This is a genomic window from Flavobacterium profundi (genome assembly GCF_006491645.1).
In the GTDB taxonomy this organism is placed as follows: domain Bacteria; phylum Bacteroidota; class Bacteroidia; order Flavobacteriales; family Flavobacteriaceae; genus Flavobacterium; species Flavobacterium profundi.
In genome coordinates, this window is the sequence record NZ_VDCZ01000010.1 from 57,672 (window position 1) to 115,342 (window position 57,671).

50 protein-coding genes and 1 tRNA gene (2 of these 51 cut by a window edge) are annotated in these 57,671 nt (G+C 31.7%); 26 read left to right on the top strand and 25 right to left on the bottom strand.

The genetic code is table 11. The features are described from left to right. A protein-coding gene (gene leuS, locus FHG05_RS12980) for a leucine--tRNA ligase (RefSeq protein ID WP_140998477.1) crosses the window boundary here: on the bottom strand, positions 1 to 1,672 show its 5' portion. The gene continues 1,199 nt to the left of window position 1, outside the view; 1,672 of the gene's 2,871 nt are visible here — the first part of the coding sequence; its start codon is at positions 1,670 to 1,672; its stop codon lies off the left edge, out of view. Positions 1,673 to 1,827: 155 nt separating this feature from the next. Here leuS and FHG05_RS12985 point away from each other — a divergent pair, with 155 nt between their 5' ends. Beyond that, the gene (locus tag FHG05_RS12985; RefSeq protein ID WP_140998479.1) at positions 1,828 to 2,703 is read left to right on the top strand and encodes a cell division protein FtsX; all 876 of its coding nucleotides are present in this window, start codon (positions 1,828 to 1,830) and stop codon (positions 2,701 to 2,703) included. 54 nt (positions 2,704 to 2,757) lie between these two features. Beyond that, positions 2,758 to 3,006, top strand: a complete 249-nt coding sequence (locus tag FHG05_RS12990; protein WP_140998481.1) for a DUF3098 domain-containing protein — start codon at positions 2,758 to 2,760, stop codon at positions 3,004 to 3,006. A gap of 561 nt (positions 3,007 to 3,567) precedes the next feature. Here FHG05_RS12990 and FHG05_RS12995 read toward each other — a convergent pair. Both FHG05_RS12995 and FHG05_RS13000 read right to left on the bottom strand, forming a co-directional pair. Then, entirely contained in the window at positions 3,568 to 4,185 is a 618-nt protein-coding gene (locus FHG05_RS12995; RefSeq protein ID WP_140998482.1) for a response regulator, read from the bottom strand. Then, complete coding sequence (locus tag FHG05_RS13000; RefSeq protein ID WP_140998484.1) at positions 4,186 to 6,054, bottom strand: tetratricopeptide repeat-containing sensor histidine kinase; 1,869 nt, start codon at positions 6,052 to 6,054, stop codon at positions 4,186 to 4,188. Positions 6,055 to 6,149: 95 nt separating this feature from the next. Between FHG05_RS13000 and FHG05_RS13005 the strand changes: the two genes are divergently transcribed. The 5 genes from FHG05_RS13005 (at position 6,150) to FHG05_RS13025 (ending at position 11,753) form a co-directional block, all read left to right on the top strand. After that, positions 6,150 to 6,935 carry an undecaprenyl-diphosphate phosphatase gene (locus FHG05_RS13005; protein WP_140998486.1) on the top strand — a complete coding sequence of 262 codons (786 nt, stop codon included), beginning with the start codon at positions 6,150 to 6,152 and terminating at the stop codon, positions 6,933 to 6,935. Continuing rightward, positions 6,935 to 7,633, top strand: coding sequence for a tRNA pseudouridine(55) synthase TruB (gene truB / locus FHG05_RS13010; RefSeq protein ID WP_140998487.1), 699 nt, complete (start codon positions 6,935 to 6,937; stop codon positions 7,631 to 7,633). The genes FHG05_RS13005 and truB overlap by 1 nt, the downstream gene beginning before the upstream one ends. Next, on the top strand, positions 7,623 to 8,183 hold the full coding sequence (locus FHG05_RS13015; RefSeq protein ID WP_140998489.1) for a hypothetical protein: 561 nt from the start codon (positions 7,623 to 7,625) through the stop codon (positions 8,181 to 8,183). The genes truB and FHG05_RS13015 overlap by 11 nt, the downstream gene beginning before the upstream one ends. 124 nt (positions 8,184 to 8,307) lie before the next feature. Then, on the top strand, positions 8,308 to 10,143 hold the full coding sequence (locus FHG05_RS13020; RefSeq protein WP_140998490.1) for a DUF1800 domain-containing protein: 1,836 nt from the start codon (positions 8,308 to 8,310) through the stop codon (positions 10,141 to 10,143). Between the two features lie 11 nt (positions 10,144 to 10,154). After that, positions 10,155 to 11,753: a DUF1501 domain-containing protein gene (locus FHG05_RS13025; protein WP_140998492.1), complete on the top strand. Its 1,599-nt coding sequence runs from the start codon at positions 10,155 to 10,157 to the stop codon at positions 11,751 to 11,753. On the opposite strand, the gene FHG05_RS13030 is transcribed toward FHG05_RS13025, so the two are convergent. Next, positions 11,745 to 12,383 (bottom strand): thioredoxin family protein, encoded by a 639-nt coding sequence (locus FHG05_RS13030; protein WP_140998494.1) that lies wholly within the window; start codon positions 12,381 to 12,383, stop codon positions 11,745 to 11,747. The two genes, FHG05_RS13025 and FHG05_RS13030, sit on opposite strands and share 9 nt — an antisense overlap. Positions 12,384 to 12,496: 113 nt before the next feature. On the opposite strand from FHG05_RS13030, the gene FHG05_RS13035 reads away from it, so the two are divergent. The 8 genes from FHG05_RS13035 to FHG05_RS13070 all read left to right on the top strand — a co-directional run bounded on the left by FHG05_RS13035 (position 12,497) and on the right by FHG05_RS13070 (position 23,439). Beyond that, positions 12,497 to 13,276 carry a patatin-like phospholipase family protein gene (locus tag FHG05_RS13035; RefSeq protein WP_140998635.1) on the top strand — a complete coding sequence of 260 codons (780 nt, stop codon included), beginning with the start codon at positions 12,497 to 12,499 and terminating at the stop codon, positions 13,274 to 13,276. Between the two features lie 68 nt (positions 13,277 to 13,344). Continuing rightward, a complete protein-coding gene (gene pyrH, locus FHG05_RS13040) occupies positions 13,345 to 14,052 on the top strand; it encodes a UMP kinase (RefSeq protein WP_140998496.1) in 708 nt (235 codons plus the stop codon). A gap of 73 nt (positions 14,053 to 14,125) precedes the next feature. Beyond that, the gene (frr, locus tag FHG05_RS13045; protein WP_140998498.1) at positions 14,126 to 14,689 is read left to right on the top strand and encodes a ribosome recycling factor; all 564 of its coding nucleotides are present in this window, start codon (positions 14,126 to 14,128) and stop codon (positions 14,687 to 14,689) included. Positions 14,690 to 14,834: 145 nt separating this feature from the next. Continuing rightward, positions 14,835 to 17,321 carry a DUF5686 family protein gene (locus FHG05_RS13050; RefSeq protein ID WP_140998500.1) on the top strand — a complete coding sequence of 829 codons (2,487 nt, stop codon included), beginning with the start codon at positions 14,835 to 14,837 and terminating at the stop codon, positions 17,319 to 17,321. A 77-nt stretch (positions 17,322 to 17,398) separates the two neighbouring features. Beyond that, positions 17,399 to 19,810 (top strand): efflux RND transporter permease subunit, encoded by a 2,412-nt coding sequence (locus FHG05_RS13055; RefSeq protein ID WP_140998502.1) that lies wholly within the window; start codon positions 17,399 to 17,401, stop codon positions 19,808 to 19,810. A gap of 30 nt (positions 19,811 to 19,840) precedes the next feature. Next, entirely contained in the window at positions 19,841 to 21,277 is a 1,437-nt protein-coding gene (asnS, locus tag FHG05_RS13060; RefSeq protein ID WP_140998504.1) for an asparagine--tRNA ligase, read from the top strand. Positions 21,278 to 21,357: 80 nt separating this feature from the next. Then, entirely contained in the window at positions 21,358 to 22,824 is a 1,467-nt protein-coding gene (gene rpoN, locus FHG05_RS13065) for an RNA polymerase factor sigma-54 (RefSeq protein ID WP_140998506.1), read from the top strand. Positions 22,825 to 22,827: 3 nt separating this feature from the next. Beyond that, positions 22,828 to 23,439 (top strand): hypothetical protein, encoded by a 612-nt coding sequence (locus FHG05_RS13070; protein WP_140998508.1) that lies wholly within the window; start codon positions 22,828 to 22,830, stop codon positions 23,437 to 23,439. On the opposite strand, the gene FHG05_RS13075 is transcribed toward FHG05_RS13070, so the two are convergent. The 11 genes from FHG05_RS13075 to FHG05_RS13125 form a co-directional block, all read right to left on the bottom strand. After that, positions 23,434 to 24,120: a porin family protein gene (locus tag FHG05_RS13075; protein ID WP_140998510.1), complete on the bottom strand. Its 687-nt coding sequence runs from the start codon at positions 24,118 to 24,120 to the stop codon at positions 23,434 to 23,436. The two genes, FHG05_RS13070 and FHG05_RS13075, sit on opposite strands and share 6 nt — an antisense overlap. An 86-nt stretch (positions 24,121 to 24,206) precedes the next feature. Then, complete coding sequence (locus FHG05_RS13080) at positions 24,207 to 24,680, bottom strand: ExbD/TolR family protein (protein WP_140998512.1); 474 nt, start codon at positions 24,678 to 24,680, stop codon at positions 24,207 to 24,209. A 23-nt stretch (positions 24,681 to 24,703) separates the two neighbouring features. Next, positions 24,704 to 25,312, bottom strand: coding sequence for an ExbD/TolR family protein (locus FHG05_RS13085; protein WP_140998514.1), 609 nt, complete (start codon positions 25,310 to 25,312; stop codon positions 24,704 to 24,706). A 2-nt stretch (positions 25,313 to 25,314) separates the two neighbouring features. Further along, entirely contained in the window at positions 25,315 to 25,737 is a 423-nt protein-coding gene (locus FHG05_RS13090) for a hypothetical protein (protein ID WP_140998516.1), read from the bottom strand. 21 nt (positions 25,738 to 25,758) lie between these two features. Continuing rightward, entirely contained in the window at positions 25,759 to 26,592 is an 834-nt protein-coding gene (locus FHG05_RS13095; RefSeq protein WP_140998518.1) for a MotA/TolQ/ExbB proton channel family protein, read from the bottom strand. 79 nt (positions 26,593 to 26,671) lie between these two features. Beyond that, positions 26,672 to 26,759 (bottom strand) — tRNA-Ser (locus FHG05_RS13100). Positions 26,760 to 26,834: 75 nt separating this feature from the next. Further along, positions 26,835 to 27,860, bottom strand: coding sequence for an asparaginase (locus FHG05_RS13105; RefSeq protein WP_140998520.1), 1,026 nt, complete (start codon positions 27,858 to 27,860; stop codon positions 26,835 to 26,837). Next, positions 27,850 to 28,986 (bottom strand): 1-acyl-sn-glycerol-3-phosphate acyltransferase, encoded by a 1,137-nt coding sequence (locus FHG05_RS13110; RefSeq protein ID WP_140998522.1) that lies wholly within the window; start codon positions 28,984 to 28,986, stop codon positions 27,850 to 27,852. The genes FHG05_RS13105 and FHG05_RS13110 overlap by 11 nt, the downstream gene beginning before the upstream one ends. Positions 28,987 to 29,046: 60 nt before the next feature. Next, entirely contained in the window at positions 29,047 to 29,826 is a 780-nt protein-coding gene (locus tag FHG05_RS13115) for a TatD family hydrolase (RefSeq protein WP_140998523.1), read from the bottom strand. Positions 29,827 to 29,926: 100 nt separating this feature from the next. Continuing rightward, the gene (locus FHG05_RS13120; RefSeq protein ID WP_140998525.1) at positions 29,927 to 30,646 is read right to left on the bottom strand and encodes a tetratricopeptide repeat protein; all 720 of its coding nucleotides are present in this window, start codon (positions 30,644 to 30,646) and stop codon (positions 29,927 to 29,929) included. A gap of 1 nt (position 30,647) precedes the next feature. Then, complete coding sequence (locus FHG05_RS13125; protein WP_140998527.1) at positions 30,648 to 31,232, bottom strand: RNA polymerase sigma factor; 585 nt, start codon at positions 31,230 to 31,232, stop codon at positions 30,648 to 30,650. A 186-nt stretch (positions 31,233 to 31,418) separates the two neighbouring features. On the opposite strand from FHG05_RS13125, the gene FHG05_RS13130 reads away from it, so the two are divergent. From FHG05_RS13130 to FHG05_RS13145, 4 genes are all read left to right on the top strand, one after another. Then, positions 31,419 to 32,438 carry a hypothetical protein gene (locus FHG05_RS13130; protein WP_232338092.1) on the top strand — a complete coding sequence of 340 codons (1,020 nt, stop codon included), beginning with the start codon at positions 31,419 to 31,421 and terminating at the stop codon, positions 32,436 to 32,438. Between the two features lie 75 nt (positions 32,439 to 32,513). Beyond that, the gene (locus FHG05_RS13135; protein ID WP_140998529.1) at positions 32,514 to 34,529 is read left to right on the top strand and encodes a DUF7849 domain-containing protein; all 2,016 of its coding nucleotides are present in this window, start codon (positions 32,514 to 32,516) and stop codon (positions 34,527 to 34,529) included. Further along, positions 34,492 to 37,092 (top strand): CHAT domain-containing protein, encoded by a 2,601-nt coding sequence (locus FHG05_RS13140; RefSeq protein ID WP_140998531.1) that lies wholly within the window; start codon positions 34,492 to 34,494, stop codon positions 37,090 to 37,092. Before FHG05_RS13135 ends, FHG05_RS13140 begins: the two co-directional genes overlap by 38 nt. After that, positions 37,052 to 37,489, top strand: a complete 438-nt coding sequence (locus FHG05_RS13145) for a retropepsin-like aspartic protease (RefSeq protein ID WP_140998532.1) — start codon at positions 37,052 to 37,054, stop codon at positions 37,487 to 37,489. The genes FHG05_RS13140 and FHG05_RS13145 overlap by 41 nt, the downstream gene beginning before the upstream one ends. A 72-nt stretch (positions 37,490 to 37,561) precedes the next feature. Here the strand turns inward: FHG05_RS13145 and FHG05_RS13150 are convergent, their stop codons facing one another. The 3 genes from FHG05_RS13150 to FHG05_RS13160 form a co-directional block, all read right to left on the bottom strand. Continuing rightward, positions 37,562 to 38,929 carry a WD40/YVTN/BNR-like repeat-containing protein gene (locus FHG05_RS13150; protein WP_140998534.1) on the bottom strand — a complete coding sequence of 456 codons (1,368 nt, stop codon included), beginning with the start codon at positions 38,927 to 38,929 and terminating at the stop codon, positions 37,562 to 37,564. Between the two features lies 1 nt (position 38,930). Then, a complete protein-coding gene (odhB, locus tag FHG05_RS13155) occupies positions 38,931 to 40,154 on the bottom strand; it encodes a 2-oxoglutarate dehydrogenase complex dihydrolipoyllysine-residue succinyltransferase (protein WP_140998536.1) in 1,224 nt (407 codons plus the stop codon). Positions 40,155 to 40,220: 66 nt separating this feature from the next. Further along, positions 40,221 to 42,998 (bottom strand): 2-oxoglutarate dehydrogenase E1 component, encoded by a 2,778-nt coding sequence (locus tag FHG05_RS13160; RefSeq protein ID WP_140998538.1) that lies wholly within the window; start codon positions 42,996 to 42,998, stop codon positions 40,221 to 40,223. A 113-nt stretch (positions 42,999 to 43,111) separates the two neighbouring features. Here FHG05_RS13160 and FHG05_RS13165 point away from each other — a divergent pair, with 113 nt between their 5' ends. Then, positions 43,112 to 43,657 (top strand): hypothetical protein, encoded by a 546-nt coding sequence (locus FHG05_RS13165; protein ID WP_140998540.1) that lies wholly within the window; start codon positions 43,112 to 43,114, stop codon positions 43,655 to 43,657. A 7-nt stretch (positions 43,658 to 43,664) separates the two neighbouring features. Here FHG05_RS13165 and FHG05_RS13170 read toward each other — a convergent pair whose 3' ends face one another. Continuing rightward, the gene (locus tag FHG05_RS13170; protein WP_140998542.1) at positions 43,665 to 44,015 is read right to left on the bottom strand and encodes a hypothetical protein; all 351 of its coding nucleotides are present in this window, start codon (positions 44,013 to 44,015) and stop codon (positions 43,665 to 43,667) included. Between the two features lie 62 nt (positions 44,016 to 44,077). After that, positions 44,078 to 45,052 (bottom strand): polyprenyl synthetase family protein, encoded by a 975-nt coding sequence (locus FHG05_RS13175; protein ID WP_140998543.1) that lies wholly within the window; start codon positions 45,050 to 45,052, stop codon positions 44,078 to 44,080. Positions 45,053 to 45,246: 194 nt separating this feature from the next. Between FHG05_RS13175 and FHG05_RS13180 the strand changes: the two genes are divergently transcribed. From FHG05_RS13180 to FHG05_RS13195, 4 genes are read left to right on the top strand one after another with little or no spacing between them, the layout of a single operon-like run. Continuing rightward, positions 45,247 to 45,843 (top strand): TetR/AcrR family transcriptional regulator, encoded by a 597-nt coding sequence (locus FHG05_RS13180; protein WP_140998545.1) that lies wholly within the window; start codon positions 45,247 to 45,249, stop codon positions 45,841 to 45,843. A 6-nt stretch (positions 45,844 to 45,849) separates the two neighbouring features. Further along, on the top strand, positions 45,850 to 47,190 hold the full coding sequence (locus FHG05_RS13185; protein WP_140998547.1) for a TolC family protein: 1,341 nt from the start codon (positions 45,850 to 45,852) through the stop codon (positions 47,188 to 47,190). Positions 47,191 to 47,203: 13 nt separating this feature from the next. After that, a complete protein-coding gene (locus FHG05_RS13190; RefSeq protein WP_140998549.1) occupies positions 47,204 to 48,367 on the top strand; it encodes an efflux RND transporter periplasmic adaptor subunit in 1,164 nt (387 codons plus the stop codon). Positions 48,368 to 48,375: 8 nt separating this feature from the next. Continuing rightward, positions 48,376 to 51,879 carry an efflux RND transporter permease subunit gene (locus tag FHG05_RS13195; RefSeq protein ID WP_140998551.1) on the top strand — a complete coding sequence of 1,168 codons (3,504 nt, stop codon included), beginning with the start codon at positions 48,376 to 48,378 and terminating at the stop codon, positions 51,877 to 51,879. Positions 51,880 to 51,944: 65 nt separating this feature from the next. Here FHG05_RS13195 and FHG05_RS13200 read toward each other — a convergent pair whose 3' ends face one another. Then, on the bottom strand, positions 51,945 to 52,997 hold the full coding sequence (locus FHG05_RS13200) for a ferredoxin--NADP reductase (protein WP_140998553.1): 1,053 nt from the start codon (positions 52,995 to 52,997) through the stop codon (positions 51,945 to 51,947). 118 nt (positions 52,998 to 53,115) lie between these two features. On the opposite strand from FHG05_RS13200, the gene FHG05_RS13205 reads away from it, so the two are divergent. After that, positions 53,116 to 54,582, top strand: a complete 1,467-nt coding sequence (locus FHG05_RS13205; RefSeq protein WP_140998555.1) for a DUF5687 family protein — start codon at positions 53,116 to 53,118, stop codon at positions 54,580 to 54,582. Between the two features lie 41 nt (positions 54,583 to 54,623). Next, complete coding sequence (locus FHG05_RS13210) at positions 54,624 to 55,319, top strand: ABC transporter ATP-binding protein (RefSeq protein WP_140998557.1); 696 nt, start codon at positions 54,624 to 54,626, stop codon at positions 55,317 to 55,319. A gap of 42 nt (positions 55,320 to 55,361) precedes the next feature. On the opposite strand, the gene FHG05_RS13215 is transcribed toward FHG05_RS13210, so the two are convergent. The 4 genes from FHG05_RS13215 to FHG05_RS13230 form a co-directional block, all read right to left on the bottom strand. Continuing rightward, positions 55,362 to 55,871, bottom strand: coding sequence for an acyl-CoA thioesterase (locus FHG05_RS13215; protein WP_140998559.1), 510 nt, complete (start codon positions 55,869 to 55,871; stop codon positions 55,362 to 55,364). 68 nt (positions 55,872 to 55,939) lie between these two features. Next, positions 55,940 to 56,872 (bottom strand): HU domain-containing protein, encoded by a 933-nt coding sequence (locus FHG05_RS13220; RefSeq protein WP_140998561.1) that lies wholly within the window; start codon positions 56,870 to 56,872, stop codon positions 55,940 to 55,942. A 79-nt stretch (positions 56,873 to 56,951) separates the two neighbouring features. Next, positions 56,952 to 57,635 (bottom strand): response regulator transcription factor, encoded by a 684-nt coding sequence (locus FHG05_RS13225; protein ID WP_140998563.1) that lies wholly within the window; start codon positions 57,633 to 57,635, stop codon positions 56,952 to 56,954. Then, positions 57,628 to 57,671, bottom strand: partial view of a sensor histidine kinase gene (locus FHG05_RS13230; RefSeq protein ID WP_140998565.1) — the 3' portion only. The gene runs 1,225 nt beyond the window's last position; 44 of the gene's 1,269 nt are visible here — the last part of the coding sequence; the start codon falls outside the window, past its right edge — the gene reads right to left on this strand; its stop codon occupies positions 57,628 to 57,630. Before FHG05_RS13230 ends, FHG05_RS13225 begins: the two co-directional genes overlap by 8 nt.

The following is a 57,671-nucleotide window of genomic DNA, read 5'->3' on the forward strand; positions in this document are numbered from 1 at the left end:
ATGACAAAAACTCATTACTGACAACCGAATTGGTTTTGGTATCCCAAGCCCAAACGGTTGCGTTTCCTAAAGGTGGTTGACCGTCTTCTGTAGGTAAATATTTTTCCACTTCGGGTAACACAATAGGTAAATGTTTCAAATCGATCATTTGTGGTAAACCATTTACGTAGTAAACAGGGAAAGGTTCGCCCCAATAACGTTGTCTTGAAAATACGGCATCACGCAAACGATAATTGGTTTTTCCTTTGCCTTGACCCATTTTTTCAAGAGCTTCAATTACTTTTTTCGTAGCTTCTTTATAACCTAAACCATTTAAGAAATCCGAATCCACTAATTCAAACCCTTCTTTCGCTCCAAAAGCGGCTTCCGAAATATCTTGATTGAAAATATTTTTAATTTCAGGCATACCTTTCGTGCCTTTAAAGAAATTGGCAAACGCATAATCGCGTTCGTCTCCGCAAGGAACCGCCATAACTGCACCTGTTCCATAACCTGCCAAAACATAATCTCCAATCCAAACCGGAATCGGTTCTTTAGTAAACGGATGTTCAGCATACGCACCTGTAAATACTCCAGAAATCGTTTTCACATCAGCCATACGCTCTCTTTCCGAACGCTTTGAAGTGGCTTCAATATAGGCTTCAACCGCTTCTTTTTGTTCTGGTGTTGTAATTTTAGCAACTAAATCGTGTTCTGGTGCTAAGGTCATAAACGTAACTCCAAAAATCGTATCAGGACGTGTGGTAAACACATCGATTTGAAGAGGCTTCTCGACTCCGCTCGAAGTGACATTAAAAGAAACCATTGCACCAACTGATTTTCCAATCCAGTTGCGTTGCGATTCTTTTAAAGATTCAGTCCAATCGATGGTTTCCAAACCTTGTAATAAGCGTTCGGCATACGCAGAAATACGCATGGACCACTGTGTCATTTTTTTACGGATAACAGGGTGACCGCCACGTTCTGAAACACCATTTACAATTTCGTCATTGGCCAAAACCGTTCCTAATGCGGGACACCAGTTTACTTCTGTTTCAGCTAAATAGGTTAATCGGTATTGCAATAGTATTCTTTGTTGCTGCTCTGACGAAAATGCGTTCCATTCGCTTGACGAAAAAACAGTAATCCCTTCATCACAAACCGCATTAACCGTAGCATTTCCTTCTTTTTCAAAAAGAGCAATTAAAGTGGCTATATCTTCTGCTTTATTGGTATCGTTATTGTACCACGAATTGAATAATTGGATAAAAATCCATTGCGTCCATTTGTAATAATCAGCATTTGAAGTGCGTACTTCTCTACTCCAGTCAAAAGAAAAACCGATTTTATCTAATTGTTCACGATAACGTGCAATATTTTCTTTGGTCGTTTTATCTGGATGTTGCCCCGTTTGAATCGCATATTGTTCTGCGGGTAAACCAAAAGAATCATATCCTTGTGGATGCAACACGTTAAAACCTTTATGTCTTTTATATCTTGCTACGATATCAGAAGCGATATATCCTAGTGGATGACCCACGTGTAAACCAGCGCCTGATGGATAAGGAAACATGTCTAATACATAATATTTTGGTTTTCCTGAGGCTTCAGTAGGGTTTTCTGCAGCGAAAGTTTGGTTGTCTGCCCAATATTTACGCCATTTGGCTTCGATTTCGTTATGAAAATATTTCATTTGTAAGTGTAAATTTTAAAATTTTAGAGTCCTTTTTTACTCCTTAAAAAAACAGCTACAAAAATACATTTTAAAATATTAAAGTTAAAACTTTGTTGTTATATTCTACATAAACAAAATTTCTTTACTATTTTTACCTCATATTTCTAAATTTTATGGCATCTTCATTTGAAAATTATAACAAAAGACGTTTAATTTCATCTTATTTTTCGGTTGTATTAAGTATTTTTTTAGTCCTTTTCTTGTTGGGAACTTTAGGGTTATTTGTAATCAATTCTAAAAAACTAACCAATGATTTTAAAGAAAACATTCCAATGACTGTTTTTTTTAAGAATGAAGCTAAGGACAGTGTTTTGAATGCATTTGATACGCAATTGAAAAATTCTAGATTTATCAAAGAATATGCTTTTGTTCATAAAGACAGTGCTGCCAAACATAATGTAGATATTGTAGGAAAAGATTTTATGTCTTTCCTAGGCTTTAATCCGTTGCAAAACTCCTTTGATATTAATTTAAAAGGTGAATATGTAGTAGCAGATAGCATTAAAAAAATTGAGCACGAGATTAAAAAAAATGAAATGGTTTCAGAAATCATTTATGACAAGCAATTGGTAGATTTAGTAAATGATAACATTAAAAAAATCAGTTTATGGATGCTTATTGCTATTGGTTTTTTAGCGGTGATTGCGATGCTTTTAATCAATAGTTCATTACGATTGTCTATTTATTCGCATCGATTTACCATTAAAACCATGCAAATGGTAGGCGCAACCAAATCGTTTATTAGAAAACCATTTATTTGGAGAAGTATTAAATTAGGATTAATTGGTTCTGGTTTAGCAATTTTGGCACTTTTTGGCTTGTTATATTATGTAGACCAATATTTGCCAAGTTTAAAACTATTAAAAGATTATACCTCTTTAACTATAGTATTCATGGGTGTATTACTTGTAGGGATTATTATTACTTCGATTAGTACCTTTTTTGCAACCCAACGCTTTTTAAATTTAAGAACAGACGATTTGTATTAGTTTGAATTCATTTAGAAAGCAAAATAAACGTATATTTAATAATAAATTATAGATATGAAAAACAAACACGAAGAAAATCAGCAAGAGTTTTTATTTGGTAAAACCAACTATACTTTTTTATTAATTGGTGTAGTCGTAATTGCTTTAGGATTTCTATTAATGAGTGGTGGTGGAAGTGAAGATCCGAACGTTTGGAATCCAGAAATTTTTAGCTTTAGAAGAATTCGTTTGGCACCAACAACAGTATTGATTGGCTTTGGAATTGTAATTTATTCTATTTTCAAGAAAGACAAAAACAACTAAAAAAGAAAACACCCTTAAATCAGCATAGGTGTTTAAAGGTGTTTCTTAATTTACAATTGCCCAATTGTTGTTGTTTGTTTCTTGTTTGTTTACTCACTTGTATTGACAAAGAAAGCGTTATTTTATAATCTTTATACCCCTTTTTTCAGGGGTGTTGTTGTTTTTTAAACTAATTTGTTATTAAAAGAAGAATGCTATAAAAAGAAAATACCCCTTTAAATAAGCATAGGCATTTAAAGAGGTATCACTTAATTTAATTTACAGTCGCCGAATTGTTGTTTGTTTATTTCTTGTTTGTTTATTCGTTTGTTAAAGCAAAGTAACCTCTTTTTTCACTACTAGAAACCCCTGAAAAAAGGGGTATTGTTTTTTTATCAAAAAACTCGCTTGTAAAAGAAAATACCCTTACATCAGGATAAGTGATTAAGGGTATTTCTTAATTTAATTTACAGTTGCCCAACTTTGTTTGTTTGTTGATTTGTTTTGTTATTGTTTGTGTTACAAAGAAAATACAAATCTTCAAACCATAAACCCCTGTAAAAAGGGGTCAACTTATTTTTTTTAAATCAAATTGATTTTCATTGCATATTTTATTAAGCCAACTACATTAGTTGCTCCTGTCTTATAAAGCAAATTTTTACGATAGCCTTCTACAGTATAATTAGAAATATTTAAAATTTCAGCAATTTCACTTGTTGTCTTTTCCTCTATAATAAGTTTCAAAACATCAATTTCTCTAGGTGTAATTTCATTGGATTTATCCGATTTTAATTTGAAATTTTTAATATAATCGTCATAAATATCGGTTTGAAAAAAAGAATCTCCTTGGACAATTTTTTGAATTCCGTTCAACAAATCGATACTAGAAACATTTTTATTTAAAAATCCATTTACACCTAATTGCATTAACTTGTGAATTGTAGATTGATTTGTTAAACTACTTAATACCAAAATTTTCACATCAATTCCTTTACTTTTTATAGTTTTAATTAAGAAAAACCCATCTTGATCGGGTAATTGTAAATCCGTGATTAATACATCTGGGGAAAATGTCGTTATAATTTGCAATGCTTTCTCTACAGATGACACTTCCATTACTTCGTATTTATTTCTTAAAACAGAAGCAATACTTTCTGCAAAAACTTTGTGGTCATCTACTATTAAGACTTTATGTAACATTTATATGGGTAATTTTATATCTAAAGTTGTTCCTTGATCTGAAGTAATGAGATAGAATTTTCCTTTTAGTGTTTCAATTCTTTTTTCAATATTTTTTAAACCAATTCCAGATTTTGAGCTGTTTTTTGAAAAACCTACACCATTATCTTTGATTATAAGAAAAATTTCTGATTCTGACTGAATAATATCCAATTGTATTTCAGAAGCATAAGCATGTTTTAAAATGTTGTTTATTGCTTCTTGAATAATTCTGTAAATATTCAATAGAATTGAATCGTCTAAGGTATTAATTTTTTCGTCTATTAATATATTTTTATGAATCTTTATTCCTTTTTTCTCTGGAATTAAACACAAACTATGAATCAATTGCGAAAATTCGATATCTAATATTTTATCTGAATTTAAATCGTGTGACCAATCTCGCACTTCATTATACAGTTTATCTATTTTGTCCACGACTGAATTAATAGCATTGGCATCCAAGACCTTCTCATTTGTTAACGCCACTTTTAAAGCTCCAATTTCATTTGCAATACCATCATGCAATTCTAAGGATAGTCGAGAACGTTCTTCTGATTTTGCTTTAATTTTTTCTTTTATAATTTCGGTACGTTGATTTTCCAACATCGATTTCAATTGTTCTTCATGAAGTAATTTTTGGTTGTTTCTAAGCTTCTTTTGTGTTTTTATTTTATTAAAATACACCCCTATTAAAGTTACTAATAACACCAAAAGAATCCCAAAACCAATTACAAATTGAGATTTAATTTTCTGCTCTTTTTGAATGATTTTTTCTTTTAAGGCTAATTCTTTTTTGTTTTCTCTCAATTGAAATCGAGATTCTAAATCACTTCCTAACTTTGCTTTTTCAACGTTAAAAATACTATCGTTAATCTTATTAAATAAAGCCAAGCTTTCATTTTCATTTAAAAAATCTCCCTGACTGGAATAGTAATCTTTATAAGCCAAATAAATATCTTTTAATACTAAAATATTTCCTTGATTAAATTCTAAAGCTTTATCTAAATTAAATTTGATTAAGCGTTCATTCTTTTCGATTCTTGCCAAATGAGACAAATTCAAATACGTACTCGACAATAAGCTTGAAAAGCCATTCTTTCGCTGATAATGCAACGATTCGTATAGACATTGATTGGAGTTTTCTATATCTCCTAATAAAAGGTATACATAACCTAATTTATTTAAAAACAAAGGATAATCATACACATCTTTTTCGTCAAAGAGTGCAAAACCTGTCAACAAATTTTCTTTCGCATTCAAGTAATCTCCTTTTTTAAGAGCCACTTCACTCTTTCGTAAATAATATTCTTGTTCGGAAGATTTACCTCGAATAAGACGGAAAGATTTATCTAAATATTCGTTTGCTTTTTCTAATTGCTTTTCTCTTAAAAACAAATCTCCCATTAACATATACATCAACCCTTTTTGTTGTGGAAATTGAGATTCGTTTATTTTAAGTAACGCTTGGGTTAACTCTTCAATTAATACATTGCTATCCACATAATTAATTCCCCATGTCGCATAATCAATAACCGATTGATAATAGGGTTCTTTTGCCAAGAAGTGTTCTTTTGAAAATTGCAATTGTTTTTGGTAAAAATAACGTGCCGAATCCACGTTACCAGAGTAATCGTGTATATAACCTAAATAACGATACGCAATAATTTTTTGATCATTTGTTTTAGCCAATTTATAAAGTTGATACGCCTCATTTTTTGCTTTTAAAGGTGCATTTATATATTGCGCAACAACTTTTTCTTTAATCAAATCAAATTCTGTATTGGAAGAATTTTGAGCAATTAAAGTTTGAAACATACAAACTAATAAAAAGGCAATCTTTCTTTTCATTTCAGTAATAGCTGAGTAATTTTAGTGAAATCAAACTTACTAAACTACAAAAAAACAACTAAAACTATTATAAAAAAACATATTTTTGTAAAATTATGAATACACTACAAGCAATTATACTTGCAATTATTGAAGGTATAACCGAATTTTTACCTGTATCTTCTACAGGCCACATGATTATTGCCTCTTCTTTTTTTGGTATCGCAGGGGACGATTTTACCAAACTTTTTACGATTGTCATTCAATTAGGAACTATACTTTCTGTTGTGGTTCTCTATTTCAAACGTTTTTTTCAAAGTATTAATTTTTATTACAAATTATTTGTAGCGTTTCTTCCAGCTGTAGTATTTGGTTTATTATTAAATGACATCATTGATAGTTTATTAGAAAACCCAATTGTAGTTGCCATTTCCTTAATTATAGGAGGCTTCATACTCTTAAAAGTAGATGATTGGTTTGGAAATTCTGAAAACACAGAAATATCCTATGTAACCGCATTAAAAATTGGTTTTTTTCAATGTTTAGCAATGATTCCTGGTGTTTCTAGAAGTGGAGCAAGTATTGTAGGTGGAATGAGTCAAAAGTTATCACGAACAGCCGCAGCTGAATTTTCATTTTTTCTAGCCATTCCAACTATGTTAGGTGCAACAGTTAAAAAATTATATGATTATTATAAAGCAGGATTTGAATTAACACAAGACCAAACCCAATTGTTACTTATTGGAAATGTAGTTGGCTTTATAGTAGCCTTAATCGCTATAACATCATTCATTGGCTACCTAACTAAGCATGGTTTTAAAGTATTTGGTTACTACCGAATAGTTGCTGGTATAGCAATACTAATTATTCATTTTTTTATTAAAGAATTAACTATTATATAATGACAGCTGAAGATTTCTTGAATGGTCAAATTCTATTAATCGACAAACCTTTAACTTGGTCTTCTTTTCAAGCGGTTAATAAATTGAAATACATTTTAAAAAAACGCTATGATTTGCCTAAAAAATTTAAAATTGGCCATGCAGGAACACTAGATCCACTTGCTTCTGGTTTATTGATTATTTGTACTGGTAAGTTTACCAAAAAAATAACCGAAATTCAATCTCAAGAAAAAGAATACACTGGTACAATTACCGTTGGAGCCACAACACCTTCTTATGATTTAGAAACGGATATTGACGCTACTTTCCCAATAGAACATATTACTGACGCTTTAATTAATGAGACTACCAATCAGTTTTTAGGCGAAATTGATCAAAAGCCACCTGTTTTTTCCGCAATTAAAAAAGACGGAAAACGTTTATATGAACATGCAAGAGCTGGAGAAGAAGTAGAAATTAAAGCCCGAAAAACCACTATCTATGAATTTGAAATTACACGCATTCAGCTTCCAGAAATCGACTTTAGAATCAAATGTAGTAAAGGAACTTACATAAGATCTATTGCATATGATTTTGGTATAGCTCTTCAATCTGGCGGACATTTAACGGCTTTGAGAAGAACAAAGATTGGTGATTACGATGTAAACAATGCGGTTGACCCTGTAAGTTTTGAAAAAAATATAGTACATGAAATTTAAAGCCTTATTTTTCATTGTTTTCGTGTACCAATTCAATTTTGGTCAAGTAGAAACTATTATTAATGAAAATCAAACCCCTACAGAAAAATTTACTTACACTCAATTTGATATTGCTGTTCCCTTAAAAGGAAACAAAAACAGAGGAGCCTATTATTCTGATGGATCACGAGATGATAATTGGTTTGTTCCAGACGGTTTAGGTGCCAAATTTGGTTATGGGGTTCACTATAAAAAATGGATTGGCTTAAGCGCAAATTCAGGTATCGATTTTTACGGAAGTTATAAATTAGTAACCGTTCCTGTATTTACAAATTTAAGAATCAGCCCAAGAATAGGTGACGAATCTAGGATAACCTTACAATATGGTATAGGAAAATCTTTTGCTGTTGGAAGAGGTCATTTACAAGGTAGTTATCAGAAAATTAGTATTGGGCTCGAATTTGAAGGTATCTGTTTGTTTATTGAAGGCAATAATCATGGATATACGGTTGGCAATTCTATAGATGAAGTCTATAGCATTAATCTTGGTTTTTGTTTGTTTAGTTTTTAATCCCACTTTTCTTTTAAAATAAGATAATAAAAAACGCTCTGTTTCTCACCCCTATTTATGGGGGTTAATGTTACTATAAGAATACCTTCTTTTGTAGCCAACTAACTTTCTAAATACAGAGCAAATGAGGAACCAAGTTATAACGAGAAGAGCGCTCATTCGTAAATTATTTACGAACCCAAAGGTTAGTACGCTTCAAAAAGATCCTTTATTTGAAAAATATTCTAGGAAAGTTTTTAATGGAAGAAGAACTTTAGCCCCAAATTCTACCGTAGCTTCAACTAAAAATTCCGAACTAGAACGAGTTAATCCAGTAACATCTGGTTTAGAAACCTACAGTGGCTCATGGACTGAAAGAGAAGCAATTCATTTACTCAAAAGAACGGGTTTTGGATTTAAAAAATCTGATTTGGATACCATTTCAAATGTATCTATGACAGAAGCAGTCAATTTAATTTTGTCAATTGACACAACTTCTCCATCGCCACCCATAAATAATTATGAATTGGATGAACCCGATGAAAATAATTTACCTTATGGAGCGGATTGGACTATAGACCCATTTATAACCAATAATACTGGAAATACCACTGATAGAAAGCGAATGAATAGCCTAACTTCTTGGATGACGAACTTAGCTATCAATCAGGATATTTCAATAAGAGAAAAAATGGTCTTGTTTTGGTATCATTTTATCCCAGTTGATTTTGATTTTATTAAAGCCAGCTCAAACCAATATATATCAGGAAATACAGCTCGAGTTTGTTATTTATATATTAAGAATTTAAGAGACTACTCTGGTGGCAATTTTAAAGCTTTAATAAGAAGTATTGCTACACAGCCTGCCATGATGTATTATTTAAATAATCAAGCGAATACCAATACTGCTCCAGATGAAAATTTTGCAAGAGAAATCATGGAATTATTTACATTAGGAAAAGGTTCTAACAGTCAATATTCGCAACCGGATGTTATTGAAGCAGCAAAAGTACTTACAGGTTGGCGTGTTCAAAATTTAAACACACCTAATCCTACTACAGAATTTGTTCCTAACAAACATGATGAAAGCACCAAACAGTTTTCTCCTTTTTTTAATAATACAACCATAAACAGTGGTGGTGCACAAGAATTAGACGACTTTATTGATATGATTTTTTCTAAATCTGAAGTTGTTTCCCAATATATCTGCAGAAGATTATATCGCTTTTTTGTCTATTATGATATTGATCCATATATTGAAACCAATGTAATTGAACCATTAGCTCAACATTTTGTTGCTAATAATTGGGATATTTTACCTGTTTTAGATAAGTTATTTAAAAGCCAACATTTTTATGACATGGCAAACCGAGGAGTTTATATTAAATCTCCATTGGATTTATTTATCGGGTTTTTAAGAACATTTAATATTAACACTACTATTAGTGATCCAACTAATTATGATGCTCAATATTATATATGGCAACGTTTCGATAATCTTTTAGCTGATATGGAGCAAAGCATGGGTAGCATTCCCAATGTTGCCGGATGGCAAGCTTTTTATCAAAATCCTTCTTTTCATGAATATTGGATTAATTCGAATACCATTCAAAAACGTTTCGCCTATATTTCCTATGCTTTCTATGGTATTACATTTACACGAAATGGTTTAACCACAAAAATAAAAGCAGATACTTTAGAATTTGTATCCCAATTTTCAAATTCTATTTGTGCTGATCCAAATCTTTTGGTTGATGAATGTATTAAATATCTATTACCAATTGATTTGAGTATGGAACAAAAAAGCATCCTGAAAACTCAAAATTTACTTTCAGGTCAAGCTACCGATTATTATTGGACACAAGCTTGGAATAGCTATATTCAGGATCCAACAAATGAAACCAAGAAACTAGCGGTAAGCAGTCGTTTGAATAGTTTATTCCTTACGCTTATACAATTAGCTGAATTTCAATTAATGTAATCTGAAATAACATGAAAAGAAGAAAATTTATACAAACCTCAGCTTTAGTTGCCGCTCCTTTATTATTCAATAAAATTCCGGTTTTAGCTTCTTCACATTTGGAAAGCACTAATTTAGAAATGTTAGCCAATGCTGCCTTATCCTGTGGTAAAATACTAGTTATTGTACAAATGAGTGGTGGTAATGATGGTTTAAATATGGTTTTTCCAAGAGATAAATGGAGTGAATTATCTAATGCAAGACCTAACATTCTCTTAAATGAAAATGACGTATTAACTTTGAATAACAACCCCACAACTGGTTTACATCCTTCTATGGTGGAAATGCAAAACTTATACAATCAAGGTGAATTGATGATTGTTCAAGGAGTTTCTTATCCAAATCCTAGTTATAGTCATTTTCGTGCAACAGATATTTGGTTTACAGGTTCTCAAAGTGATGAAACTTTAAATACAGGATGGATAGGCAGAGCTTTAGATGCCATTTACCCCAATTATCCAGAAGCGTATCCAAATAGTGATATGAGAGACCCTTTAGCAGTACAAATAGGTTCAACGCTTCCTTTTTCTCTTCAAGGTCCTAATATCAATATGGGTTATAGTGCACCCGATCCCAATCAGTTACTCAATGTCATCAATGAAACAACTGATCCAGCTCCAAATACAGATTATGGTTTAGAACTTACCTTCCTTCGATTGATGAAGGATCAAAGTAACGCTTATAAGGAAACCATTCAAACAGCTTATAATGTACCCCAAGAACAAACTACAGCATATCCTGATGATAAATTAGCTGCCCAATTAAAAATCGTGGCACGTTTAATTAATGGTGGACTACAAACCCCAATTTATATCGTGAACCACCACAAAAGTTTCGATACCCATGAAAATCAAATTATGGAGTCGGACAGAAAATTAGGAAGACAACCTGAAAATTTAACCATCCTTTCCAAAGCCATTGGAGCATTCCAAGCCGATTTAAAAAAAATGGGCAAAGCGGATAAAGTTACCGGAATGACATTTAGTGAATTTGGAAGACGAATTAAAAGCAATGACAGTTTAGGTACCGACCACGGTTCGAGTGCTCCCGTACTTTTCTTCGGAAGCTCATTAAATACTGGTGTTGCCAATGTTATCGGAACCAGCCAACCTGTATCAGGAATGATTGGTTCATCACCCGATTTGCCCCAAAATGCCGCTGTAAATCAACAAGTACCTATGCAATTTGATTTCAGACAACTCTATGCTACTATTATGAAAGACTGGCTTTGTATGACAGATGATCAAACAAGAGCTGTGCTAGGAAATAGTTTTGAAACCTTACCTATTTTCAGAAACAATTCTTTTGATCCACCAGTCGATAACGATTTCATCCTTCTTTTCCCCAACCCGATTAGTAATAATCAAATTAACGTAGCGTTCAAAAAGTTTATCAATACAGAAGTAAAAGTGAGTGTTCATGCTGTATCTGGTAAACTTATTTACGCTAACAAACATTTTGTACTAGGTGATACCCTAACCTTTTCACCTAGTACAATTCTTTCTAAAGGAGTTTATATTTTAGAAATAACCTACCACACTAGCGTGCTTCAGAAGAAATTTTTAGTGTAATATTTCTTCTGAATTACTTTTTCTTTCATGCAAATAAGAAGCAATTAAATCATAAATTTCTTCTTGAGTGGTAATTCCTTTGTCTTGTAAATACCATTTTTGAAGTTCAATTTTTGCGGTTTCATCAATAACTCCATGTAATGCTTTATAATCTGCAATTAGTTTTTTAGCCGGTAAGGGTCTTGGACCCCAATCACCAATTACTTCTTTCGTCGTTGCATCCCATAAAATGAGTTTTGGTATGGAACGACTACCATTCGTTAAAAAAACATTCATAAGTGCTTCATTATCATCTCTCAATACAATTTTCAAATCAATTTTCGAAGAGAATTCCGCCATCTTATTCATAATTGGCAATAATTGTGCTGCATCACCACACCATCCTTCTGAAATTACCAGCCAAGTTAAAGAAATTGGCAACTCCTTTATTTTTTTTTGAATAGCATCTGTAATCGCAATAGTTTTATCCAAACGTTTCATTCTGGTTTCGTTCAATTGCGAATAATGTAATAATGCTTCACTCTGAGTATGTCCTGTAACTTTTCCTTCTTCCATAAGTTTAGCAACTATCGTTTTATAGGTTTCGTAAGTAACCGCATTTGAAAGTGCTTTTTCAATTATATTTTTCATATCGCTTTCCTTTATTTTACAAATTTAAAGCTAAATTTGGACATAAAATGTTCGTTAAGTTACATAACGAAATTTTAGAAACAGAAACTATTACAAGCAAACAAAAAACACCTATGGATTTTCAATCAAAAGAAATTGGCATCGCTCTATCTGGTGGTGGATCAAAAGGAATTGCGCATGCTGGAGTACTTCAGTACTTGGAAGAACTCAAGGTTAAACCTACTGTGTTATCGGGTTCCAGTGCAGGAGCTATCATTGCAGCTATGTATGCTTTTGGGAAAACCCCAAAAGAAATCCTTACTTTTTTTCAATCCATTTATTTCTTCAATTGGAAACATTTTACCTTAAAAAAACCTGGAATAATTGATTCCGATTCTTTTAAAATTTATTTTAATACTATATTTGGAGAAACTAAAATTGGTGATTTACCTATTCCAGTAAAAATTACAGCTACCGATTTAGTCAAAGGAAAATTAAAGATTTTCAACGACAATACGAAAGTAGTCGACGCAGTATTAGCATCTGCTTCCTTTCCTGGCATGTTAACTCCATATGAAATTAACAAAAAACTATATAGTGATGGTGGTATTTTGAACCATTTCCCAACCGATTTACTGCAAGGCCATTGTGATTGTATCATTGGGGTTTATGTGAGTCCTATTCAAAATATTGAAGCCAAAGATTTAAAATCGATTAAAGCTGTTACCACAAGAGCTTTCGATTTATTATCGGCTCAAGGGAATTATCAAAAATTCAGCCTTTGTGATCATATTATCGAACCCAAAGAATTAGCAAATTTTAGCACATTTGAAACCAATAAAGGGAAAATGCAAACTATTTTTGATATTGGTTACCGCGAAGCTAAAAATACTTTACAAGAAATAAACGCATAATAGTAGCAACATTTTTTTTCTGTAGATATATAATTATATTTGCATCACGAAAATAAACATACATTCTGATGAAATATAAAAGAATTCTTCTAAAATTAAGTGGTGAAGCTTTAATGGGTGATCGACAATACGGAATTGATCCAAAACGTTTAGCGGAGTATGCTCAAGAAATTAAAGAAATTCACGACAAAGGGGTTGAAATTGCAATTGTAATAGGTGGTGGAAATATTTTTAGAGGAGTAGCAGGTGCAAGTAACGGAATGGATCGCGTTCAAGGCGATTATATGGGAATGCTTGCCACTGTTATTAATGGAATGGCTTTACAAGGAGCTTTAGAAGATGCAGGTATGCAAACACGTTTGCAAACGGCCTTAAAAATTGAAGCCATTGCTGAACCCTACATAAAAAGACGTGCTACAAGACACTTAGAAAAAGGAAGAATTGTTATTTTTGGAGCAGGAACAGGAAATCCTTACTTTACAACGGATACTGCAGCTGTATTAAGAGGTATTGAAGTACATGCAGATGTAATCCTAAAAGGAACGAGAGTAGATGGTGTTTATACTGCTGACCCAGAGAAAGATGCTAACGCAGAAAAATTTGATTACATCTCTTTTGAAGAAGTATTAGCAAAAGGATTAAATGTAATGGACACAACCGCATTTACACTTAGCCAAGAAAACAAATTACCAATTATTGTTTTTGATATGAATAAGGAAGGTAATTTATTAAAAGTATGCGAAGGTCAAACCGTAGGAACAACAGTAACCATATAAATTATGCATTCGATTACTTGATGGTTCGATTATTCGAAGATTCAAAATATCTAAAAATCAAAATATCTAAAAAATGACTGAAGAAATTAATTTTATTATAGACAGTGCAAAAGAATCTATGGAAGGTTCTATTGCTCATTTAGAAAAAGAATTTTTAAATATTAGAGCTGGCAAAGCATCTCCTCAAATGTTAGGTGGTGTTTTTGTAGATTATTATGGCTCGCAAACCCCTTTATCACAAGTAGCCAATATCAACGCTCCTGATGCAAGAACCTTAACAGTAACTCCTTGGGAAAAAAACATGTTACAACCTATAGAAAAAGCAATTATGATTGCGAATCTTGGGTTAAACCCAATGAATAATGGAGAAAATATTATCATTAGCATTCCTGCATTAACAGAAGAAAGAAGACGTGAATTAGTTAAACAAGCGAAATCAGAAGCAGAAGATGCAAAAATTGGTATTCGTAACGCTCGTAAAGATGCTAATACGGATATTAAAAAAGAAGAAAAAAACGGTACTTCTGAAGATATTTGTAAAAAAGCAGAAGAAGATGTTCAAAAATTAACAGATGCTTACATTAAAAAAATAGATGAACATTTAGTGATTAAAGAAGCTGAAATCATGAAAGTATAGCTTTCTGCTTTTATATAAAAACATAAAATCCCGAAAAGTTTCGGGATTTTTTTATGCAAAATGTTAAGGATTCCTAAATGTTACTTACATCCCCAAAAATAATAACTAAATTTATGTAAGTTTGTACATTAACAAATCCCTTTTAATGAGATACATCTTTTTTTGGTTTGTTTTGTTCCATACTGCTATTTCATTTGGTCAAGACAAAATTAAAGCTCAAATCATTGATATAGACAGTAGAGTTCCATTAGCCTATGCTAAAGTGGAATATCTAGGAAAGACTCTAACCACTACATGGGAAGGAAAATTTGAAATTGCAATTACTGAATACGATAAACCTTTAATCATTAAATACAAAGGGTATCAAACCAAGAACGTTTATATTTCACCCAATCAAGATTTGGTCATCATTAAAATGGCCATTGACTTGAATACTTTTGAAAAAGTTGAAATTTACACCGACAATAAAGTCAATAAATTAGTTAAAAAAGTTATCGACAATAAGCGTTTCAACCAACCCGAAAAAGCGCTAGAAAGTTTTCAGTATAAAAACTATGAAAACTTATTAGTTACTGCCAATCCTGATTCTATTTCAGGCAAAATTGAACCTGTTTACAAACGAACCTTATTTGGAAAACGAATTATTCGATTGGATTCTACCAATTATAAATTCAAAAAAATGGTGGAAAAAAATCATTTGTACCAAACGGAAAAAGTAAACCTCATTCAATACAACAAAAAAGGTTATAAAGAAACGGTTATTGCAACGAGAATGGCTGGTTTTAAAGAACCTCTTTATGAATATTTAGGACTCAATTTATTTTCATATTCGGTTTACGAAAACCCTTTTGAAATATTAGAAACACCTGTTCAAAATCCTATTTCAAATTATGGTCGTCGCTTGTACAACTTTTACATGGTGGATTCTTTAAATATTCAAAACAGAAAGACTTACAAAGTATTTTTTCAACCTAAAAAATTAAAATCAAGTCGTTTAAGAGGGTTGCTTTATATTGATGCGGAAACTTTTGCCATTGCTAGAGCCTATTATCGAATTTATGGCATCGTCAATATCAATGCCGATTATACTTTTGATTATCAAGACAAAGAAGGGCTTTGGTTTCCTAAAAAAAGAAAAATAACAGTTTTAAAAGGCAATAATGTTGATGATATTAAAATTTTAGGCAACACCATAAAATTCAGTTCTTCCTTAGATCCAACACCCAACACCAATGCAACGGATCAAGTATATTTGATTATTGAATCCACCCCTTTTGATATCGAATTGGACAAACGAGTTACGGTCCACAACAAAGGAATTAAAATTTCAATAGAGAAAGATGGATTAAAAAGAGAAGACAGTTATTGGAAAAAATTTGCCAAAGACACCATCGACAAAAGAAGATTAAGAACCTATACCTCTTTAGACAGCCTCTCTGAGTCTAAAAATTTAGAACGAAAAATATTCTTAGGAAAAAAAATATTAAACGGATATTATCCTATTAGCATCATTGATTTAGACTTAAGAAGCCTTGTGAAATTCAACAACTATGAAGGGTTCCGATTTGGATTAGGCGGTGTAACCAATGATAAACTTTCTGAAAAGTACAAAGTTGCTTTTTATGGAGCTTATGGAATTAAAGATGAAGCGTTTAAATTTGGCATAACACCTTCTTACCTTCTTGATCCTACATCAGAAACATGGATTAGCGCCTCTTATTCTGATGATTTGAATGAAATTTCGCAAATTACGTTTGCAACTGATCCAAGACGATTTAAAATATACGATCCAAGACCCATTAACATTTCCACCTTTTATGGCAATAAAACCACTTCTTTATTTGTAGAAAGCAATTACTTTCCAAAAACAGAAACGTATTTTGCATTATTTAATAGTCAAATCAATCCTAAATTTGATTACACTTTCGTAAATAATGACATTGCTTATAAAACTTATACTATTACCGCATTTCAAGCGGCCATTCAGTGGAATCCTTTTAGCAATTACATGCAAACGCCTAAAAGTAGAATTGAAATTGAAAAAAGACATCCAAAATTCTCGTTTCAAGTAACGCAAACTGTTCCAAAAATGCTGGATAATGATTTTGTTTTTACAAAAATCGATTTCAAGACTTTTTATGAAATTCCCTATTTATCAGGACAATCTAGTTCTGTTTTATTACAAACAGGAATTGCATTTGGAGACGTTCCTTTAACACATTTATACAGTTTACAGCCTAATAATTTGAACCGAGATGCCTTACTTCAAAGAATCACATTTGCTGGTAAAAACAGTTTTGAAACCATGTATTTTAATGAATTTTTCTCGGATAAATATGTTTCCTTACAACTGAAACACACTTTTAACAGAGTACGTTTAGCATATCGAATTAATCCTGAATTTTCTTTTGTAACCCGATATGCTTGGGGACAAATAAATAAAGAAAATACGCATATGGGGTTACCTTTTAAATCTTTAGAAAAAGGTTTTTTCGAGAGTGGTGTTGAATGCAACAAATTATTTAGAGGTTTAGGCGTAACTGCTTTCTTTCGATATGGTCCAAATCAATTGCCCACAATCGAAGATAATATCGCTATTAAAATTTCCTACTTTATTGATTTAGGATTTTAAAATTTCCTTAAATCTTTTGGTTGTTACCTAACTAATTAAGTAAGAATCATTACCTTTGCGCTCTAATTTTTGAGACGATGATTAAATGGCTAACAACCAGTTTTTGGGATTTTATTGCTAGCAAGATATTACGCAACAGAATAGGACTTTTAGTGGCATTGGTGTTATTTACCTTGTTTATGGCATTCCAATGGCAAAAAATTCGAATGACCTATACTGAGGCAAATATACTTCCAAAAGACAATGACATTTCCATGCAGTATAAACTTTTCTTAGAAAAGTTTGGTGAAGAAGGGAATCTTATCGTAATTGGTTTTAAAGATGATGCTTTTTTTACGGAGAAAAATGTTCGCCTTTGGGAAGAATTTATTAATGAAATTAAAAAAGATAAAGCCGTAGATTTAACTTTATCAATAAGCGACCTTAAAGTCTTAAAAAAAGACACTTTAAATCAAAAATTCAACTTAGTTCCTTTTGTTAATAACAACCAGTTTTCAGATGCTTATTTAAAAGAAAAAAAAGACGAATTGTTCAACAATTTGCCTTTTTACGAAAGCATGTTATTCAACAAAGAATCTGGAGCGGTTCGATTTGCCATTTACATCAATAAAGATATTGTAAACACCTCTAAGCGAAAAGAATTTGTAGACAAATATCTTAACGAAAAAAGAGTAGAAGCTTTTGAAAAAGCCACTGGAATTGATTTAAAAATTTCAGGGATGCCTTACATTAGAACCTTAAATTCACAAAGTATATTAGGAGAGATTGGTTTGTTTGTAGGTGCTGCTTTAGGAATTACCTCGTTACTTTTCTTTTTCTTTTTCCGAAGTTTCCGAGCTACTTTTATTTCTATGATTATTGTAATTATAGCCGTAATGTGGTCTTTTGGAACAATAGGCTTGTTGAATTATGAAATTACCGTTTTAACAGCAATTATTCCTCCATTAATTATTGTTATTGGTATACCCAACTGTATTTTCTTGATAAATAAGTACCAACAAGAAATTAAAAAACATGGAAATAAAGCTAAATCTTTACAACGCGTCATTTCAAGAGTAGGTAATGCCACTTTAATGACCAATTTAACTACCGCTGCTGGATTTGCTACTTTTATCATAACTGATAGTGATTTATTAAAAGAGTTTGGAATTATAGCTTCCTTAAATATTATCTTTTTATTCTTTTTAAGTTTAATTATTATTCCTATTCTTTACAGCTACATGCCATTGCCAAAAGACAAGCATTTGGCCCATTTAGAAAAAAATTATATTCAGTTTTTTATCGATTGGATTTTAGTTACTATTAAGAAAAAAACGATTGCTATTTATTCCGTAGCGATTGGATTATTAGTATTTGGAATCATTGGAATTACACAAATGCGCATCTCTGGAAGTGTTATTGAAGATATGCCTAAAAACACTGGCTTTTTTGAAGATATTCGCTTTTACGAAAAGGAGTTTGATGGTGTGATGCCATTAGAAATCATGATTGATACCAAACGCCCAAAAGGAGCTTTAAAATCGGCTACTTTAAAAAGAATTAACGAGCTTCAAGAAACGATTGAAGAAATTCCAGAACTTTCTAAACCTGTTTCTTTGGTTAATTTGTTAAAATATGCCAAACAGACTTATTATAATGGAAATCCAGAATATTATGAACTTCCAACAAAACAAGAAGAAGCTTTCATATTATCTTATATCAAAAACTCTACCGGAAAAGGCAAAGAAAATCTTTTAAAAAGTTATATTGATAGTACGGGTCAATTTGTGAGAATTACAACGTTCATGAGAGACATTGGTACCGATAAAATGAAACATACGGAAGAACGATTGGCCCAAAAAATTGAAAAGCTTTTCCCAAAAGAAAGATATGATGTAGCTATTACGGGTAAAGCCTATATATTTGAAAAAGGAACACATTATTTAGTGCACAACTTAGTCATTTCTTTGCTATTTGCTATATTCTTGATCTCTTTATTGATGGCTTATTTGTTCCGATCTTTCAAAATGATTATCATCTCTTTATTACCGAATATTCTTCCATTAATTATCACAGCTGGATTGATGGGCTTTTTAGGAGTTCCTATTAAACCTTCAACGATTTTGGTATTTAGCATTGCTTTTGGTATTTCGGTTGATGACACCATTCACTTTTTGGCAAAATACCGTCAAGAGTTGATTGCAAACAATTGGAGAATTAAAAAATCAGTATATAACACAGTAAAAGATGCTGGTGTAAGTATGTTGTATACTTCTGTAGTACTTTTCTTTGGATTTTCGGTATTTACTTTATCTAGTTTTGGAGGTACTATTGCTTTAGGAGGATTGGTTGCTACCACCTTATTATTTGCCATGTTATCCAACTTAATCTTTCTACCTGCATTATTACTTTCATTAGAGCGTTCTATTGCAAACGAACAAGAATTTACAGAGCCTACAATAGATATTTTAGCAGAAGATAAAGAAGAAATTGAAACTGAAAACGAATAATTTTATATTTGCATATTAAATTTTAACAAAATGAAACATATTAAAGTCATAGACCTATTAAACAATACTAAAACACTACAAGAAGTAACCGCTAAAGGTTGGGTAAGAACTTTTAGAAACAATCAGTTTATTGCTTTAAATGATGGATCAACCATAAATAATATTCAGTGTGTTGTAGATTTTGAAAACACCGCTGAGGAAACCTTAAAAAGAATCACAACAGGAGCTGCTGTTTCTGTAACGGGAACATTACAAGAGAGTCAAGGTAAAGGACAATCGGTTGAAATTCAAGTTACAAAAATTGAAATCTTAGGAGATAGTGATGCTGAAAAGTATCCTATCCAACCAAAAAAACATTCTTTAGAATTTCTACGTGAAAATGCCCACTTAAGAGTTCGTACAAATGCATTTGGTGCCATTATGCGTGTGCGTTCCGTATTGTCATTTGCAGTACATCAATATTTTCAAGAAAAAGGATTTGTATACGTAAATACACCTATCATTACAGGTTCAGATGCCGAAGGTGCTGGAGAAATGTTTAAAGTAACTGCTTTACCATTAGATGGTTCTGCTCCTAGAAATGAAGATGGAAGCGTAAATTATAAAGAAGATTTCTTTGGTAAACAAACCAACTTAACTGTTTCTGGTCAATTAGAAGGAGAAACTTTTGCTATGGCATTAGGTCAAATTTACACCTTCGGACCAACTTTTAGAGCAGAAAATTCAAATACTTCTCGCCACTTAGCAGAGTTTTGGATGATTGAACCAGAAGTCGCTTTTAATGATTTGGCAGCCAATATGGATTTAGCAGAAGATTTTATTAAATATGTGATTAAATATACGGTTGAAAAATGTGAAGATGATTTGAAGTTCTTAGAAAGTCGCCTTTTAGAAGAAGAAAAATCAAAACCACAAGCAGAACGCAGTGAAATGAGCCTATTACAAAAATTAAACTTTGTATTAGACAATAATTTCAAACGTGTTTCGTACACTGAAGCTATTGATATCTTAAAAAATAGTAAGCCAAATAAAAACAAAAAATTCAATTACATCATTGATGAATGGGGTGCTGATTTACAAAGTGAACACGAACGTTTCTTAGTAGAAAAACACTTCAAATGTCCTGTAATTTTATTTGATTATCCTGCCAAAATTAAAGCCTTTTACATGCGTTTAAATGATGATGGACAAACAGTAAGAGCCATGGATATTCTTTTCCCTGGAATTGGAGAAATTGTTGGAGGTTCTCAAAGAGAAGAACGTTTGGATGTTCTTATTGAAAAAATGAAAGCATTAGGTATTGAAGAAGAAGAATTATGGTGGTATTTAGATACTAGAAGATTTGGATCTGCAGTACATTCTGGTTTTGGATTAGGATTTGAAAGATTGGTTTTATTTGTAACAGGAATGACTAATATTCGTGATGTAATTCCTTTCCCAAGAACACCACAAAACGCAGAATTTTAATATTCTTTATTTAATTAATCGTTTAGTCGTATATTTGTGTATCCGACTAAACGATTTTTAGTTTTTGATCCCATTTCACAATGTTAAAGCAAAGTTTACAATTTAAATTATCTCAAAAATTATCTCCTCAACAAATTCAGTTGATGAAGTTAATTCAGTTACCTACGCAAGCATTTGAGCAACGTCTACAAGAAGAATTAGTAGAAAATCCTGCTCTAGAAAATGGTAAAGAAGAACGTTCGGAATATGATGAATACGATGATGTTTCCAATAGTGACGATTATGATGATTATGAAGGAGAGCGCATTGAAGCTGAGGACATTAATATTGATGATTATTTAAGTAACGACGAAACACCCGATTATAAGTACCAAACCAATAATTACAGTGATGATGATGAAGACAACAGTATGCCATTTATTGCTGGTGTAACCTTTCATCAAGATTTACTGAATCAATTGAATACTTTTATTTTAACCGATGAAGAACGAGATATTGCTGAATTTTTAGTTGGTAGTATTGATGACATGGGTTATATCCGAAGAAGCATACAAGATATTGTAGATGATTTAGCTTTCACACAAGGGATTTATACCGACGAAAAGACCGTAACACGCATCTTGGGAATTGTTCAAGAACTAGAACCTTCTGGTGTAGCTGCAAGAGATTTACAAGAGTGTTTATTACTCCAATTAAAACATAAAACACCTACCGATTCCATTGAACTGGCTATAGATGTAATAGAAAATCAATTTGACGCCTTTACCAAAAAACATTACGAAAAGCTACTGTTAAAATACGAAATTTCAAAAGACCAACTTCGTAAAGTTATTGACGAAATTGAAAAATTAAATCCAAAACCTGGAGGAGCCTATGATGGGAACCAAAAACCCATTGAACATGTCGTTCCCGATTTTACCATACGAATTGTTGACGGAGAACTGGAACTACAATTAAATGGAAGAAACACTCCTGAATTACACGTTTCCAAAGATTATCAGGAAATGCTTCAAAGCTACAAGGTTTCCTCTGAGAAATCCAATGCACAAAAAGATGCAGTTCAGTTTATCAAACAGAAGTTAGATTCTGCTAAATGGTTCATTGATGCCATTAGACAACGTCAGGAAACTTTATATGTTACCATGAATGCGATTATGCATTATCAAGAAGAATATTTCTTAGATGGTGATGAAACCAAATTAAAACCAATGATTTTAAAAGACATTGCCGATTTAATTGGTTTAGACATTTCGACAGTTTCAAGGGTTGCTAACAGCAAGTATGTTGAAACACCCTATGGTACAAAATTAATTAAAGATTTCTTTAGTGAAGCCATGAAGAATGATCAAGGAGAAGATGTTTCCACAATTGAAATTAAAAAAATATTAGAAGTGGTTATCAGTGAAGAAGACAAGAAAAAACCACTACCCGATGACAAACTAGCCGAAATGCTAAAAGAAAGAGGTTATCCTATCGCCAGAAGAACTGTGGCAAAATACAGAGAACAATTAGACATTCCTGTTGCGCGATTAAGAAAAGAAATTTAGGATATGGATTTAAAAAAAGTACTCCCTTTTTTTTCCTACGTTTTCCATCCTATATTTATTTCGGTGTATGGTACTTTTTTTTATTTTTTAGTATCCCAAATGTATGTATATAATACCTTATTTTACATGATACTCCTACAAGTAAGTATCCTAACTGTATTATTGCCTTTATCCTTGTATTATTTGTTTCTGTCTATAGGATTAGTTACATCATTTACCGAAGCCAATTTAAAAGAGCGGAAAGTACCTATTATGATTCAAGCAGTACTCTTTTTTATGCTAATCAAATTCAGTAACTCATTCGACACTATTCCTGAACTCTATTATTTTTTTCTAGGCGGATTTTTTAGCTCTATATTGGCATTTATTGCGGTTGTAGTAAAATTCAAAGCAAGTTTACACATGATAGCCGTTTGTTCTTTGGCGACATTTATTTATGCACTAAGCATTCATCTGCAAATTCCTTTAATCAACAGTATTGCCTTTATGATTGTAATGATTGGCTTTGTGGCTTCTTCTCGCTTATACATGAAATCTCACACCCCTATTGAATTGGTTATAGGCAGTTGTATTGGTATCATTTCACAAGTGAGTTTTTGGTACTTTTGGCTATAAAATATAAAAGATAAAACCTACATTAAAAGAATTTAGTCCTAAATCTTTTCCTTCAATTTTAACATTGTCAAAATTAGATTGTAAACCATAATAAGCATACATATTAATGGTATTATACCCTACACTTAAATAAGGCCCATATTGAATTTTAGTGAGTTCATTACTGTTTCTTATACCATAACTCTCCGTATTGGATTCAAAAATACTTTTACTAGCAAATAGGTAACTCACTTTAAACCCTGTATAAATTCTCCAAAACTTATGACTTTCATAACCTGCATTACGCCATCTAATTTCGAGCGGTAATTCAACATAATGCAAACGTAATTTACTTTTATTGTAACTATTATCTATACTGTAAGAATTTTGACCAGAAGTAGCATCAATAGCAATCTTAAGATTATGCTTAATGTCGTTATAAGAATATCCTAATCCTAAACCAATAGCCCATTTTCTATCTTTTGTAATAGGCATATCTCTTAAAAACCCTAACGTAACACCAGAAGAAAAAGAATACTGTGAATACCCACTTGGTGCATTTCTAAGTAAATTATACGTTATTGAAAAATAGAATTGATCTTCTCTAAAAAGAGAATCAACAGGAATTGTTCTTTCCTCTTTTTCCTGAGAAAAAGACACTGTAACAACACTTAAGTATAACAACAATAACAGTCTAGGCATTTTAATTATTTGGAATTAGATTATAAAATTAATAAAAAAAGGTACGCTATGCGTACCTTTTACTTATATTTAAACGAAAAGATTAATTAATCTAAAGGGTTACCTTTATTTGTTGTATAGTTAACTTTTAATTGTTCTACTTTACGTAACTCAGTTTTGATATCTTGTATCAATCCCATTCTAACTTCTTTGTCAATTTTTAAAGAAGCTGTTAAATATTTCTCATCTTCAGAGTTTCTTTCAGCTCTTTCAGTAATTACAAAACTTCTAATATCTGAAACCGAAGAGATTTTATCATTTAACTGAATACGATCTGATCCACCTAATTTATTTGCATAATTAGCTTTTGGCTTTCCTACATAAATATACATGATGTAGTTTTTCTTATGCAACTTAGCAGTTTGATCTGCTTTAGGCAATCTGTTTTCAATCATCAAATCACTATCCTTCATGGTAGTAGCAGTCATAAAGAAGAACAAAAGCATGAATACAATATCCGGTAACGATGCTGTTGAAATTCCAGGTGTTCCACCTGATTTTTTCTTTTTAAATTTAGACATAATTTCTAAAACTTAAAGGGTTATTAGTTCTTTTTAGGTTCTGCTTCTGAAAGTCTCATTGGATATAAATCTTGAATCAATTTAACCTTAGGTTGTAAATCATCAATTAATCCATCTACCGCTTTTGATGCTGGGTCATTTGCAATATACTCTATTTCTGTATACTTTCTATTGTAACGTCTCATACTCTCTCTATCTCTTAAGAAATAGTAAGCCGCTACAAGTTCGTTTTGAACAGCAATATACGTTTCATAGGTTGTTTGACCGTCATTCATTAAAGAGATAACTGCATCATCTGGTCCATCAGACGAATTTGGATCTTTCTTTCCTTGACAATACGAACACTGTTGTGCTCCATTATTATCTAAGAAATCAATTGCCGCTTGCCTTAGCTCTCTGATATCCATTGGTCTCTCATTAACTAAAAGTTGATTATCACGGTTTACTAGAACACGCATAATATTTCTTTCATTAATTGGCGGAACCGGTGGATTTTCTTCATATCTAGGCAACAATCTATTGATTCCCTGATCAACTCCAATGGTAGTTGTGACCAAGAAGAAGATTAAAAGAAGGAAAGCAATATCTGCCATAGAACCAGCATTTACCTCTGGTGCTTCTCTTTTTGCCATAATTATTTTTTAATTTTTGTGAATCCAGCCCAAACCATTGTTCCTAAAGCAACAACTGTAAGGATGTAAAAAGCATTCAATCCTGCACCTACTAATTTTGGTGTTGAACCAGAATATACTTCTCCATTAGCTTTAACATCGTCCCCATTTGCAAGTAAGTAAGATACTACTAATACTCCAGCAAATAAAGCAACTGAAATTAAAGTCTTTTTTAAATTTTCTGAATCGGAAAACAAATTCTTTAATACATATATCAATACAATACCAATACAAATTGCAAGTACAATATAAGATAAATAAATTAAAGGAGTAATCCATTTATTGTCTGCACCATCTTCTGAAGAAGCCATAAGTAATCCTAAGAATAGAACACTTACCACTGCAAGAATGATAGCTGCAAATTTTGTTATCTTGTGTAAATTCATGAGAATTGTCTTTTTATGTTATTATTTTCTGTAATCAGACAAGATATCAATTAAGCTAATTGATGCGTCTTCCATATCATTAACGATAGAATCGATTTTAGCGATAATATAGTTATAGAAAATTTGTAAAATAATAGCTACAATAAGACCGAATACTGTTGTTAATAAGGCAACTTTAATACCTCCAGCAACTAATGATGGCTCCATAGATCCAGCTGATTGAATTTGGTCAAACGCCTCAATCATACCGATTACTGTTCCCATGAATCCTAACATCGGTGCTAACGCGATGAATAAAGAAATCCAAGATACGTTTTTCTCTAATTGTCCCATTTGTACTCCACCATAAGCTACAACAGCTTTCTCTGCAGAATCAATTCCGTGAGCTTGTCTGTCTAATCCTTGGTAGAAAATAGATGCTACTGGACCAGAAGTGTTTCTACAAACTTCTTTTGCAGCTTCAACACCACCAGATTTTAATGCATCTTCTACGTCTGCAATTAATTTTTTAGAGTTAGTAGTTGAAAGATTTAAATAAATAATTCTTTCTATAGCAATTGCTAATCCTAAAATCAAACAGATTAATACAATTCCCATAAATCCAGGACCTCCTTCAATGAAACGTTGTTTCATTTTTTGAGTAAAAGTTGCTTCGTCTTCTGTTGTAGTAACAACATCAACAACTTCTTCGTCAGATGTTACTGCATCGTCAGTTGCTACTGCATCATCAGTTGTTTCGTCAACCATTTCAGTAGCTGTTGCAGTTGTATCAGCTGCCTCAGTAGATTCTTGAGCTTGAATGTTACCAAAAGTCATAAGCCCTGTGATTGCTAAAATAGAAAATAATCTTTTCATCGCTTTTGTTCTTAATTTAATTAGTTAATTGGGTTAAATGTATAAAATTATTTATGAAATTAAAAATATTTTATTCCTGCGGAGAGGAAGGGATTCGAACCCTCGATGCCCTTTAGGGGCATACATACTTTCCAGGCATGCTCCTTCGACCTCTCGGACACCTCTCCTTGACAATGTTCAATTTCAAGGGCGCTAAATAACGTAAAAATTCTCACGTATAAAAATTTTAGTGCTATTTTTTACTATATTTCTCCTCGTAAGCTGGTTTCAAAAATGGTTTTGAACACCTTATGAGACACTTTTTGACCTAATAAATACATCAATTTTGTAATTGCAGCTTCTGTTGTAATATCATATCCAGAAATAACTCCAATCTTTTTTAATTGCGTACTCGTCTCGTATTGTCCCATAGTAACAGCACCTCCACTACATTGCGTTACGTTTATAACGTGAATATTATTATTTATTGCTTCTTGTAATTTTTCTATGAACCATTTTTCTGAGGGTGCATTTCCAGAACCATAGGTTTCTAATACAATCCCTTTTAAATTTTTTATATGTATAATAGCATCCATCACTGCTGCTGTAATCCCTGGAAAAACTTTTAAAATAACTACATTTTGATCAAAATCCAAGTTTACCTTTAGTGCTTTAGTGTTTGCTTTTTTTAGAATTGCTTCTTTATTCACTTTTAAATGAACCCCTGACTCCGCTAATTCAGGGAAATTTGGAGACGCAAATGCATTAAAATGTTCCGCACTTATTTTAGTAGTTCGGTTTCCTCTATATAATTTATATTCAAAATACAAGCAAACTTCTTGGATTACTGCTTTTCCTTTTTCTTTCAAAGAAGCTATTTGTATGGCTGTAATTAAATTTTCTTTAGCATCGGTTCTTAAGTCTCCAATAGGCAATTGTGAACCCGTAAAAACCACAGGTTTTGATAAATTTTCGAGCATAAAACTTAAGGCAGAAGCACTGTAAGACATCGTATCTGACCCGTGCAAAACCACAAATCCATCAAATTTTGTGAAATTTTCTTGAATAATTCCTGCGATTTGTTGCCAATACTTCACATTCATATTGGAAGAATCGATGGGTTCTTCAAACGACAGAGTATCAATTTCACAATCTAAGAGTTTAATTTCAGGGATTTTATTGAGTAATTTTTTAAAATTAAATGCTTTTAAAGCACCCGAAACAGTACTTTTAACCATTCCAATGGTACCTCCTGTATAGATTAATAAAATATTGGGTTTATTTGGCATTGTGATACTTCATTTTATTAACCACAGGATTCGCATACATAGCTAAAAAACCATCTCTTACCGTAGGATTATCCGTATCAATTCGCATTTCAAAACGTCTCTGAAACAATTGCTTTTCTTCTTTAGTGTAATAAGTGACAAATTGTTCAGTTTGATGTAAGATATCGTAAGCTATATAATTGGTAGGCCAAAGCTTGTAATTTTGTAAAATAGAATCATCAATTACATTGGCTAAAGCTTGAATTTGTTTATTTGAATTATCAAAATCACTCTTAATCATATCCAATTCATGCTGAATAATATCGCCAACATGAATATGAATTCTTTTTTTCTGACCAATAATCCCACTTAAAAGCGTTATAAAATCTTCATTTTTCTCCTTAATATATACTTCATCTTTGGCTTGAGCCAATAACTGCGGCATTTTTAAAGCATCTGTAGGATCATATTCGTAAGAAATAGAAACAGGGACTATTTTTAATTTTTTGAAAAAGTCCATCACATTATTTTCATCGGAAGCCATGGCAACCATTTTTAAAACTCCTTGGTGGGTTGCGTCATTACCATCTTTGGTTCGACCTTCTCTTTGAGCAATCCAAACCGATCTATTTTCTTTATTCAAAAGATGATACATGTACTCTGACATTAACTTTGAGCTTTGCAATAATTCTCTAGGAGAAAGATTGCGCTGTACTAAAAAGTTTCTATTGAGTTTTGATAATTTTAAGACAAAATCTTTTTTAACCAAATTATCTCCAATAGCTGAAGCCGTCATGACTAATCCATGATCAAAAAGGGAAACATTTAGTAAAGAGGTATCTAAAATAATATCTCTGTGATTAGAGATAAACAAATAAGGTGTATTTCTTTCTAATTTTTCAAAACCAGAAGTTGTTAATCCATCCGAACTTTTTTCTAAAACTTTTTGTACGGATTGATACACAAAATTAATTTGAAAATCTCTTATGGAATGTGTTTTTTTTAATTGTTCTTTCCAAACTTCATCAGCTACATCTGGGAATGTAAAATTCATCATCGCTTTTAACATAGGATGGTTTAATGATGCACATAGGGCTTCATTTACTTCTGAATCATAGTAAGGACGAATACTATCGAATTTTGACATATTAATAAAAATCAATACACAAAAGAACAAAAAAAATAATAAATGAAGATGAAATCATCGTTAAATTCCGAAAATTGCTTTGGAGTTGGCCGTTGTAATCGCTGCGATTTCTGCTACAGAAAGCTGGTAAATTTCAGCTAACTTTTGGGCAACCAACAAAGTATAACTGCTCTCATTGCGTTTTCCTCTATGAGGAACAGGTGCCAAATAAGGTGCATCGGTCTCTAAAACGATATGTTGTAAATTGATTTCATTTAAAAATTGATCAATTTTTCCATTTTTAAAAGTAGCTACTCCTCCTATTCCTAATTTCATATTCAAATCGATGGCTCTTTTTGCTTGATTAAAATCACCTGTAAAACAATGAAATATTCCAAACAAATCAGCAGCTCTTTCTTCTTCTAAAACTTCAAAAACCTCATCAAAAGCATCTCTACAATGAATATTGATAGCCAATTGATATTTTTTAGCCAATTGAATTTGGTATTGAAAAGCTTCTTGTTGTTCTTTTAAATAGGTTTTATCCCAATACAAATCGATTCCAATTTCTCCAATGGCATAAAACTTTCTTGAAGCCAATTGTTTTTCTACATGAGCCAGTTCTTCTTTGTAATTTTCCTTAACATACGTTGGGTGCAATCCCATCATTAAAAAAATATTATCCGGATATTGTTTTTCCAAATCATACATTTTTTGCGTACAACTGGAATCTATTGAAGGTAAGAAAAAACGGGAAACTCCAACATTTATGGCACGTTGAATCATGATATCTCTATCTGCATCAAATTCTTCACTATATAAATGAGTATGTGTATCTGTTAATTGTAATAAGGTATTCAAAACGTTTGTATTTGGTTGCAAAAATAGAATCTTTATTTGGCTTAAACTAAAAAAGCTACTGAATATTCAGCAGCTCTTTCTTTTCTTTTTCATGTAGCGTTTATAATTTTTCAAGTATTTCTTGTGCTTTATTATAATCGTCAGCCGATTCAGGCAACACCTCTAAAAGTTGTTTGCAAGAGGAATAATCTTTCTGTTTTAACTTAGACAAACCCAAATACCAAATCGCCTTTTCTTTATAAACGGAATTTCCACTTTTTATAGCTTGCAATAAAGTTTCTGCTTGTTCAAATTTATTGACCTCAAGTAAAGCAATCGCATAGTATAAATTAATTTCTTCATTTCGATTTGCTTGCGGAATTTGTTCAAAATAACCAACAGCACTTTCATATGCTTTTGTATTAAAAGCGTCTTGAGCTTCTTTCAAAATTGCAACACCTTCGCTTCTTGCTGTAAAATAGGCCTTTTCATGTTGGTTGTACTCTACATACTTTGGTTCGTTGCTTTGCATAAAAAACCAAATGGAGCAAAATAATACCACAGTAGCTGCAACCGCAAACCATTTGGAATACATTGGAACTATTTTTGAACTATTTTTATTAGATTGATTTTCAAGAGCTATCTGTTTTAGATTTTGTTTAAAAGCAGCTGTTTCACCTGAAAACTTAGTTTTTAAAAATTGATGGGTTTGTTGATACAACTCGAAACTTTCTTTCCAATACGTATCTTCTAGCAGTTTTTTCTCAAAAGCTGCCCTATCCTCAAGATTCATTTCATTTCCTAAATACTGCTCAAAAGCAAAGTACATCTCTTCTTGCATCTTATTTATTTTTTAAAGATTGATAGTGAACCGATTCTCGAATTAATTGCGTTAACTGTCCAGTACAAAGTGATTTTTTCTTTCTCACATATGCATACGTTACACCTAATTTTACCGCTACTTCTTCCATGCTTTTGGTCACAAAACTTAATCGTAACACTTCTTTACATTTTTCCCCTAATTGTTGAAACATTAAATCAAATAAGGCTTGTTTTTCAGAAAAAGTTTCAGTTTGAAATACCATTTCTTGAAGCGATTCATCTTTAGATACATTTTCATTTAGGAATGTTACCTCCTTTTGTGAAGATTTTTTCAATTCGTTCAACCACTTCCTTTTACAGAGTAAGAAAAAATAAGCATCAAACGGACAGGTTAATTGTAATTTTTTTTCGGTAGCTTGTTGATAAATCGTAATTAAAACTTCCTGAACCACATCTTGTGCTTCGGCTTCACTTCCATTATTATTTTTGATATGTTGAATTACTTTGGGAACAAATTTTTTATAAATTGCTTGTATAACTGAAGTGTTATTCTCCTTCAAACCCGTTATATAAAATTGATCTTCATGCAGTTGTTTTTCACTCATATCTATTTATTTATTAGCTAAGATATAAAGAAACTACAAAATTAAAATAATTAAGGGGTAACAATTCATTGCCTTTGTGGATATACTAGTATAAAACCTTTTGACTGTTTTTTTACTAAAGGGGTAACAATTCAAACAAAAAGTTGATATACTAGAAAATAACTATAAATTAAAAAATTAGAAATCATGAAAAAGTTAGATGTTTTAAGAAAAAAAGTAAGTGGATTATTTCAAGCTGTTATTATAATTAGTTTAATAGCAACCACTATGAGTTGTGAAAAAAATGATGATAATGATTGTGATGGAAATTGCGATCCAAAACCAACTGCAGCAGAATTTGCTGCACTTAGAGAAGATGCCTTAACTTCTATGACTCAAAATTTTCAGTTAGATGTTGCCAATGGAACTACAACTTTCACTTCCGCTAACGGAGTAGAAATTGACATTAACCCTTCTTGCTTAAGTCTTAACGGCAATCCCTTAACTGGAATTGTTGACATTAAATATATTGAAGTTTTTAGCGGCGGAAACATGTTGGTTACAGACAAAACTACTATGGGCGTGTTACCTACAGGAGATTTAGCTATGTTAGTTTCTGGTGGAGAGTTTTATATTAATGCCACACAAAACGGCCAACAAATAACTTTAAACTGTGGTATGAATTTACGAATTCCATCCAATCTTACTGCTGAAGAAAATGATATGATTTTATGGAATGGTCAAATCGATGAAGATGGAAATATTGAATGGAGAGAAGAAAATGATGCTACTGGTGGACAAGGTGGTGTATTCTTAGAACAAGGAGCGAATGGCTCTACTTACTATGCTTTCTTTAATAATTTTGGCTGGACCAACGTCGATAAATTTTACAGCTTTACAGGTCCAAAAACTCAAATTTTGGTTACCGTACCAACTGGTTACAATTACGAAAACAGTGCTGTGTATCTACATTATGATGGTGAAGGAAATGCTTTGGCAAAATTAGACACCTATGATGCTGCTACAGGTCAGTTTTCAGAACATTACGGACAAATTCCAATTGGTTTAGCGTGTCATATCATCTTTGCAACGGAAGAAGACGGACAATGGAGATATGCTATAAAACCCGTAACCATATCTGCTAACGCAGTTTATAATTTCACTCTTGGCGAAACGGTTGTAGGAACAGAAGCTCAGTTAGTTGCTGCAATTAATGCGCTGCCATAATTAGTTTAGTTTGTTAGAGAAAGTGGTGACTTGTTCATCACTTTTTCTTATATTTAACCTAAAATCTCAAAACCCATGCTAAAAAAAATAGCATTTATTTTTTCTCTTATTCATTGTATTTTGTTGTTTTCTCAAACCAAAGAAAAAGACACAATAATTCCTAAAGCAGTTATTGTTCCGCTTCAAGAAGGCAACACCTTTTATTTTGATTCTGAGAAACCAGCCTTAAATCAAATAGCGGGTGCTCCAAAAGCTTTTTACAGTTATTTTTGGGAATTTGGTGATGGTCATTTTAGCACCAGAGAAAAACCAAAACATACTTACAAAAATCCAGGAAACTACGAAGTGAAATTGTGGGCCACAAACAATTACGACACGGGAAGAACACCTTCAACACGACCTACAAAAGTAAAAACAAATGAAACTGCTGCTGCTTCAGACAATGAAATTCCAATTTTGACAGATAATATTGAATTAAGAAGAAACAGAGAACCGCTTCCAAATGAAGATTTTGTTATTGTTTTGAGTTATAAAAACGAAAAAGAATATGTAACCAATGGTACGATTTATTTTTATTACAATGAAAGAGAGTTTAAGCAGGATAATTTCGAATTATTAGAAACACGAAATTATTATGATGAAAAAATAATGGAATTAGGAAAAGATTTAGTTTACAACCAAGCGTATGATGATCAAATATCAGTTTTGGCAACAGCCGAAAACATACCGTACACGAATTATAAATTTCAAGATACTACAGAACGAAAGAATCTTCCATTATCCATTGAAGAAGCTAAACAAACCTTTCAAAATGGCAAAAAAATCACTTTTAAAAATCTAAACCCAAACGAACAACGCCATATCTTTTTCACTCTAAAAACTACTCCAGAGATGATTAAAGACACAAGTGCTATTTTAAAAGTAAGAAGCATTTATGTTCCTGATGATAATTATGAAAACCATAAAGTTAAAGACATGGAAATGGAGATTGTAACTTCACATGATCCAAATAAAATGTCTACTAGTGGCTTATTTATTAATTATAGATTGGTGCGTTTTAAACGAATTAAATTTAAAACACGTTTCCAAAATGATGGTGAAGGACCTGCGCGAACGATTCGTTTAGAGACAGATGTACCTGACATGTTTGACAAATCCACCCTTCAAATTGAGAGCATGTATCCAGAATGTCCCATTTGCCCTAAGAATGAAGAAGTACGATATAGTTGCTTAGACACTATAATTCAACAAAAGCAAATTATTTTTACTTTTAAAAATATTTATTTACCAGGTACCCAACAGAAAAATGTAATCGAAAAAGATTCTACAAAAGGTTTCGTAAAATACAGTTTAAAATTTGGGGAAGATTTCCATAAAATAGGCACCAAAAGTCGCACCAAAATTATATTTGATAAAAACGAACCTATTGTTACCAATTATTCTAGAACACGATTTAATCCTGGAATTTCAATAGGTGTAAAAGCTGGATATATGTATTTTCCTAAATTAAATCATTCCAAAAGTTATTTTACCGGACTTACAATTTCTCCTTTTAAATCGTATCGTTTTTATTGGCAAAGCGAGTTATATGCTAACAAGCATGATTTTGAAAGTCAAAATTCCTTTACTATTTCTCAAGAACCTGAAGTTGTAGGACCTTTTGAAACTGGCACAGGACAGGTTATTGATGTGGCTTTTGTAGGGCGAGAAGTTGCTGTAGAAGAATCTAGAAAAATAGTAGAAACTGTACCTGTTTCATTGCGATATAATATTAACAATTACATCGGAGTTGGTTTTGGTCCACAAATAAGTACTATCGTTTCTTCTTCCACAGAAACAAAAACAACTACACATTATTATGAAATTACCCAAACTCCGAATACTCCTAGTTTAGTTCCTGGAAATGAATATCGAAATTTAATTCAATATCGTTCTGAAACATCCAAAGAGAAAACAGAAGTACAAACCCAATTTTTCTTAGATACGACTTTTGGTTTTGCTCGAATTGGGCCAAGTTTAGGCATTCGTTATTATAAAAATTTTAAAAATAATTTTGATTCGTGGCAATTCTATGCAATTTGGAAGTTTTAAAAGTATCCTTTTTATTCTTTTATTTTCAATCTCAAGTTTTTCACAAAATTTAGAAGATCAGATTTACAACGCCATTGATATATTTGTAGCCAATCCTAATTCAACTACTTTAAATGAATTAAACCAAAAAGAATTTGTTTTTTCAAAATCGGTTGCTACTACTGATGAAAAACTAGCCTTAGTCATTTTATACTGTAATAAAGGTTCGTTTGAAATGAAAACAAATTTGCAACAAAAAGCAATTGATTCCTATGAAAAGGCTTGGTTACTTTTTTCAAACAACCATTTGTCCAATTATGATATCATTGAATTTTGTTTGAAACCCTTAGGTACTTTATATACTAAAACAGGCAACTTTACTTTGGCAGAAAATATCATCAAAAAGTATATTTTCATGGCAGAAAAAGACAACAATCAACCAAATATCATTTCTGGTTACATTAACTTATCTATTGTGTACAAAACCATTGGTAATCATAAAACAGCTATCGATTTATTGCAAAAAGTAGCCAAAAATCAAAACGCATCTTCACTTCAAAAAAAGAGGATTCAAGAAGAATTAGCTGTAAATACAATGGGTTTACAAAATCTAAATTCACAAGAAAAAATAACTTTTAAAGAATTTGGGACCAATGCCATTCAAGAATTAAAAAACAAAGCGTGGATTGCTTTACAAAATAACAATCCCGATGTTGCCTTAACTTATTTTGAAAAAGCAAAAACCCAATTTTTAAAAGAGAAAAATATAGATGCGAGAACCTTAGCAAAATTATACACCGAAGAGGCTTCCATTTACATTTCTTTAAATGACCTTCAAAAAGCAAAAAACAGTTTTACAAAAGCTTATGCTACTTTACTTCCTTTTAACAAAATACATACTCATTTAGATACGAATATACTTTATTCTGAAAATACTTTTTTAATCATCTTTGATGGTTTGGCCTATCTTGAAGAGGATGCCCAAAAAAAATTAAAATGGTACGATTTAAGTTTTTATGTGAGTGATTTAATTCGAGACCAACTCATCTCTCAAGAAGCTGAAATTAGACACCAAATTGAAAACCGAAAACGTACCGAAAAGTGCATCGATATCTTGTGGAATGCTTATCAAGATAAGAAAGAATTTCGTTTTTTAGAACAAGCTTTTCAATATGCTGAAAAAACAAAAAACACTGTTTTAAAAGACCGAAATCATCAAAAAACACTTGTAGAACAATTTCCAAATAATCCGGATTTACAATTACAAAACGAATTAGTAAACAAACAAGAGTTGTTAATTAATGAATACATACGTTTGCAAATTACCCAAGAAAATCAAGCACGTCTGATTAGTTTAAACAATGAATTAGCAACCCTAAGTATTCAATTGAAAAACCTAAATAGAAAAATCAACACTACCTTTAAAAATAAAACAGAGACTACAACACTACAAGATTTACAAAAAAAATTGAACGAGGATCAAGCGCAACTACTTTATTATTTTTGGGGTAAAGAAAAAGCTTATTCCTTTTACAGCAATAATGGAGAAGTAATTTGGAAAAAAATTACATTTAAGCAAAATCAAGAAACCACATTAAAAAAATTCATAGCTTCCTTTGAAGAAGCAAATACCATTAATAGTAATGTTGCTTCTTTTACTACTACAGCTCATTCGCTCTATGACATATTAGGTTTAGAGCAAATTGAACCGCAAAAGAATTTAGTAATTATTCCTGATGGATTACTTCATTTTGTAGCTTTTGATGCTTTGGTAACCCAAAAAACCAATTCTAAAACCTATACTACCATTCCATTTTTAGTCTATCAAAATAAGATAGCGTATCAAAGTAATGCTACCTTTTATTCTAAAAATGTAGTCTCTCATAAAAACAATTCAATTGTTGGCTTTTTTCCTGTTTTTAAAAACACCAATGCTTATTTAGAATACTCCATTGAAGAATCTAAAGTCTTAGAACAAAACAATGCTACTTTATTCCTAAATGAAGCTGCAAACCGAGAAAACTTCAAAAAATATTGCCATCAATATGGAATCATTCATCTTTCTACGCATGGTACAAGTGGTTCCTTTAGCACTCCTGCCACCTTGGTATTTTATGATGATGTAATGTTAGTAAACGAATTATATGGACTACACGATTGCCATCCGGATTTAGTGGTTTTAAGTGCTTGTGAAACGGGTATTGGCAAACTCCAAAAAGGAGAAGGAGCTATAAGTATAGCACGTGCTTTTCAATATGCAGGAGCCAAAAATGTACTTTTTAGTTTGTGGAAAATTAATGATTTTTCGACTTCTGAAATTATGCGTCATTTTTATTCCAATTACAACAAACAACATTCGTTTTTTGAATCGAACTATGCTTCAAAACTATCGTATTTAGAAGATGAGGCCATTTCAAATGCTAAAAAATCACCTTACTATTGGAGTGCATTTGTATATTATGGAGCTATTGACAGCTCAGAAACAACTTATATTTATTATTATGTGTTAGGATTTCTTCTCCTAATTGTACTATTTTTGAGTTATGGAAGAATTGCAAGATTTCTTAAAAGAAAAGAAATATAAAAAGATAAAATTCACTGTTTTAAAAACCCAACATTTACTTATTAAGGCCAAAATAAATGGCGTAAATGGCACTTTTATTCTCGATACAGGAGCGAGTAATAGTTGTGTAGGTTTTGAAGGTATTTCAAAGTTCCAATTATTTGCTGAAAACTCAGAAACAAAAGCTGCTGGAGCGGGTGCAACTGGAATGGAAACCCAAGTTTCAAAAAGTAATATATTGCAAATGAGCCGTTGGAAAACCAAAAGTCTTATGGTTATTATTTTTGATATGAGTCATGTAAATGAGGCTTTGAACAGTTATAAAACCAAAGCAGTAGATGGCATTATTGGAGCAGATGTATTGTTACAAGGAAAAGCAATCATTGATTATTCCAATCATTATTTGTATTTGAAATAGTGTACGTAAAACTACTCAAAATAAAAAACCCCAAATTCTATGAATTTGGGGTTTTTTATATTTAGAAAGTACTTATTCGTGTTTTATATACAACAACCCATTTTGTCCAGAAATGATAATTTTATTGTTTGAAAAAGAGATATCATTAATTACAGCATTAGGTGTTAAATTTAGCTCTAATGTCCAATTTTGGCCACCATCTATTGTTTTATAAATAGCATCATTCTCATGTATGTACCATGTATCCTGATTTTTTAAGGCGATGTATTTAACATTAGGTTTAATCGTAACCCATGAATGCATATAATCTGTTGAAAGTACAAGATTTTCACTTGAAATTGAGTAAATATTATTAATCGAAATAAATTTAGATTTTGTGATTGCCTCAATATTTGCTTCTGAAGTGTTATCAATTAAGTTCCAGTTATCAAGACCTGTATCAGACTCAAGAATTAAGTTTTTATATTCTAAAGGTGAGTTTGTAGTAGCTTTTGCTAATCTATATCCAATTTTATAAAACTTATTATTTGATGATTTTTGCATATAGATAACCCTAGGGCCACTTTTAATAGTATTCGTATTTGGAAAATATTCTTGTGATGTAACTGCGGGAGTAGGAATATTAGTAAATGTATTTCCACTATCTTCTGTTAAAAACTGAACGTCCCAAATATTATAAAACAAAAATGTATCTTCATCAAAATAATAAATATAATTTTCATCAATAGCAGACATTAATCCAGATGCAGGAAGAAAAATATTGTTTTGAACTACTGAATTAAAACCATCACTGGTTGAAAATGTATTAAAAGCACTACAGAATGCTCCTATAGATTTATTAAACATATTAAAACTAGAAGTATATGTACCATTAATATCTAAATTTTCAAACCCAATATAAGATGTTTTCAATTTCTTTAAAGATTGATAATTTGATGTACTATTACCATTGTTTGTACTATATTTTACATTCATAAATACTTCTTCAGTATCTGTAAAAACAAATGATTTTAAAATATTTGCGGTAGAATTGTCATATGTATTTATCTTATACCATCCTTTTGGAAGAATAAATACATCTTTTAAATTACTTTCTTTGTTCTGTATTTTTATTTTTACAGAATTTCTCTCAATAGAAATATCATTCGTTACCGTAAACCTAATTTCTGTATTTGAAATAGGCGTGATGTCTTTTAATACTTCTTGATTGTTAACCGAATTTTTAAAAGAAAGTTTCGTTTGTTGATTTTCACTAATAAAATTAGTTCCATTAATTATTAGTTCTTCACCTTCTAAAAAAAAATCTTTATTGATAGTAGTAATTTGCGGTACTAATATTACAGGTTCAGGGTTTTCAGTAGTGGTTTCTGCCTCATCTTTGGAACAAGAATAGTTTGTACAAATTATTGTACAAACTATTAATAAATAGATTCTCTTCATATTATAACTCTAAAGCTTTCTTAGGATTATTGTCCATTAATAATTCTACTGGATTTTCTAAAGCTTCTTTAACCGCTACTAAGAAACCAACAGACTCACGTCCATCGATAATTCTATGGTCATAAGATAAAGCTACAAACATTACTGGAGCAATTACTATTTGACCGTTTTTAACGATAGCTCTTTCTACTACATTGTGCATTCCTAAAATTCCAGATTGAGGAGGGTTAATAATAGGTGTAGACAACATACTTCCAAAAACACCACCATTAGAAATTGTGAAAGTTCCTCCAGTCATTTCGTCTACTGTAATTTGACCATCACGTGCTCTTAAAGCCAAACGTTTGATTTCCGCCTCAACACCTCTAAATGATAATAATTCTGCATTACGCATTACGGGAACCATTAATCCTTTTGGTCCAGAAACTGCTACAGAAATATCACAAAAATCGTAAGCCACTTTGTAATCTCCATCGATCATAGAGTTAACATCTGGGTACAATTGTAACGCTCGAGTTACTGCTTTTGTAAAGAAAGACATGAAGCCTAAACCAACATTATGCTTGTTTTTGAATTCGTCTTTATATTGGTTACGTAAATCATAAATCGCAGTCATGTCTACTTCGTTGAAAGTAGTTAACATGGCTGTTTCATTTTTAGCAGATACCAAACGTTCCGCTACTTTACGACGTAACATGGATAATTTCGTTTTCTCTGAACCTCTGTTACCACCAGTTGGTGTTCCCATTGAAGGCACTGCATTTTTAGCATCTTCAGTTGTGATGCGTCCACCTTTACCAGTTCCTACAATAGTAGATGGCTCAATACTTTTCTCTTCTAATATTTTTCTAGCTGCTGGAGATGGTGTTCCAGAAGCATATGTTTTTTCTGTTTCCGCAGGAGCCTTTGGTGCCTCTTCCTTTTTAACTTCTGTTTTTACTTCTTCTTTTGGAGCTGTTGCACCGTTATCGCTATCAGATGGCTTTGCAGCACCCGTATCAATTAAACATACTACTGCACCAACAGCAACCGCATCACCTTCTTCTGCTTTTAAAGTAATAATACCACTTGCTTCCGCTGGTAATTCTAAAGTAGCTTTATCTGAATCTACCTCAGCAATAGCTTGATCTTTTTCAACATAATCGCCATCTTGTACTAACCAAGTTGCAATTTCTACTTCTTTAATTGACTCTCCCGGTGATGGGACTTTCATTTCTAAAATCATATTCTTTTAGTTTAAAAGTTGACCCTATACTTGCATTTTTAGTACAGGGCTGACATTTGAATTTTTTTATTGAACTATTGTTTTATCGAAAACCATGGCTATAGCTTTAGCTTGACGTTTTTTAGAACGTTCATAACTTCCTGCAGCAGGAGCACTATATGCTTTTGGTGATGCTAATCTTAATTTTACTAAATCGAAATTCATTAACATATAACTGTAAGCTCCCATGTTTTTAGGCTCTTCTTGAGCCCAAACATAATCTTCTACATTTGGATAGCTTTCAATAATAGTTTTAATTTGATCGATAGCTAATGGGAATAATTGCTCTAAACGTACCACAGCCACATCATTTCTTTGTAAATCTTCTCTTTTAGTAATAATATCGTAGAACACTTTACCCGTACAAAGCACTAATGTTTTTATTGCTTTTTTATCCGTAACATTTGGATCATCTAAAATTTCTTGGAATTGTCCGTTTGCCAATTCTTCAGCAGTAGAAACCGCTAATTCATGACGCAATAAACTCTTAGGTGTAAATACAATTAAAGGCTTACGGAATTTACTTTTCATTTGTCTTCTTAACAAGTGGAAAAAGTTAGCAGGTGTGGTACAATCTGCAATATACATATTGTGTTTCGCACACATTTGCAAATAACGTTCCATACGAGCAGAGGAGTGTTCTGCACCTTGGTTTTCGTATCCGTGAGGCAACAACATTACCAATCCGTTTTGATTGTTCCATTTATCTTCACCTGCAGAGATATATTGGTCAATCATAATTTGAGCTCCGTTTGAAAAATCTCCAAATTGTGCTTCCCATATGGTTAACGTATTTGGTGAAGCTAAGGCATATCCATATTCAAAACCTACTACTCCATATTCAGAAAGTAAAGAATTATAAATATAAAAATTACCTTTTTTATCTTTGATATCGTCTAATAAAACTACTTCTTCTTCTGAATCTTCTACTTTAATTACGGCATGTCTATGAGAGAAAGTTCCTCTTTCCACATCTTGGCCTGAAATACGCACATCGTAACCTTCTTGTAATAAAGTACCATACGCTAAGAGTTCACCCATTGCCCAATCTAAACTATCTTTCTCAAAATACATATAATTTCGATCTTTGATAATTTTAGTGATTTTACTAATGAATTTCTTATCGGAAGGCAATTCACATATAGTTTTTGCTATTTCAGTTAACTTTTCTTTACTGAACGAAGTATCTTGTTTTTCAAGCATACCAGTGTCTGAAACTTGTTCAAATCCAGTCCATTCATTTTGCATGAAAGGGGTAATCACTGTTAAATCTTTTTTACGAGATTCTTCTAAGTTTTCGTCGAGTTTTGCTTTGTATTTTTCTTCTAATTCTTTTACATAATTAGCATCAATAATACCTTCTTTTTTCAATTTTTCAGCATAAATATCTCTTGGATTCTTATGTTTTGAAATCGCTTTATATAAAATTGGTTGTGTAAATTTAGGCTCATCACCTTCATTATGACCATATTTTCTATACCCTAAAAGGTCGATAAATACATCGGTACCAAATTCCATTCGGTAATCCAAAGCAAATAACATGGCATGAACTACTGCTTCAGCATCATCTGCATTCACATGTAATACTGGAGATAATGTCACTTTTGCAACATCGGTACAATACGTAGACGAACGAGCATCTAAATAATTTGTGGTAAAACCAACCTGATTATTGATTACCAAGTGAATGGTTCCTCCTGTTTTGTAACCATCCAATTTGGCCATTTGAATAATTTCATACACTATACCTTGTCCGGCAACAGCTGCATCACCATGCAAAGCAATTGGCAATACTTTTGAAGCATTATCTGGATAATTTCTATCTTGTTTCGCACGAGCAATACCTTCTATAACCGCACCAACAGTTTCTAAGTGCGAAGGATTAGGTGCTAAGTTTAAATTTATTTTCTTTCCAGAATTTGTTTTTCTGTCTGATGTTAATCCTAAGTGGTATTTTACATCACCATCAAAGTACATATCATCATCATAATCTTTTCCATCAAATTCAGAGAAAATATTTTGTGTATTCTTTCCAAAGATATTTGCCAAAACATTCAAACGTCCACGATGTGCCATTCCCATTACAAATTGCTCCACACCTTTTTCAGCGGCAGCTTCAATTAAAGCATCTAAAGCAGGAATAGCCGATTCACAACCTTCTAATGAGAAACGTTTCTGACCTACATATTTGGCATGTAAAAACGTTTCGAAAGAAATGGCTTCATTTAATTTCCCTAAAATATTTTTCTTTTGTTCTGCAGAAAAATTAGGTTGATTATCATTAATATCTAAACGGTTTTTAATCCATTCTTGTACTTTTGGGTCACGAATATACATGTATTCTACTCCTATGGAAGAACAATAAACACTTTCAAGATGTTTGATAATTTCAGCTAAAGTACTGGGTTGCATGTTTACCATTTTAGCAGCATCAAAAACCGTATTCAAATCGGATTGTGATAATCCAAAATTCTCGATGGCTAATGTAGGTGAATATGTCCTTCTTTCTCTAACAGGATTTGTTTTTGTAAACAAATGTCCTCGTGTTCTATATCCTTCAATTAACTTAAGAACATTAAATTCTTTAAGTATTTTTTCAGCATTGTCATTTACATTTACAGTAGCAGTTCCGTTTGCCATGGCTGACAATTGCTCTACTGGACTTGCAAACTCATTTGCAAAATCAAAACCTTGGAAAAAACTTCTCCAACTCGGTTCAACAGTATCTGGGTTTTGTAAATATTGATCGTATAAATCTGCGAAAAATGCTGTATGAGCAGCATTTAAAAAGGAAAACCTATCCATATATCTAGTCTAATGACGATTTGGTTAAAAATATTATGCAAAAGTAAAACATTTGCTATAATCTTTTAAAGAAAATCGTACTTTTATAACATAATTTTTTTAGAATTGGGCCTATGAAAAAGAATAAGCAGTTTTTTTTAACATTTTGTTTGGTTTTTACCTTTTTAATAACAAATGTGTTTCATAGTAATGCACAAGAAAATGAGTCAATTAAATCACGAAGTTTATTTTGGGAAAAAGTACAATTTGGTGGTGGTTTAGGTCTTGGTTTTGGCAATAATTATACGAATGTAACAGTTGCACCAAGTGCCATCTATAACTTTAATGACTATTTTTCGGCTGGGCTTGGGTTACAGTATAGTTATGTGAAACAGAAAAATGTTTACCAATCGAATCTTTATGGAGGAAGTATATTGGGGTTATTCAATCCTATAGAGCAAATCCAACTTTCTGCTGAACTAGAACAATTGAGAGTAAACACCACTTTTAAAGAATATTATGGTAATTTTACTGATAATTTTTGGAATACTGCCTTATTTTTAGGAGCAGGTTATCGATCTCAAAATGTAACCCTTGGTTTACGCTATAATGTTTTATATAAGGAGAATCAAGGTGTTTATGCGAATGCTTTCATGCCTTTTATAAGAGTTTATTTTTAAAAGAAAACTAATACTTATTTCTAAACCATACTTTTTGCCATTCTCTTTTTAGCACTAAAAAAGTAACTTGTTCTGCTAATACAACTAAATCAGAACCATCTAATTTTTTAATTTCACTTTCAGAAACGTCAATTATATAAAGTAAGTTTAAATATTCAGCAAATTTGTATTGAATTAAACGATACATTTTTTCATGTACCAATTCTTTAAATTGAAAAGGAAAAATATCCAAAGGAATATCAATAGGTTCGTTTGCTAGAGCAAAATCTTTATTGGTTTGTTCAATCAGTTTAAAATACAAATGATTTTCTTCTGATTGATTGATTAAGTCATCAATATTTACAGGCTGTATATACATACATTCAAAATAAATCTCATTTTTAAAAAATGTAAAAACATCTTTTTGAGATTGGAATTTAATTACACGTTTCTATTCATTAATTTTTCACCAAAAACCTTTAAAACCATCTTCTTTTCATCCGAAATTTCCATTTTTTCTAAGGTATCAAAAGCTTTAAGCGTATAACTTTTTATAGCATCTTGAGTGGCATTGGCCGCACCTGAACTCACAAAAATTTCTTTTACGGATGCAATTTTATTTGTATTATCTGTAGGCTGTATGGAAAACAAATGCAACAATTGCTCTTTATCATCTGCTTTACTAAACTCTAAAGCTTTTAAGAACAAATAGGTCTTTTTGTTTTCTATAATGTCACCTCCTACTTGTTTTCCAAAAGTTTCTGGATCCCCAAAAGCATCCAAATAATCATCTTGTAATTGAAAGGCAATTCCTAAATTTAAACCAAAATCATAAATTAAATTGGCATTTTCATTAGAAGTTTCTGCAACAATCGCTCCCATTTTCATGGCTGCACCCACCAAAACTGCCGTTTTATATTCAATCATTTTCAAATATTCAGGAATGGTAACGTCATCTCTAGTTTCAAAATCCACATCATATTGCTGCCCTTCACAAACTTCTAAAGCCGTTTTACTAAATAATTTGGCTAATTGTTGAAAAATTTGGGGTTCATAACTTTCAAAAAACTGATAGGCTAAAATAAGCATGGCATCACCCGATAAAATTCCTGTGTTCACATCCCATTTTTCGTGTACGGTTTGATTACCTCTTCTCAAAGGAGCATCGTCCATAATATCATCATGTATTAATGAAAAATTATGAAACACTTCTACCGCTGTAGCCGCTGAAATTGCTTTTTCACAAGATGCATTAAAAATTTCCGCAGCCATCAAGGTTAGAACAGGTCTCATTCTTTTACCACCTAATGATAAAATATAGGCTATGGGTTCGTATAAATTTTTAGGCTCTTTATTAATTTGTAAAGCTTCAAAATGATTTTTAATAATTTCTTGAAATTGACTAACAGTCTGCATAGTTTAGAGTAAATAAATTTCCGCACAAAAATAGTTTTTTTATTTGGAGTATGTATCAAAATATAAGACAAGATATACTTCTTAAGGTAATGTTAAATTTATGTAAAAACTAAGGAAACTTTTTTTGTATTAAAAGTTTCCTACATATCTTTGCTTCGAATTTAAATTTAAATAACAATGAATACATAACAATTATGAAGGACCAAATTTTAGAAAAAGCAACCGAAATGTTCCTTACACTTGGATTTAAAAGTGTTACTATGGACGATATTGCTTCTGAAATGGGAATTTCTAAAAAAACAATTTATCAGCATTTTTCAAACAAAGACAGTCTAATTAAAGCTACAACAAGTAATTTATTTGAAAGGATATCATGTGGAATTGATGAAATTATTTTAGCTAATAAAAACCCCATTGAAGAACTTTTTGCCATCAAAGATTTTGTAGTTCAAAATTTAAAAGATGAAAACACCTCACCTATTTATCAATTACAAAAATACTACCCAAGAATACACAAAGCGTTAACGATAAAGCAATTTGATAAAATGGGCAATTGTGTAGTGGATAATTTAGAAAAAGGAATTGCTTTAGGATTATTCAGAAGTGAGATTAATAAAGATTTAATTAGTCGCTTTTATTTTGCAGGAATGACAAGTATTAAAGATGCAGAAATTTTTGATCCCAAAAAATTTAGTCCAAGGGAAGTCCAATTAAACTATTTAGAATACCATTTAAGAGGTATTTGTACAGCAAAAGGAATTGAAATTTTAAATAAACTAATAACCAAATAATTAAAAATGAAACATAAAATTGTAATACTCTTATTACTTTTTGTCAGTTTTGTAAGTGCGCAAGAAGAAAAACAAACCTATTCTTTTTCATTGGAAGAAGCCATAAGTTATGCGTTACAAAACAACTATAAAGCAATAAATGCGAGCAGAGACATCGAGGCTGCTAAACAAAAAAAATGGGAAACAACAGCTACTGGTTTACCACAAATTAATGGAAATGTAAATTATCAGAATAATATCGTACTACAAAAATCGGTAGTTCCTGCAGAATTTTTTGGAGGTAATCCTGGAGAATTTGCAGAAGTTGAATTTGGTACAAAACATAACATGACAGCAAGTGCTTCCTTAACCCAATTAATTTTTGATGGTTCTTATATAGTTGCTTTGCAAGCTTCTAAGACCTATTTGAAATACTATCAAAATTATAAGGTTAAAACCGATAATGAAACACGTGAAATGGTAACCAATTATTACGGAAATGTTTTATTAGCAAAAGAGAACATTGCGATACTTGAAAAAAACAAAGCAACTTTAGAAAAAAATGTTTTCGAAGCTGAAGAAACCTATAAAAATGGTCTTATCGAAGAAGAAAGTGTAGAACAATTGCAAATTACTTTAGCTTCTGTAAATAGTAGTTTAAGCAATATGAATCGTTTAGTAGATATTTCTACAAACATGTTAAAAATCAATTTAGGATTAACTATCGATGATACACTACTATTAACAGACAATCTTGATGCTTTAGCAACTCAAAAAGTTGATTTAGCAGCTACAAGCGAATCCTTTAATGTTGCCAACAATATCGATTATCAAATCGCAGAAAACTTTAGAGAACAAAGAAGATTGGAATACAAATTGCAAAAAGCAGCATATTTACCTAAACTTTCTGCAAGTGCTAATTTTGGATACAATGCCTTTTCAAATGAGTTTACTTTCTTCCAACAAGATCAAAAATGGTTTAATTTTTCCTATGTAGGGGTTAACTTAAATGTACCCATTTTTGGAAGTTTTGGTAAAAGAGCTAAAAATCAACAAGCTAAAATTGCTTTTGAACAAGCAGAAACCCAACTTACAGAAGCGGAACAAATGTTGAAATTACAATATGAATCTGCTAAAAGTGATTATGAATTTAGTATTGAACAATATGCAACTTCAAAATCCAATTTAAAATTAGCTGAACGTATTGAAAATAAGCAGCAAATCAAATTCAGAGAAGGTCTTTCAACTAGTTTTGAATTCACAGAAGCACAACGTCAATTGTACACTGCGCAACAAAATTATCTTCAATCTATGATTGATGTAATCAACAAAAAAACAGCTTTAGAAAAAATAACTAATCCTCAATAATACAATCTTACAAATGAAAAAAATATATATTACAGTAATCGCTTCACTAGTACTACTTTCATGTGGTGGCGATAAAAAAAATTCAACGGAAGCCGTAATTGAAAAGGGTGACTTAACTCAATTAAGAGCCAAAAGAGGTGAATTAATCACACAATCTGATGCTTTACTTGCAGAAATAGCAAAGATTGACGAAGCTATTGGTAAATTGGATGAAAATCATAAACTAGCTTTAATTACAACTATTGCAGCTAAAGATACCGTCTTCAATCATTATTTAGAATTACAAGCTACCGTACAAACCAAACAAAATATTGTTTTAAATGCGGAATATGGTGGTGTTTTACAACAAGTTTATGTAAAAGAAGGTCAAAGAGTTTCTAAAGGTCAAACTTTAGCTAAAATTGATGATGGTGGTTTAGGATCGCAATTAGCGCAAATGGAAACACAAGCGGCTTTAGCAAAAACTACTTTTGAAAGACAACAAAACCTTTGGAACCAAAAAATTGGTTCAGAAATTCAATACTTACAAGCTAAAACAAATTATGAAGCGCAAGTAAAAGCAGTTTCTCAAATGAAAGCTCAAATTGCTAAAACGGTAGTTAGAGCTCCATTTTCAGGTACAATTGATGATATCATTACTGAAAAAGGAAGTGTTGTAGGTCCTGGAACACCAATTTTAAGAATCGTTAACTTAGGAGATATGTATTTAGAAGCCGAAGTTCCTGAAAAAAACATTGCAACTGTTAAAAAAGGAACTGAGGTAATTGTAGATTTTCCAATCTTAGGAGAAACTTTCAATGCAAAAGTTACACAAGCTAGTAACTACATCAATCCAGCGAACCGTTCTTTTAACATCCAAATTGCTGTTCCAAGTAAAAACGGTCAAATTAAACCGAATTTAACTTCAAAAATTCAAATTAAAGATTATACAAATCCAAAAACTATTGTAGTGCCAATTAGTATTATCTCAGAAAATGCGGATGGCGAACAATATCTTTATGTAGCAGAAAATACTACAAAAGATGGTCAAGCAACAGCTAAAAAAGTAATCGTTAAAACCGGTCTAACTCAAGGTAACTATGCTGAAATCACAGAAGGTATCAAAGACGGAGATTTAGTAATTAGTGAAGGAGCTCGTAGTGTAAAAGAAGGACAAAAAGTATCCATAATCAAATAAGTGTAAGAATGAGTACCACAAATACAGATACAAACAAAGAATTTAAATTATCATCATGGGCCATCGAAAACAAGATGACCATATATGTAGCGATGGTAATGTTCTTGTTTCTTGGACTGTCTGCATACTATAGTATGCCTAGAGAAGATTTTCCAGAAGTTAAAGAAACGAAAATATATATTAGTACCGTTTATCCAGGTAATACTGCTGAAGATATTGAAAGACTTATCATTGACCCATTAGAAGACGAAATCAGAAACGTGAGTAATGTGGTTAAAGTTTTGTCTACCTCTCAAGAAGATTATGGTATTATTACTGTAGAATTTGACGAAAAAATTACGGTAGAAGCTGCAAAACAAAAAATTAAAGATAAAATAGACACCAAAACAGGTGGTGAAGACTGGCCAACATTTAACGGTGCCAAAGTAGAACCGAATGTGTTTGACTTGAATCTTTCTGAGGAAGTTCCTATTATGAATATTAACATTCAGGGAGATTATCCAGTAGACAAATTAAAAGTCTTTGGTGAATACTTAGAAGATGAAATTGAAGCATTAGAAGAAATCAAACAAGTGGATATTCGTGGTGCCCAAGAAAAAGAAGTAGAAGTTGCAGTAGATATTTACAAAATGATGGCTTCTCAAGTAAGCTTTGATGATGTAATTAATGCTATTAGAAATGGAAACGTAACGATGTCTGCTGGTAATTTAATTGCCAATGGTCAAAGAAGAACGATACGTATTCTTGGTGAAGTGGACCAACCGAAAGAATTAGAAAGTTTTGTGGTTAAAACACAAGGCGGTGCCGTATACTTGAAAGACATTGCTAAAATAACATTTAAAGATGTTGACAAAACCACTTATGCTAGAGAGTTTGGGAAGAGCGTTGTAATGCTAGACGTAAAAAAACGAGCTGGTAAAAACATGATTAATGCTGCTGAACAAATTAGAGAAATTGTAAAAGATGCTGAAGAAAATTATTTACCAAAAGATCTGAAGATTACGATTGCGAATGATCAATCCTCAAGAACCTTGAATCAGGTTGATGATTTAGTAAACAATATCATCTTTGGAATTATTTTAGTTGTAGGGGTTTTAATGTTCTTTTTAGGATTTAGAAATGCACTTTTCGTAGGTTTTGCAATTCCAATGTCGATGTTCATGTCCTTTATGATTTTAAATGCAATGGGATATACTATGAACACCATGATTCTTTTTGGATTAATTATGGGATTAGGAATGTTAGTAGACAATGGAATTGTAGTTGTTGAAAACGTTTACCGATTAATGGAAGATGAAGGTATGGATCGTATAGAGGCTGCTAAGAAAGGGATTGGAGAAATTGCATTACCAATTATCATTTCAACAGCAACAACAGTTGCCGCTTTCGTACCCCTTGGATTATGGCCAGGAGTAATGGGACAATTTATGAAATATTTCCCTATCACATTATCTGTTGTATTAGGTTCTTCATTATTTGTGGCAATCTTCTTCAACTCCGTATTAGTATCGCAATTCATGGATATTAATGAAAAAATATTATCTCGTAAAGCCTTAATCCGATTAACTCTTATTTTAGGAGGTTTTGGAGCTATTATTTTAATCCTTGGTGGTAGTATGCGTGCTTTAGGTTCAGTAATGATCTTTACTGCCATAATGTTCTGGTTGTATAAATATGTAATTAAAGGTTGGACGCTTTCTTTCCAAAATAGAGTCTTAACAAAATGGGAGAATTGGTATGAAAGTGGGTTAAAATACTTTTTATCTGGCAAAAAACCCTACTTAACAGTAGTAGGAATGGCGCTAATGTTCTTTGTAATTTTAGGATTGTATTTTGGGTGGAGCGTAGGTAGTGGTCGTACAAAAGTGGAATTTTTCCCAGACAATACACCCAACCAAATTATTGTGTACATCGAATACCCACAAGGAACAGATATTACCAAAACAAATGAAATTACTGCTGCTGTTGAAAAAAGAGTGTATGCAGTACTGAATCAAAAACTTGGTGAAGAGGAAATTATGAATCCTGAAGACAACACCAACTATTTAGTAGAAAGTGCGGTATCTCAAGTAGGTGAAGGAGCAGGAAATCCTCAAACTGATGGTGGTTCTACAGCAGAAATGCCTCATAAAGGTAAGATTACAATCTCAATGAGAGAGTATAAATTTAGAAATGGTTTAAGCTCAGAAGAACTTCGTAAAAAAGTGCAAGCTACCCTGAAAGATATTTATCCTGGTGTAATCATTTCTGTAGAAAAAGATGCAGTAGGTCCTCCAGCGGGTTACCCAATTAACATTGAAATTAAAGGAAAAGATTACAATGAATTAATTGCAACCGCAGAAAAAATGAAAGATTTCTTGAATACCAAAAATATTCCAGGAGTAGATGAGTTAAAAGTAGACGTTAACAAAGACAAACCTGCGATGAAAGTGGTTGTTGATAGAGAAAAAGCTGGTGAAATGGGTGTTTCTGCTGGACAAGTTGGAAATCAATTGCGTCGTTCTATTTTTGGTGAAAAAGCAGGTATTTACAAGAAAGATGGTGAGGACTACGATATTTATGTACGTTTCAATGAAGATAATCGTTACAACAAAAGTGCTATTTTTAATCAAAATATCACTTTTAGAGATATGGCTTCAGGCCAAATCAAAGAGATTCCGGTTTCAACGGTAGCTTCTCAAAAGAACACCTCTTCTTTTAGTGCGATTAAACACAAACAATATGAAAGAGTGGTTGTCTTATATTCTGCTTTATCACCTGGTTTTACAGATGCTGGAGCAGTTGTAAAACAAATTCAAGCTGAAATGGGGAATTTTGACGCTCCTAAAACAGTAGAATTTGATTATACGGGACAATTAGAAGAACAAGGGAAACAGATGGCTTTCTTAATGGGTGCATTAGTAACTGGTTTGTTCTTAATCTTTTTGATTTTGATTCTTCAGTTCAATTCAATTTCTAGACCTGGAATTATCATGGTAGCTGTATTTTTAAGTTTCATTGGCGTATTCTTAGGATTAATGGTAACTGGATGGCCATTCGTAATTATGATGACCATGATGGGTATTATCTCATTGGCCGGAATTGTGGTGAATAACGGTGTGGTATTACTGGATTATACTGATTTATTAATTGCAAGAAGAAAAGAAGAATTAGGACTTCCTAAAGCAACTCAATTACCTAAAGAAGATATCTTTAATGCAATTGTAACAGGTGGTAAAGCTCGTTTAAGACCGGTTTTATTAACTGCAATTACAACAGTATTAGGATTGATTCCATTAGCGATAGGATTTAATATCGATTTCTTCAGTTTATTTGCAACCGGTAATCCTCATATTTATATGGGTGGTGATAACGTAATTTTCTGGGGACCTTTAGCTTGGACCGTAATCTTCGGATTAATCTTTGCTACTTTCCTTACTTTAATAGTAGTTCCTGTTTTATTCTATTTGGTAAACCTTTTCAAAATTTGGTTACGTAATAGAAACAACAAGAATGAGGTAATTACTGAATAATTGTAATTTAATCATAATAAAAAAAGCTCCGAAAATCGGAGCTTTTTTTATTTCAACTATTGTTATTATACATCATCAAAATCTACAAAAACGCTATCGGTTGTAGGAACAGCTTGACAAGCTAGTACTAATCCTTCTGCAATTTCTCCATCGGTTAAAATGGCATTTTTCTTCATTTCAGCTTTCCCTTCTTTTACTCTACAAATACAACTGCTGCAAACGCCTCCTTGACAAGAATACGGTGCATCAATTCCTTGTTTTAAAGCCGCTTCAAGAATGGTTTGTTTTTGACTCATTTCAAAATGCGTTTCTTCATCATCGACCACAACTGTAATTTTTGTATGACCTTCTAAAGTTGCAGCACTCGCATTTTCATTCGCAGTTGTAGTAAACAATTCAAACTTAATGTCTTTTTCGGAAACATTGTTTTCTTTTAAAACAGTCGAAACCAAATTAATCATTTCTTCTGGACCACATAAATAATATTTGTCAAAGCTTTTCTCACTGTGTTTATTTTTAAGCACAAAATTCACAGCAGATTTATCAATTCGACCAAATAATTCTCCATCAACATTAATTTTACTATACACATAATGTACAAAAAAGCGACCTACATATTGTAAATGCAGTTCTTGAAGCTGGTTGTGAAAAATAGTTTCTTCAACGTTTTTATTACCATAAACTAATACAAAAGTACTTTTTGGCTCGCTTTCTAAAACCGATTTTACAATCGACATAATTGGTGTAATACCACTTCCTGCAGCAAAAGCCACATAATTTTTTTGTCTGTCGGATTGCGGTTCGAAAACAAATTTCCCTTCTGGTAAACCAACTTCAATTAGATTTCCTTCTTTCAAATTTTCATTGGCAAATTTAGAAAAGAATCCGTTTTTAACAGCTTTTACAGCAACTCTCAATTCGCCACTTTTAGGAGAAGAACAAATCGAATAGGCTCTTCTAACTTCTTGACCGTCTAAGGTTAATTTTAAGGTTATATATTGCCCAGAGACAAATTGATAAAACGTTTTTAATTCTTCTGGAACATTAAAAAGTATCGATACTGAAGAAGGGGTTTCTCTTCTTATTTCTTTTATAACTAATTTATAGAATGTTGACATTTCTTTTATATTTTCTACAAAAATAAGAAACAAAATCGCCTTGTTTATAGATAAATTAAAAAAAATCGTAACATTTTAGTGCAAGTGACTACCAATAAGAAACCAACAAAACTAAAATATGGTCCAACAATTTCTCAAATTAGAGTGGAAAGCCTTTATACGATCCTCTTCTTTTTCCACTAATATTGTCTTAAAAATTTTCATGATTCTAGGAGCCTTGTATTTCATGAGTATGTTTCTTTTATTAGGTTTTGGCTCCTATCATATTCTAGAAAAAGCAGGTCAAAATCCTTTTGATACAATTAATAGTTTTGCCTTGTATTACTTACTCGTCGATTTAGTGATTCGGTTTTTCTTTCAAAAAATGCCCACTTTATCAATCCGACCCTTTTTAAATCAAAATGTAAAGAAAAATAACATCGTTCGGTTTGTGTTGAACAAGACCATGTTGTCTTTTTTCAATTTTATCCATTGGTTTTTCTTTATTCCGTTTACGATAACTTTAGTGATGAAAGGATATACAGGAACCGCTTGGATTTGGTGTATAAGCATGCTTCTTTTTGTATACATTAATAATTTTTTAGCCATTTTAATAGACAAAAAAGATGCAGTTTTTTACACTATAGTAGGTATTTTTGCCATCTTTGGTGTACTTCAGTATTATTCTATTTTTGATATTAGTTTATACTCAAATCCTTTTTTTGCTTCTTTTTACAAGTATTCTTTTTGGGCACTTATTCCAATTGCAATCTTAGCCTTGTTGTATTATCTTAATTTTAAATTTTTTAAATCGAATTTGTATTTAGATGCAGGTTTATCCATTGAGCAAAATTTAGCGACTACTGAAAACTTAACTTTCTTAGATCAATTTGGTAAATTAGGTACCTTCTTAAAAAATGACATTCGTTTGTTAAAAAGAAATAAAAGAGCAAAAACAACGCTATTAATGAGTGTTATGTTTTTATTCTACGGATTATTGTTCTTTACAAATTCCATTGAAGCCTATAATGCACCCGTTTGGAAAATTTTTGCTGGTATTTTTGTTTCAGGTGGTTTCTTGTTTAATTTTGGACAATTTGTACCCAGCTGGGACAGTTCGTATTATCCTCTAATGATGACACAAAACATTACTTATAAAGATTATTTATCGTCGAAATGGTGGTTAATGGTAATTGCTACCACAGTTTCTACTCTTTTAGCCAGTTTGTATTTGTTTTTTGGGATAGAAACCTATTTAGCGATTCTTACAGGAGCCATTTTTAATATCGGAGTAAATTCACATTTGGTTTTATTAGGTGGTGCTTATATTAAAACTCCAATCGATTTAACTTCGAATAAAAATGCTTTTGGTGACAAAAAGGCTTTTAATGTAAAAACCTTATTAATTTCCTTACCAAAGTTACTATTGCCTATGCTTGTTTATGCCATTGGTCATTATACCCTTGGTTGGCAATTTGGTTATTTATTAGTAGCCCTATTAGGTATTTTAGGTTTTGCTTTTAAAAATAAAGTTTTCCAAATTATCGAATCGATTTACAAAAAAGAAAAATACATTACTCTTGAAGCCTATAAGCAGAAAGGTTAGTTTTTTTGAACTCATTATTAATTATTTGAAATTACCGCAACATGATACACGTAAACAATTTATCCAAAAAATACAACGGAACAACAGTACTACATATTGAAAATTTAGAAATCCCGAAGGGACAAAGTTTTGGACTTGTGGGAAATAATGGTGCTGGAAAAACCACTTTTTTTAGTCTGCTTTTAGATTTAATTCAGCCTTCAAGTGGAAAAATTACTTCTAATAACATTCAGATAAACACAGATGAATCTTGGAAAGTATTTACTACTTCATTCTTAGACGAAAGTTTTCTCATTGGTTATCTAACACCAGAAGAATATTTTTATTTCATTGGAGAATTGAGAGGCTGGAATAAAGCAGACGTAGATGCTTTTCTAACGAAATATGAAGATTTCTTTAATGGAGAAATTTTAAATAATAAAAAATATTTGAGAGATTTATCAAAAGGGAATGCCAAAAAAGCAGGAATTATAGGTGCGTTAATTGGCAATCCAGAGATTATTATTTTAGACGAACCTTTTGCTAATTTGGATCCAACCACACAAATTCGTCTTAAAAAAATTATCAAATCATTAGCAGAAGACAGTAACACGACTGTCTTGGTTTCAAGTCATGATTTACAGCATACTGTTGAAGTATCGGATAGAATTGTGGTTTTAGAAAAAGGAAACATTGTAAAAGATTTAGTACCCACAACAGAAACCTTGAAAGAACTAGAAGAATTCTTTTCCGCTTAAAAAATATAAAATAAAAGTCCGATTAAAAATCGGACTTTTTTGTTATGAGAATAAGGCTTTTAATTCTGTAGCTTCATTAGGTTTCATTTTTCCTGCTAACACTAAACTCAACTGTTTTCTTCTAAGTGCTGCATCATAGCGCTCTTTTTCTAAAGGTGTTTGCGGTTCAATAGGTGGTACTTGGATAGGTCTTCCGGTTTCATCTACAGCTACAAAAGTATAAATAGCTTCATTTGCTTTATTTTTAATCCCCGATTCTCTATCTTCAATCCAAACATCGATGAAAATTTCCATAGAAGTATTAAATGTTCTAGATACTTTAGATTCCACAGTTACCACACTTCCCAAAGGAATAGCTCTATTAAAAGCTACGTGATTCACTGATGCTGTAACGCAAACTCTTCGAGAATGTCTTCTTGCCGTTATACTAGCAGCTCTATCCATACGTGCTAATAATTCGCCACCAAAAAGATTGTTTAAAGGATTCGTTTCACCTGGTAAAACTAAATCGGTTAATGTAGTTAATGAGTCAGAAGGGTATTTTGCTTGCATTGTTTTTTTTTTGCAAAGATAATAAGCTTAAAAGATTCATTGTATAAAAAAATCCCAAAAATGGGATTTTAATCAATCAAAAGCCATGATTCTATGCTTTCTTCTTTGTAAAGTTTATTTTTTAGACTTTCAGCTTCTTCCATAGTCTTAAAACTACCATAAGCTACTGGCACTAATCCGAAATTATTTTTTTCTAATACTCTTGCATCATAACCTTGATCTACTAACATTTTTTGAGCTTTTTCTGCATTCTTTTCACTTCTAAATGCTCCAGCAATTAAATGATACGGTCTCTTTTCTTCTTTAACAGCTAGTTCAACAGTAGGTATAGGTGCATCAATAAAGAAAGTAGCTTGCTGAATTCTATGTTGTACTTCTTGTTGTACTTCTTTTTGAACGCGTAAGGTATCAGTAGCCACTTGTTGATCGTGAACAATTTTATACGCTGACAAACCTGCACCAAAAAACAACGTAATGGCAGCTGCGTATTTTAAATACGAATAGTTCTTTTTCGATTGTTTCGGTTGTAAAACAATAGGTTCTTTTACTTCAAAAACTTCAGCTTGCTGTAATAATACTTCACGTTTTACTTCTGGAGTTACAAAACTATTTAGTCCAAAAGAAGATATCAAGTAATTTATATTTTGACTGGGTTGGAAAACCCAGTTGTATTCACCATTTACAAAAATCTCTCCAATGTTTTCTAAAACAATTTTATCTCTATCTTCTAAAGCTGCAATCCATTGGTTTACTTGAGTGGCAATTTGAATTAAAGCATTACCGTAAGAAATGCTTTCCGCTAATGCAATGTGATTAGCCAACAATCCATCATTATTTTTGATGTTGCTATTAAAAGAAATAACTTTTCTAGGAGGCAAAAAAGTACTTGCACTCCCACTAATAGTTGCCGATTCAATTTCAGATAAAAAAGCTCCAAAACCTGGCACAGTTACACATTGGTAACGATATAATAATTCGGATATATATTTGTCTAATAACATAACTACAAAATTACACAAACAATATAGTTTTCAAAATTTTATTAACAATTTTTATTAACAAATAAAAACGACATAAAAATCAATCAATTACCAGCTTAAAACCTATTCTTGGAATGTTTTCTATTCTTACATTCGGTTCTTCTTTTAAGATTTTTCGGATTCGAGAAATAAATACATCCAAACTTCGTCCAGAAAAATAATCGTCATTACCCCATAAAGAAGTTAAAATCTTTTCTCTTTTTAAAACCGTATTACTATTATCTAAGAATAATTTTAGTAGAGAAGCTTCTCTTTCGGTTAAAGTAATTTGCTTTGAATTGTTTTTTAAGATATAATTTTCAAATTCAAATTCAAAGGAGCCTAATATGTATTTCGTTACAACTTTCTCGCTTTTTTTCTGGCTTCTGTTTAAGAAAATTTCAATTTTAAGAATTAACTCTTCAATCGAATACGGTTTAACTAAATAGTCATCTGCTCCTAATTTTAAGCCTTTAATGCGATCATCTTTCATCGTTTTTGCCGATAAAAAAATAATCGGAATTTCAGTATCTCTTTTTCTAATTTCTGTAGCTATTTCAAAACCATCCATATCAGGTAACATAATATCTAAAACGCACAAATCAAATTCTTGTTCGCAAAAGAGTTTAAAAGCTGCTGCACCATTATTGGAGTGAATCACTTCAAAATATTGTTCTAAATTATCAGCTGTTAAAAATGCTAATGTTTCATCGTCTTCTACATATAGAATTCTTTTCTTACTCATGAATTTCTGATTTAGGTATTTGAATAGAAATTTTCA

Bases quoted from the DNA above. Each gene is read 5' to 3' on its own strand.
- FHG05_RS12985 (WP_140998479.1), top strand. From the start codon at position 1,828: ATGGCATCTTCATTTGAAAATTATAACAAAAGACGTTTAATTTCATCT.
- FHG05_RS12990 (WP_140998481.1), top strand. From the start codon at position 2,758: ATGAAAAACAAACACGAAGAAAATCAGCAAGAGTTTTTATTTGGTAAA.
- FHG05_RS12995 (WP_140998482.1), bottom strand. From the start codon at position 4,185: ATGTTACATAAAGTCTTAATAGTAGATGACCACAAAGTTTTTGCAGAA.
- FHG05_RS13000 (WP_140998484.1), bottom strand. From the start codon at position 6,054: ATGAAAAGAAAGATTGCCTTTTTATTAGTTTGTATGTTTCAAACTTTA.
- FHG05_RS13005 (WP_140998486.1), top strand. From the start codon at position 6,150: ATGAATACACTACAAGCAATTATACTTGCAATTATTGAAGGTATAACC.
- truB (WP_140998487.1), top strand. From the start codon at position 6,935: ATGACAGCTGAAGATTTCTTGAATGGTCAAATTCTATTAATCGACAAA.
- FHG05_RS13015 (WP_140998489.1), top strand. From the start codon at position 7,623: ATGAAATTTAAAGCCTTATTTTTCATTGTTTTCGTGTACCAATTCAAT.
- FHG05_RS13020 (WP_140998490.1), top strand. From the start codon at position 8,308: ATGAGGAACCAAGTTATAACGAGAAGAGCGCTCATTCGTAAATTATTT.
- FHG05_RS13025 (WP_140998492.1), top strand. From the start codon at position 10,155: ATGAAAAGAAGAAAATTTATACAAACCTCAGCTTTAGTTGCCGCTCCT.
- FHG05_RS13030 (WP_140998494.1), bottom strand. From the start codon at position 12,383: ATGAAAAATATAATTGAAAAAGCACTTTCAAATGCGGTTACTTACGAA.
- FHG05_RS13035 (WP_140998635.1), top strand. From the start codon at position 12,497: ATGGATTTTCAATCAAAAGAAATTGGCATCGCTCTATCTGGTGGTGGA.
- pyrH (WP_140998496.1), top strand. From the start codon at position 13,345: ATGAAATATAAAAGAATTCTTCTAAAATTAAGTGGTGAAGCTTTAATG.
- frr (WP_140998498.1), top strand. From the start codon at position 14,126: ATGACTGAAGAAATTAATTTTATTATAGACAGTGCAAAAGAATCTATG.
- FHG05_RS13050 (WP_140998500.1), top strand. From the start codon at position 14,835: ATGAGATACATCTTTTTTTGGTTTGTTTTGTTCCATACTGCTATTTCA.
- FHG05_RS13055 (WP_140998502.1), top strand. From the start codon at position 17,399: ATGATTAAATGGCTAACAACCAGTTTTTGGGATTTTATTGCTAGCAAG.
- asnS (WP_140998504.1), top strand. From the start codon at position 19,841: ATGAAACATATTAAAGTCATAGACCTATTAAACAATACTAAAACACTA.
- rpoN (WP_140998506.1), top strand. From the start codon at position 21,358: ATGTTAAAGCAAAGTTTACAATTTAAATTATCTCAAAAATTATCTCCT.
- FHG05_RS13070 (WP_140998508.1), top strand. From the start codon at position 22,828: ATGGATTTAAAAAAAGTACTCCCTTTTTTTTCCTACGTTTTCCATCCT.
- FHG05_RS13075 (WP_140998510.1), bottom strand. From the start codon at position 24,120: ATGCCTAGACTGTTATTGTTGTTATACTTAAGTGTTGTTACAGTGTCT.
- FHG05_RS13080 (WP_140998512.1), bottom strand. From the start codon at position 24,680: ATGTCTAAATTTAAAAAGAAAAAATCAGGTGGAACACCTGGAATTTCA.
- FHG05_RS13085 (WP_140998514.1), bottom strand. From the start codon at position 25,312: ATGGCAAAAAGAGAAGCACCAGAGGTAAATGCTGGTTCTATGGCAGAT.
- FHG05_RS13090 (WP_140998516.1), bottom strand. From the start codon at position 25,737: ATGAATTTACACAAGATAACAAAATTTGCAGCTATCATTCTTGCAGTG.
- FHG05_RS13095 (WP_140998518.1), bottom strand. From the start codon at position 26,592: ATGAAAAGATTATTTTCTATTTTAGCAATCACAGGGCTTATGACTTTT.
- FHG05_RS13105 (WP_140998520.1), bottom strand. From the start codon at position 27,860: ATGCCAAATAAACCCAATATTTTATTAATCTATACAGGAGGTACCATT.
- FHG05_RS13110 (WP_140998522.1), bottom strand. From the start codon at position 28,986: ATGTCAAAATTCGATAGTATTCGTCCTTACTATGATTCAGAAGTAAAT.
- FHG05_RS13120 (WP_140998525.1), bottom strand. From the start codon at position 30,646: ATGCAAGAAGAGATGTACTTTGCTTTTGAGCAGTATTTAGGAAATGAA.
- FHG05_RS13125 (WP_140998527.1), bottom strand. From the start codon at position 31,232: ATGAGTGAAAAACAACTGCATGAAGATCAATTTTATATAACGGGTTTG.
- FHG05_RS13130 (WP_232338092.1), top strand. From the start codon at position 31,419: ATGAAAAAGTTAGATGTTTTAAGAAAAAAAGTAAGTGGATTATTTCAA.
- FHG05_RS13135 (WP_140998529.1), top strand. From the start codon at position 32,514: ATGCTAAAAAAAATAGCATTTATTTTTTCTCTTATTCATTGTATTTTG.
- FHG05_RS13145 (WP_140998532.1), top strand. From the start codon at position 37,052: ATGGAAGAATTGCAAGATTTCTTAAAAGAAAAGAAATATAAAAAGATA.
- FHG05_RS13150 (WP_140998534.1), bottom strand. From the start codon at position 38,929: ATGAAGAGAATCTATTTATTAATAGTTTGTACAATAATTTGTACAAAC.
- odhB (WP_140998536.1), bottom strand. From the start codon at position 40,154: ATGATTTTAGAAATGAAAGTCCCATCACCGGGAGAGTCAATTAAAGAA.
- FHG05_RS13160 (WP_140998538.1), bottom strand. From the start codon at position 42,998: ATGGATAGGTTTTCCTTTTTAAATGCTGCTCATACAGCATTTTTCGCA.
- FHG05_RS13165 (WP_140998540.1), top strand. From the start codon at position 43,112: ATGAAAAAGAATAAGCAGTTTTTTTTAACATTTTGTTTGGTTTTTACC.
- FHG05_RS13170 (WP_140998542.1), bottom strand. From the start codon at position 44,015: ATGTATATACAGCCTGTAAATATTGATGACTTAATCAATCAATCAGAA.
- FHG05_RS13175 (WP_140998543.1), bottom strand. From the start codon at position 45,052: ATGCAGACTGTTAGTCAATTTCAAGAAATTATTAAAAATCATTTTGAA.
- FHG05_RS13180 (WP_140998545.1), top strand. From the start codon at position 45,247: ATGAAGGACCAAATTTTAGAAAAAGCAACCGAAATGTTCCTTACACTT.
- FHG05_RS13185 (WP_140998547.1), top strand. From the start codon at position 45,850: ATGAAACATAAAATTGTAATACTCTTATTACTTTTTGTCAGTTTTGTA.
- FHG05_RS13190 (WP_140998549.1), top strand. From the start codon at position 47,204: ATGAAAAAAATATATATTACAGTAATCGCTTCACTAGTACTACTTTCA.
- FHG05_RS13195 (WP_140998551.1), top strand. From the start codon at position 48,376: ATGAGTACCACAAATACAGATACAAACAAAGAATTTAAATTATCATCA.
- FHG05_RS13200 (WP_140998553.1), bottom strand. From the start codon at position 52,997: ATGTCAACATTCTATAAATTAGTTATAAAAGAAATAAGAAGAGAAACC.
- FHG05_RS13205 (WP_140998555.1), top strand. From the start codon at position 53,116: ATGGTCCAACAATTTCTCAAATTAGAGTGGAAAGCCTTTATACGATCC.
- FHG05_RS13210 (WP_140998557.1), top strand. From the start codon at position 54,624: ATGATACACGTAAACAATTTATCCAAAAAATACAACGGAACAACAGTA.
- FHG05_RS13215 (WP_140998559.1), bottom strand. From the start codon at position 55,871: ATGCAAGCAAAATACCCTTCTGACTCATTAACTACATTAACCGATTTA.
- FHG05_RS13220 (WP_140998561.1), bottom strand. From the start codon at position 56,872: ATGTTATTAGACAAATATATATCCGAATTATTATATCGTTACCAATGT.
- FHG05_RS13225 (WP_140998563.1), bottom strand. From the start codon at position 57,635: ATGAGTAAGAAAAGAATTCTATATGTAGAAGACGATGAAACATTAGCA.